This is a genomic window from Oceanobacter antarcticus, from assembly GCF_044962685.1.
Classification (GTDB): domain Bacteria; phylum Pseudomonadota; class Gammaproteobacteria; order Pseudomonadales; family Oceanobacteraceae; genus Oceanobacter; species Oceanobacter antarcticus.
In genome coordinates this window covers 1-57,671 of the sequence record NZ_JBBKTX010000015.1, presented here as the reverse complement: position 1 = coordinate 57,671, position 57,671 = coordinate 1, and the positions used below count along the sequence as shown (strand labels likewise).

The 57,671-nt window shown below is 52.7% G+C and carries 47 protein-coding genes and 8 tRNA genes; 34 read left to right on the top strand and 21 right to left on the bottom strand.

Annotated elements, in window-relative coordinates; all coding sequences use genetic code 11:
• Positions 1–75 precede the first annotated feature (75 nt).
• The 3 genes from WG929_RS12935 to WG929_RS12925 form a co-directional block, all read right to left on the bottom strand.
• Complete coding sequence (locus WG929_RS12935; RefSeq protein ID WP_416206358.1) at positions 76–1,353, bottom strand: dicarboxylate/amino acid:cation symporter; 1,278 nt, start codon at positions 1,351–1,353, stop codon at positions 76–78.
• A gap of 135 nt (positions 1,354–1,488) precedes the next feature.
• Positions 1,489–2,085: a lytic transglycosylase domain-containing protein gene (locus WG929_RS12930; protein WP_416206357.1), complete on the bottom strand. Its 597-nt coding sequence runs from the start codon at positions 2,083–2,085 to the stop codon at positions 1,489–1,491.
• Complete coding sequence (locus WG929_RS12925; protein ID WP_416206356.1) at positions 2,079–3,809, bottom strand: proline--tRNA ligase; 1,731 nt, start codon at positions 3,807–3,809, stop codon at positions 2,079–2,081. The genes WG929_RS12930 and WG929_RS12925 overlap by 7 nt, the downstream gene beginning before the upstream one ends.
• Positions 3,810–4,030: 221 nt before the next feature.
• Here WG929_RS12925 and WG929_RS12920 point away from each other — a divergent pair, with 221 nt between their 5' ends.
• Positions 4,031–4,675 carry a DUF938 domain-containing protein gene (locus tag WG929_RS12920; RefSeq protein WP_416206355.1) on the top strand — a complete coding sequence of 215 codons (645 nt, stop codon included), beginning with the start codon at positions 4,031–4,033 and terminating at the stop codon, positions 4,673–4,675.
• Positions 4,676–4,827: 152 nt separating this feature from the next.
• On the opposite strand, the gene WG929_RS12915 is transcribed toward WG929_RS12920, so the two are convergent.
• Positions 4,828–5,232, bottom strand: coding sequence for a hypothetical protein (locus tag WG929_RS12915; RefSeq protein ID WP_416206354.1), 405 nt, complete (start codon positions 5,230–5,232; stop codon positions 4,828–4,830).
• Positions 5,233–5,307: 75 nt separating this feature from the next.
• The gene (locus WG929_RS12910; RefSeq protein WP_416206353.1) at positions 5,308–7,974 is read right to left on the bottom strand and encodes a nitrate reductase; all 2,667 of its coding nucleotides are present in this window, start codon (positions 7,972–7,974) and stop codon (positions 5,308–5,310) included.
• A gap of 900 nt (positions 7,975–8,874) precedes the next feature.
• On the opposite strand from WG929_RS12910, the gene nirB reads away from it, so the two are divergent.
• The 3 genes from nirB to WG929_RS12895 all read left to right on the top strand — a co-directional run bounded on the left by nirB (position 8,875) and on the right by WG929_RS12895 (position 14,112).
• Entirely contained in the window at positions 8,875–11,436 is a 2,562-nt protein-coding gene (nirB, locus tag WG929_RS12905) for a nitrite reductase large subunit NirB (RefSeq protein WP_416206352.1), read from the top strand.
• Between the two features lie 11 nt (positions 11,437–11,447).
• Entirely contained in the window at positions 11,448–11,774 is a 327-nt protein-coding gene (gene nirD / locus WG929_RS12900) for a nitrite reductase small subunit NirD (protein ID WP_416206351.1), read from the top strand.
• Positions 11,775–12,384: 610 nt separating this feature from the next.
• On the top strand, positions 12,385–14,112 hold the full coding sequence (locus WG929_RS12895; RefSeq protein WP_416206350.1) for a bifunctional protein-serine/threonine kinase/phosphatase: 1,728 nt from the start codon (positions 12,385–12,387) through the stop codon (positions 14,110–14,112).
• Positions 14,113–14,227: 115 nt separating this feature from the next.
• Here the strand turns inward: WG929_RS12895 and WG929_RS12890 are convergent, their stop codons facing one another.
• Entirely contained in the window at positions 14,228–16,345 is a 2,118-nt protein-coding gene (locus tag WG929_RS12890) for a carboxy terminal-processing peptidase (RefSeq protein WP_416206349.1), read from the bottom strand.
• 309 nt (positions 16,346–16,654) lie between these two features.
• Here WG929_RS12890 and WG929_RS12885 point away from each other — a divergent pair, with 309 nt between their 5' ends.
• Positions 16,655–17,086 (top strand): acyl-CoA thioesterase, encoded by a 432-nt coding sequence (locus tag WG929_RS12885; RefSeq protein WP_416206348.1) that lies wholly within the window; start codon positions 16,655–16,657, stop codon positions 17,084–17,086.
• A gap of 23 nt (positions 17,087–17,109) precedes the next feature.
• Here WG929_RS12885 and WG929_RS12880 read toward each other — a convergent pair whose 3' ends face one another.
• Together WG929_RS12880 and WG929_RS12875 are read right to left on the bottom strand one after the other, a co-directional pair.
• A complete protein-coding gene (locus WG929_RS12880; RefSeq protein WP_416206347.1) occupies positions 17,110–18,027 on the bottom strand; it encodes a LysR family transcriptional regulator in 918 nt (305 codons plus the stop codon).
• A 187-nt stretch (positions 18,028–18,214) separates the two neighbouring features.
• On the bottom strand, positions 18,215–19,117 hold the full coding sequence (locus tag WG929_RS12875) for a DMT family transporter (RefSeq protein ID WP_369854818.1): 903 nt from the start codon (positions 19,115–19,117) through the stop codon (positions 18,215–18,217).
• A gap of 295 nt (positions 19,118–19,412) precedes the next feature.
• Here WG929_RS12875 and clpB point away from each other — a divergent pair, with 295 nt between their 5' ends.
• The 15 genes from clpB (at position 19,413) to nadA (ending at position 31,566) form a co-directional block, all read left to right on the top strand.
• Positions 19,413–22,016, top strand: a complete 2,604-nt coding sequence (clpB, locus tag WG929_RS12870; protein WP_416206346.1) for an ATP-dependent chaperone ClpB — start codon at positions 19,413–19,415, stop codon at positions 22,014–22,016.
• Positions 22,017–22,204: 188 nt separating this feature from the next.
• Positions 22,205–22,642, top strand: a complete 438-nt coding sequence (locus WG929_RS12865) for a protease complex subunit PrcB family protein (RefSeq protein WP_416206345.1) — start codon at positions 22,205–22,207, stop codon at positions 22,640–22,642.
• Between the two features lie 8 nt (positions 22,643–22,650).
• The gene (gene ruvC, locus WG929_RS12860; RefSeq protein WP_416206344.1) at positions 22,651–23,181 is read left to right on the top strand and encodes a crossover junction endodeoxyribonuclease RuvC; all 531 of its coding nucleotides are present in this window, start codon (positions 22,651–22,653) and stop codon (positions 23,179–23,181) included.
• A gap of 81 nt (positions 23,182–23,262) precedes the next feature.
• On the top strand, positions 23,263–23,874 hold the full coding sequence (gene ruvA, locus WG929_RS12855) for a Holliday junction branch migration protein RuvA (protein WP_416206343.1): 612 nt from the start codon (positions 23,263–23,265) through the stop codon (positions 23,872–23,874).
• Complete coding sequence (gene ruvB / locus WG929_RS12850) at positions 23,871–24,902, top strand: Holliday junction branch migration DNA helicase RuvB (protein ID WP_369854813.1); 1,032 nt, start codon at positions 23,871–23,873, stop codon at positions 24,900–24,902. Before ruvA ends, ruvB begins: the two co-directional genes overlap by 4 nt.
• Positions 24,889–25,314 (top strand): tol-pal system-associated acyl-CoA thioesterase, encoded by a 426-nt coding sequence (gene ybgC, locus WG929_RS12845; protein WP_416206342.1) that lies wholly within the window; start codon positions 24,889–24,891, stop codon positions 25,312–25,314. Before ruvB ends, ybgC begins: the two co-directional genes overlap by 14 nt.
• Before the next feature lie 24 nt (positions 25,315–25,338).
• Entirely contained in the window at positions 25,339–26,049 is a 711-nt protein-coding gene (gene tolQ / locus WG929_RS12840; protein ID WP_416206341.1) for a protein TolQ, read from the top strand.
• On the top strand, positions 26,049–26,498 hold the full coding sequence (tolR, locus tag WG929_RS12835) for a protein TolR (RefSeq protein WP_416206340.1): 450 nt from the start codon (positions 26,049–26,051) through the stop codon (positions 26,496–26,498). The genes tolQ and tolR overlap by 1 nt, the downstream gene beginning before the upstream one ends.
• Entirely contained in the window at positions 26,495–27,376 is an 882-nt protein-coding gene (gene tolA / locus WG929_RS12830) for a cell envelope integrity protein TolA (RefSeq protein WP_416206339.1), read from the top strand. Before tolR ends, tolA begins: the two co-directional genes overlap by 4 nt.
• On the top strand, positions 27,370–28,650 hold the full coding sequence (gene tolB / locus WG929_RS12825) for a Tol-Pal system beta propeller repeat protein TolB (protein WP_416206338.1): 1,281 nt from the start codon (positions 27,370–27,372) through the stop codon (positions 28,648–28,650). The genes tolA and tolB overlap by 7 nt, the downstream gene beginning before the upstream one ends.
• Positions 28,651–28,686: 36 nt before the next feature.
• Positions 28,687–29,262: a peptidoglycan-associated lipoprotein Pal gene (gene pal, locus WG929_RS12820; RefSeq protein ID WP_369854807.1), complete on the top strand. Its 576-nt coding sequence runs from the start codon at positions 28,687–28,689 to the stop codon at positions 29,260–29,262.
• A gap of 83 nt (positions 29,263–29,345) precedes the next feature.
• Positions 29,346–30,029 carry a tol-pal system protein YbgF gene (gene ybgF / locus WG929_RS12815; RefSeq protein WP_416206337.1) on the top strand — a complete coding sequence of 228 codons (684 nt, stop codon included), beginning with the start codon at positions 29,346–29,348 and terminating at the stop codon, positions 30,027–30,029.
• 58 nt (positions 30,030–30,087) lie between these two features.
• Positions 30,088–30,163: transfer RNA gene (locus tag WG929_RS12810), tRNA-Lys, on the top strand.
• A 157-nt stretch (positions 30,164–30,320) separates the two neighbouring features.
• Positions 30,321–30,396, top strand: a tRNA-Lys gene (locus WG929_RS12805).
• A gap of 135 nt (positions 30,397–30,531) precedes the next feature.
• Entirely contained in the window at positions 30,532–31,566 is a 1,035-nt protein-coding gene (nadA, locus tag WG929_RS12800) for a quinolinate synthase NadA (protein ID WP_369854805.1), read from the top strand.
• 88 nt (positions 31,567–31,654) lie between these two features.
• On the opposite strand, the gene WG929_RS12795 is transcribed toward nadA, so the two are convergent.
• On the bottom strand, positions 31,655–33,103 hold the full coding sequence (locus tag WG929_RS12795; protein ID WP_416206336.1) for a M48 family metalloprotease: 1,449 nt from the start codon (positions 33,101–33,103) through the stop codon (positions 31,655–31,657).
• A gap of 149 nt (positions 33,104–33,252) precedes the next feature.
• On the opposite strand from WG929_RS12795, the gene WG929_RS12790 reads away from it, so the two are divergent.
• The 7 genes from WG929_RS12790 (at position 33,253) to WG929_RS12760 (ending at position 38,851) form a co-directional block, all read left to right on the top strand.
• A complete protein-coding gene (locus WG929_RS12790) occupies positions 33,253–33,501 on the top strand; it encodes a sulfurtransferase TusA family protein (protein ID WP_416206335.1) in 249 nt (82 codons plus the stop codon).
• Positions 33,498–34,589, top strand: coding sequence for an AI-2E family transporter (locus tag WG929_RS12785; RefSeq protein WP_416206334.1), 1,092 nt, complete (start codon positions 33,498–33,500; stop codon positions 34,587–34,589). Before WG929_RS12790 ends, WG929_RS12785 begins: the two co-directional genes overlap by 4 nt.
• 145 nt (positions 34,590–34,734) lie before the next feature.
• Complete coding sequence (dapA, locus tag WG929_RS12780) at positions 34,735–35,610, top strand: 4-hydroxy-tetrahydrodipicolinate synthase (protein ID WP_369854801.1); 876 nt, start codon at positions 34,735–34,737, stop codon at positions 35,608–35,610.
• 4 nt (positions 35,611–35,614) lie between these two features.
• Positions 35,615–36,274 (top strand): NlpB/DapX family lipoprotein, encoded by a 660-nt coding sequence (gene bamC, locus WG929_RS12775; protein ID WP_416206333.1) that lies wholly within the window; start codon positions 35,615–35,617, stop codon positions 36,272–36,274.
• Complete coding sequence (locus WG929_RS12770; protein ID WP_416206332.1) at positions 36,271–37,029, top strand: MBL fold metallo-hydrolase; 759 nt, start codon at positions 36,271–36,273, stop codon at positions 37,027–37,029. Before bamC ends, WG929_RS12770 begins: the two co-directional genes overlap by 4 nt.
• A 110-nt stretch (positions 37,030–37,139) precedes the next feature.
• Complete coding sequence (gene purC, locus WG929_RS12765; RefSeq protein WP_416206331.1) at positions 37,140–37,850, top strand: phosphoribosylaminoimidazolesuccinocarboxamide synthase; 711 nt, start codon at positions 37,140–37,142, stop codon at positions 37,848–37,850.
• Positions 37,851–38,104: 254 nt separating this feature from the next.
• Positions 38,105–38,851: a TIGR04219 family outer membrane beta-barrel protein gene (locus tag WG929_RS12760; protein WP_416206330.1), complete on the top strand. Its 747-nt coding sequence runs from the start codon at positions 38,105–38,107 to the stop codon at positions 38,849–38,851.
• Between the two features lie 173 nt (positions 38,852–39,024).
• On the opposite strand, the gene cysN is transcribed toward WG929_RS12760, so the two are convergent.
• A complete protein-coding gene (gene cysN / locus WG929_RS12755; RefSeq protein WP_416206329.1) occupies positions 39,025–40,632 on the bottom strand; it encodes a sulfate adenylyltransferase subunit CysN in 1,608 nt (535 codons plus the stop codon).
• On the bottom strand, positions 40,633–41,571 hold the full coding sequence (gene cysD, locus WG929_RS12750; protein ID WP_416206411.1) for a sulfate adenylyltransferase subunit CysD: 939 nt from the start codon (positions 41,569–41,571) through the stop codon (positions 40,633–40,635).
• 385 nt (positions 41,572–41,956) lie between these two features.
• On the opposite strand from cysD, the gene WG929_RS12745 reads away from it, so the two are divergent.
• Positions 41,957–42,586, top strand: coding sequence for an alpha/beta hydrolase (locus tag WG929_RS12745; protein ID WP_416206328.1), 630 nt, complete (start codon positions 41,957–41,959; stop codon positions 42,584–42,586).
• Between the two features lie 128 nt (positions 42,587–42,714).
• The gene (gene zapE, locus WG929_RS12740; protein ID WP_416206327.1) at positions 42,715–43,830 is read left to right on the top strand and encodes a cell division protein ZapE; all 1,116 of its coding nucleotides are present in this window, start codon (positions 42,715–42,717) and stop codon (positions 43,828–43,830) included.
• 443 nt (positions 43,831–44,273) lie between these two features.
• Here zapE and WG929_RS12735 read toward each other — a convergent pair whose 3' ends face one another.
• Positions 44,274–44,783 carry a TlpA family protein disulfide reductase gene (locus WG929_RS12735; RefSeq protein ID WP_416206326.1) on the bottom strand — a complete coding sequence of 170 codons (510 nt, stop codon included), beginning with the start codon at positions 44,781–44,783 and terminating at the stop codon, positions 44,274–44,276.
• A gap of 76 nt (positions 44,784–44,859) precedes the next feature.
• Positions 44,860–46,500 carry a methyl-accepting chemotaxis protein gene (locus WG929_RS12730; RefSeq protein ID WP_416206325.1) on the bottom strand — a complete coding sequence of 547 codons (1,641 nt, stop codon included), beginning with the start codon at positions 46,498–46,500 and terminating at the stop codon, positions 44,860–44,862.
• Between the two features lie 429 nt (positions 46,501–46,929).
• Here WG929_RS12730 and WG929_RS12725 point away from each other — a divergent pair, with 429 nt between their 5' ends.
• Positions 46,930–47,691 carry a hypothetical protein gene (locus WG929_RS12725; RefSeq protein WP_416206324.1) on the top strand — a complete coding sequence of 254 codons (762 nt, stop codon included), beginning with the start codon at positions 46,930–46,932 and terminating at the stop codon, positions 47,689–47,691.
• A 3-nt stretch (positions 47,692–47,694) separates the two neighbouring features.
• The gene (locus WG929_RS12720) at positions 47,695–48,699 is read left to right on the top strand and encodes an AraC family transcriptional regulator (protein ID WP_416206323.1); all 1,005 of its coding nucleotides are present in this window, start codon (positions 47,695–47,697) and stop codon (positions 48,697–48,699) included.
• 891 nt (positions 48,700–49,590) lie between these two features.
• Here the strand turns inward: WG929_RS12720 and WG929_RS12715 are convergent.
• The 8 genes from WG929_RS12715 to WG929_RS12680 form a co-directional block, all read right to left on the bottom strand.
• A tRNA-Asp gene (locus WG929_RS12715) sits at positions 49,591–49,667 on the bottom strand.
• A gap of 33 nt (positions 49,668–49,700) precedes the next feature.
• Positions 49,701–49,776, bottom strand: a tRNA-Val gene (locus WG929_RS12710).
• Positions 49,777–49,860: 84 nt separating this feature from the next.
• Positions 49,861–49,937: transfer RNA gene (locus WG929_RS12705), tRNA-Asp, on the bottom strand.
• Positions 49,938–49,970: 33 nt separating this feature from the next.
• Positions 49,971–50,046 (bottom strand) — tRNA-Val (locus WG929_RS12700).
• 24 nt (positions 50,047–50,070) lie between these two features.
• A tRNA-Asp gene (locus tag WG929_RS12695) sits at positions 50,071–50,147 on the bottom strand.
• 21 nt (positions 50,148–50,168) lie between these two features.
• A tRNA-Val gene (locus WG929_RS12690) sits at positions 50,169–50,244 on the bottom strand.
• A gap of 97 nt (positions 50,245–50,341) precedes the next feature.
• On the bottom strand, positions 50,342–53,476 hold the full coding sequence (locus WG929_RS12685) for an efflux RND transporter permease subunit (RefSeq protein ID WP_416206322.1): 3,135 nt from the start codon (positions 53,474–53,476) through the stop codon (positions 50,342–50,344).
• A 2-nt stretch (positions 53,477–53,478) separates the two neighbouring features.
• The gene (locus tag WG929_RS12680; protein ID WP_416206321.1) at positions 53,479–54,567 is read right to left on the bottom strand and encodes an efflux RND transporter periplasmic adaptor subunit; all 1,089 of its coding nucleotides are present in this window, start codon (positions 54,565–54,567) and stop codon (positions 53,479–53,481) included.
• A 174-nt stretch (positions 54,568–54,741) separates the two neighbouring features.
• On the opposite strand from WG929_RS12680, the gene WG929_RS12675 reads away from it, so the two are divergent.
• The 3 genes from WG929_RS12675 (at position 54,742) to WG929_RS12665 (ending at position 57,503) form a co-directional block, all read left to right on the top strand.
• Positions 54,742–54,984 carry a hypothetical protein gene (locus WG929_RS12675; protein WP_416206320.1) on the top strand — a complete coding sequence of 81 codons (243 nt, stop codon included), beginning with the start codon at positions 54,742–54,744 and terminating at the stop codon, positions 54,982–54,984.
• 66 nt (positions 54,985–55,050) lie between these two features.
• Complete coding sequence (locus WG929_RS12670) at positions 55,051–56,973, top strand: ATP-binding cassette domain-containing protein (protein ID WP_369854786.1); 1,923 nt, start codon at positions 55,051–55,053, stop codon at positions 56,971–56,973.
• Positions 56,970–57,503, top strand: coding sequence for a hypothetical protein (locus WG929_RS12665; RefSeq protein ID WP_369854785.1), 534 nt, complete (start codon positions 56,970–56,972; stop codon positions 57,501–57,503). Before WG929_RS12670 ends, WG929_RS12665 begins: the two co-directional genes overlap by 4 nt.
• The last annotated feature ends 168 nt before the right edge of the window (positions 57,504–57,671 follow it).

Sequence of the window (57,671 nt, the reverse complement as noted above, 5' to 3'; positions counted from 1 at the left end):
AGCATCCAATCTGGGGGCGTTCAATCTTGAGATGTTCGATCGGGCGGGATTACCTGTGTGCCCGGTCATGGCAGGTTATTGTCTGTTGGTGTTGGTGTTGGTGTTGGTATTTCCCAATGCCTGGTCTACCACGATGCTGGCGACAATATCACCTTCGACATTGACGGCAGTACGGATGGTATCGAGTATGCGGTCGATGGGTAGCAAGATGGCGATGGCTTCGGCTGGCAGTCCAACCGACTGTAGCACCATGACCATGGTGACCATGCCAGCACTGGGGATTCCTGGTGCGCCCATGGAGGCAATCATGGCGGTGAGCATGACGATGATTTGCTGGCCAACAGTCAGGTCAATACCGGCGAGATAGGCGATAAACAGTGCCGCCGAGGCTTCGTAGAGGGCGGTGCCATCCATGTTCATGGTAGCACCAATGGGGAGTACAAAACCGGCGACGTCTTTGCTGACGCCCAGTTGTTCTTCACTGCAGCGCAGGCTGACGGGTAGGGTGGCGGCGCTGGAGCTGGTGGCAAAGGCAGTGATTAGTGCTGGTCTGGCCCCTCGCCACAACCACAGTGGTGACTTGCGGGTAAAGATCCATAGCAGGCCCGGTAAAATGACGGCACCGTGGATCAGGGTAATGGTGAACACCAGGGTTATAAATTCGCCCATGGTGGCGAGCAGACGTAAATCCTGGGTAGCCATCAGTTTGGTGAGCAGGGCAAATACCCCTAGTGGTGCGAGTAACATGATCCATTCGATCATGCGCATCAGCAGTGCCAGTAATTCTTGCAGTACGATCAACACCTTCATTTTCTGTTCACCGGATTTGACCAGCGCAATACCCAATAACACGGCGAACACCACAACGGGCAGAATTTTGCCGTCTGCCAGGGCAGCAATCGGGTTCATAAACAGACTGTGCAGGAACTGGGCAAGAAACTCGCTGGCGCTTAATCGTTGTGCTTCAACGTTCTGCATGCTGTCGGCGAACATGGTCAGCTGCATACCACTGCCGGGTTTTATCCAGTCGGTGACGACCAGGGCCAGCACCATGGCGAACACCATCGACAATACAAAAAAACCGAGGGTATAGCGCCAGACACGGCTTCCCTGTTGGTGTGACTGCAGATTGGCAATGCCGACGACGATGGAGGTAAAAATCAGCGGGATCAGGATCATTTTAAGCAGGTCGATAAACAACCCGCCGAGCAGGCTGACGACGTACAGTGTCCGGGTTTTAATCTCGGAATCTGCGTCCATGCCGTTGAGCCAGTAGCCCAGCAGCAATCCGGCGATGGCACCTATCAGTATTTGTATGTTCAGGCTCGGCCACAGGAATGGTTGTTTACTCATAGGTTATCCTCTTGTGCCGGTGGTTGTTTTCGGTAGCTGTATTCGGTGTTGTATCACGAGTCGTATCAAGGTTGGATCTTGTGACTGGATAGTGTCGCTGTGATGGGACTGGTTTTTGTGATTGATGGCCTATGTTCAGTAGTTCACAAACCAGTATTTCTCCCAGGCGGACATGACTTTTTCAGGATACACCGTCCTGCCGAGACTGCCGTTGTAACGGGCGAGGGCGCGGATCCAGTTGCCATTTTCCTTGTCGAGGTAATGACGCAGTATGGTGCAGCCATAACGCAGGTTGGTCGGCGTATGCATCAGGTTGTCAGCGCTGCGGCCGATCTCGTTTTTCCAGAACGGCATGATCTGCATATAGCCTCGGGCACCGACACGAGAAACGGCAAAACGGTCAAAGGCGCTTTCAACCTGGATCACGGCTAAGACCATTTCCGGTGAAATACCGGCGCGGCTGGCTTCGTGATGCACCAAACGCAGGAATTCCAGCCGCTCACGCTGGTTTTTCAGTTTGATCCATTTCATGCCGTCGAGTCGGGATTGCATATCCATCAGCCAGACTTCGGCATCAAAGCGGTCGGGGAAGGACTCTGCGGTGGAAACGGCACCAAGCAACGCGACCCGCAATTCCGGATCGTGATTGGGCATGGCTTCCGCCATACCGGGGGCACAATGGCCACCCAGTATGACGGTCAGCAGCAGGGCAGGTGCCTTGCTGTTTAGCATGACACCTTGTGTTGCAGGAAAGTCATCAGTTCATCCAGGGCGATGTCTTGTTTGTCGTCAGAGCTGCGCGCCTTGTATTCCACGGTTCCCGCTTCCAGACCTCGGTCTGACAGCACGATACGGTGTGGAAAGCCCATCAGCTCCATGTCGGCGAACTTTACTCCGGGGCTGGTTTTTTTGTCGCGATCATCAAGGTAGACGTCGTAGCCCGCTGCGGTCAGTTCGGCGTACAGTGTTTCAGTGGCTTGCTGTACGGCTTCTGAACGGTGGTAGTTCATCGGTACGATACCAATGTGGAAGGGTGCAATCGCATCGGGCCAGATGATGCCGTTTTCATCGTTGTTCTGTTCGATGGCAGCGGCGACCACTCGGCTGATACCAATGCCATAGCAACCCATGACCAGTGTGCTGTCTTTGCCGTTTTCATTCAGTACGGTGGCTTTCATGGCTTCGGAGTACTTGGTGCCGAGCTGGAATATATGGCCGACTTCTATGCCTCGTTTGATTTCCAGTGTGCCTGCGCCGCAAGGGCTTGGGTCGCCAGCAACCACGTTACGCAGATCGGCAAATTCCGGCAGCGGCAGGTCGCGCTCCCAGTTGATGCCGAAGTAGTGTTTGCCGTCTTCGTTGGCTCCGGCACCGAAGTCTGAGCTGATACGCAGGGCGTGGTCGGCAATGATTCGCAGTGTCAGGCCGACCGGGCCGATCGAGCCTGGGCCGGCACCAACGATCGGGCGTATTTCTGCTTCGCTGGCAAATTCGAATGGAGAGGCAATGCCATCGATTTTTGCAGCTTTTAGCTCGTTCAGTTCATGGTCGCCACGTACCATCAGGGCGACCAGTTCGTAGTTGCCTTTGTCGTCGGACTCGCCGTGAACGATCAGGGTTTTGATAGTTTTTTCGATGGCAATGCCATGTTGCTCAACCAGATCGGCAATGGTTTTGGCAGCCGGGGTGTCGACGATCTGCATGTCTGCCGTTGGGGCAGGGCGCTCGCCCGTAGGAGCCACAGCTTCTGCCAGTTCGACGTTGGCGGCGTAGTCGCTGTCGGTAGAGAAGGCGATATCGTCTTCGCCAGACTCGGCCAGCACGTGGAATTCGTGGGATTTGGCACCACCAATGGAGCCGGTATCGGCCCATACCGGACGGAAATCCAGGCCCAGACGCGTGAAGATGGCGGAGTAGGCGACGTGCATGTTCTGGTAGGTTTGTTCCAGGCTGGCTTCATTCAGGTGGAAGGAGTAGGCATCCTTCATGATAAATTCGCGCGCCCGCATAACGCCAAACCGTGGGCGGGTTTCGTCACGGAATTTGGTCTGAATCTGGTACAGGGTAACCGGTAGCTGTTTGTAGCTGCTCAGCTGGTTGCGAGCCAGGTCGGTAATGACTTCTTCGTGAGTCGGTCCAATGCAGAAATCGCGATTGTGGCGGTCTTTGACGCGCAGCAGTTCACCACCGTACTGAAACCAGCGGCCGGTTTCTTCCCACAGTTCGGCTGGCTGCACGGCGGGCATCAGCACTTCCTGGGCACCGGCTTTGTTCATTTCCTGGCGCACAATGGCTTCGACTTTGCGCAGGGTGCGTAACCCCAACGGCATCCAGGTGTATAAACCGGCGGCCAGTTTGCGAATCATGCCTGACCGCAGCATCAATTGATGGCTGACAACAACGGCATCGGCAGGGGTTTCTTTCTCTGTGGCGAGTAAAAATTCGGTTGCGCGCATGGGGCTAGTTCAAATCCGGTTTATTAATCGAAAAAATCGCCCCTGATTCTACTGGCTGGGCGGGCTGGCGGCAATTTGCCTGAGCCTGAGTTTGTGGAGAAAATGACGCGCAAGAAATATAGCGCTATTTCGAAGCGGCACTATTTCTGCTGACCTGTGGCTGTGACATACTCTGCCGCCAGCAAGACTGAGGATTGTCCCGTCGGACAACAGGAACCGCTATGAACCGGGTGAATATTCTGCCGGAATTTCAAATTGCACAGGATTCGGAGCTACCAGTTTCGGAGGCCTGCTTGCGCAATCAGCAACCTATCTGTGATGTCTTGACCCAGGAATTGCCGAAGCATTCTGTGGTACTCGAAATTGGTAGCGGCACCGGGCAGCACGCCGCCTTTATCAGTGAGCGTATGCCGGATATCACTTGGCAACCTTCAGAGATGGCTGCCCGTATTGCGTCAATTAATGCCTGGCGTCTGCGGGCCGGGCGGGATAATTTTCTGCCGCCATTGGTGTTGGATGTCTCGCAGGATTTGTGGCCGGTCAAACAGGTGGATGCGGTGTTTTCTGCCAATGTGGTTCATTACGTCGGCTGGCCAAAAGTCCGTTCGATGATGTCGGGTATTGGTCGGGTATTACGCATTGCCGGTCTGGTGTTTCTGTATGGGCCGTTCAATTATGGTGGCAAGTTTACCAGTGATGGTAACAAAGCGCTGGATGCCTGGCTCAAGGCTGATATTGACCCGGAAGCGGGTATCAAGGATTTTGAGCAAATCGTACTGGCGGCGCGCAAGGAAAAGCTGCGGTTGATCAAGGATATTGCGATGCCTGCCAATAATCGCTTGCTGGTGTTAAAAAAATACATGTAATGCGATCGGTTCTGGCTGGGATGTTCATGCTGGATTCACCGATCTCATCTATAACTCCCAACCTCACCGCTTTAGCTATCGCGCTTTTTATCTATCTCTGTCTCGCTTGCTTTTTATAGCACAGCGTTTTTTTATGACAGAATTGTCCTCCATCAGACCTTCGTTGTGGCAGATACGGCGCTGGTTGAAAACAGGCTTCTGCGGTTGCTACGCTGGAGATTTTGTTGTTGCGCTTGCTGTGCCTTTGCCCAGTGTCGCAGTGGACTGAAGTCTACGCTCAGGGTTTCGAAAAATATAATCTGTTTGTCGGTCAGCAGGCTAACCAGACGTATCAGGGCTTGATAAACCTGACTGGAACGGGATTCCAGTGCTTTTTCGATCAGCTCAATCAGTTCTTCTACCGTGCGATTGGCCCGTATTGAGTGGCCGTCTTGTAACTCGACCTGTAACTTCAGGATTTGAATCGCCGTCAGAACGGTGTCACTGAGCTTGAGTAGCTTGATATCCATCACGTCATCCTGATAGAGATGTTTGTCATAGTGTGAAGTAGATAACACTTTTATATTTCAAGTAATGGCGATTGTCCGAAAATAGGTCTTTCCAGACAATCTTTTGACACTTTTTTGGCTATTTTAAGCCAATTCTGTTTCTTGGCGGATAATGGTTTTTAACTCCGGTACGCAGCTACCACAGTTGGTGCCACACTTGAGTGTCTCACCCAGTGTGTCGACAGCGTCACAGCCATTACGAACGGCTGCGCGAATGGTGTTTTCGCCAATACCAAAACAAGAGCAGACCATGCGGCCGTGGTCGACAACGCCTTCCAGTGGTCGACCAGCCAGTAGGGCTTTACGTTCTGAGGTTGTCAGGCTGGTCTGGGCAAATTGTTCAATTAACCACTGACGAGTGCCTATGGCCTGGTCTTGATGAACAAACAGCACCAGCTCTAACTGCTGATCAACAATGGCCAGCAAGCGCATATGGTGTGTATCCGGGTCGAGCAGTGTCAGCCATTCGGCATCCGGCAGGATCTGTTGCGCCCATTGCTGCAGGCTGTCGAGCGGCTGATTGCCACTGATTTCGTAGCCGTGACAGCCATCATTCAGGCCATAAACCCAGTAGTCACAAGGAATCGCTCCTAGGTCGCTGCGGCTGAGTATCATGCCCTGCCAGGCTGTTGGGAAAGGTTCTGCTTCAACTCCGGTGTATTTCAGTTCCGGCTGGCCGGAAAAAGGATCACAACTCTTGTCGATCAAGGCACCCATGCGTGCTGCGCTGGCATAGCGGCTGGTCCAGTGCATGGGGACAAAAATTTCTCCCGGCCGCTGGTTGGTGGTGATCTGCGCACGCAGCAGGATTTCACCACGACCGTTACTCACGCGGGCAAGACTGCCATCGGCTAACAACAGGCGCCGGGCATCGTCTGGATGAATGTCGACGTATGGCTCACGAATGTGTTGTGCCAGTCGGGCCGATTTGGCCGTACGAGTCATGGTATGCCAGTGATCCCGCACCCGGCCGGTATTCATGATCAGGCTGCCATCCTGGCTGCGTGGAGCAGGTAGCTCCGGTTTTATAGCAATAAACTGGGCTTTTTGGCTCGGGGTGTAAAAACGGTGGTCATCAAAAAAGCGCTGGCGGCCCTGTGGGTACTGGCTGTTGACCGGCCACTGTACCGGTGCCATGGCATCGTATTGGTCGTGGTTGAGGCCGCTCAGGCCGGAGATATCCAGGTCGCGCTCGCCCTGGTTTTCAAATCCGGTCATGCGGCTGTATTCGTCAAAGATATCGGCCGGGTGCTGGTAGTCAAACGCTTCGCCAAAGCCCAGGCGCTGGGCGACCTGGGACAGTATCCACCAGTCCGGTTTGGCTTCTCCGGCGGGGCTTAAAAAACTGCGCTGGCGGGAGATGCAACGTTCTGAGTTGGTGACGGTGCCGTTTTTTTCTCCCCAGCTGGCCGCTGGCAATAACACATGGGCGGCTGCAGTGGTGTCGGTGTTGGCCATACAGTCGGATACTACCACCAGTTCACACTTCGCCAGTGCCACCTTGACATCGTCGGCGTCGGGCATGCTGACCAGCGGGTTGGTGGAGATGATCCAGAGGAATTTGATTTCACCACGTTTGATGGCATCAAACATGTCGATGGCTTTGAGGCCCGGACGAGTGACGACTCGGGGCGCATTCCAGAAACGACGAACCCGATCCACTTCACGGCCAGAAAAGTCCATATGAGCCGCCAGTTGATTGGCCAGGCCGCCGACTTCACGTCCACCCATCGCATTGGGTTGTCCGGTGACAGAGAACGGCGTTGCGCCGGGTTTGCCAATGCGTCCGGTAGCGAGGTGGGCATTGATAATGGCGTTGCCTTTGTCGACTCCGGTGCTGCTTTGGTTAATGCCTTGGGAAAAGACGCTGACGGTTTTATCTGTCGCAGTAAACCATTGAAAAAATGTCTGCAGGTCATCTTCGTCAACATCCAGTTGCTGGGCACACTCTTGCAGGGATTGAGGGGTGCTGGCGCGCGCTGCCTGCAGTGTTTGCTCAAATCCTTCCGAGTGGTTAGCGATAAAGTCGTGATCGAGGGCATTGCTGTGATCGAGCCAGCAGAGCAGGACATTAAACAAAAAAGCATCACTGCCAGGACGAATCGACAGCTGCAGATCGGCCAGGTCGGAGGTGGCGGTTCGGCGCGGGTCAATAACCACCACCTTCATGTCGGGCCGCGCCTGTTTTGCCGCCGCCATTCGTTGAAACAGGATCGGATGCGCCCACGCAGCATTACTGCCTATCAGAATTAACAGATCGGCTTCTTCAAGGTCTTCGTAGCAGCCGGGTACCGTGTCTGAACCAAAGGCCCGCTTGTGGGCGACAACGGCGGATGCCATACACAGGCGGGAATTGGTATCCAGGTTGCTGCTGCCGATAAAGCCCTTCATCAGTTTGTTGGCAACGTAATAATCTTCCGTCAGAATCTGTCCGGCAGCATAGATCGCGACGGCTTCCGGCCCATATTCCTGAATGACTTGCTGCATCTTGTCGGCCACCAGGTTGAGACTGCTCTCCCACGAACTGCGCTTGCCCAACACGGTTGGGTAGAGCAAGCGATCGACGTGATCGACGGTTTCGTGGAGAGAGGAACCCTTGACACAGAGACGGCCGAAGTTTGCAGGGTGCTGCTGGTCGCCAGACACCGGTGCTAACCCTTGGCTGTCCTGATTGACGGTCACGCCGCAACCAACACCACAATAGGGGCAAGTCGTTTGAGTGGTCCGGTTCTTTGTCTCTGTCTGGTTCATAAGGGGCTTTCCAAAACGCAAAAAAAAAGCGCCCACTGATATAAATCAGTGAGCGCCAATGCTCTGTTTTGCACAACACTAAAACAGCTGACGATACCCGCGTTGGTATCGGTAAAACACATTGCCGAGCCTGGACATCGACAAATTCTGATTAAAACCATACAAGAAAAGTGCCAAATAGCTGCACCGATAGGGATTTTGGGTTGTCTGGTTGTCTGGGTCGCCGCTGAACATCGCGCCCGGATGCAAGTAAGGGAAGACTTGCATGACCTTCCAGGTTGTTGATCGGTCGCTGCGAAGTTGCTGTGGTTAGTTCGCGTCTTGTAACGGAATCATCGGCAGCACCCTTGCCCTCAGGCATGCAGACCGGTGTGGTGCGGTTATATGTCTGGACATTGATCGCTGCGTCGGCAGCGATGTGCCGCAGGTACAACGATCCTGTGCGTGACTGCCATTGAGAAGCGCCAGTTTGGTTAATTATTCATCGAAGCCGGAGGGTGTCATTACTCACTTTTATTTTTATGCTCGATATTGGTGCCAATTGAATAGGTTTTGTTTTTTTGTGGTGCAATTATTCAGTATTTTAACTGGTGGTCGTTTTTTGGCCGCCACCATCCGTCGTTGGCGATAAATATTCAGTCATCCTTGATTGATTCCTGTATATGGGCTGAACCAGCACGGATGTGGCGGCATTGTATGACCTGGGGCTATCACCCGGTGAGGTGGCTTTACTCTGTATCTAGCGTGTTTTGATTCCACGTATTCGTTAATTATGCGAGTTGGCATTGTAATTGCTGTAAATACACCGATGCCTTCTCTTGCAATGGAGCAAGAGACGGGTCAGAGCAACGACGCACACAGGAGATAAACATCCGTATGACTAGATAGAGAGATTCCTTCATGAGCAAGAAACGCGTCGTCGTTGTTGGCAACGGCATGGTAGGCCACAATTTCATCAATACGCTGGCCACATCAGAACACTCCTCCGAATTTGATATTATTACCTTCTCAGAAGAACCTCGTCTGGCTTATGACCGGGTGCAGCTGAGCAAGTATTTCTCCGGCTCTACCGCTGAAGACCTTGCATTAACAACCGAATCTGAATACCAGTCTCAGGGTGTTATTTACACACTGAACGACAAAGTCGTAGATATTAATACCCACGAAAAAACCATTACCACTGCGAGTGGCCGCAAAGAAGGCTATGACAAGCTGGTATTGGCAACGGGTTCTTATCCTTTTGTCCCTCCCATTCCCGGTAAAGACCAGCAACACTGTCTGGTTTACCGCACCATTGAAGACCTTGAAGCGATTTCTACGGCTGCCAAAGTCAGTAAGACAGGCGTTGTTGTGGGCGGTGGTTTGCTGGGTCTGGAAGCCGCCAATGCCTTGAAGGCTGCTGGTCTGGAAACTCATGTGGTGGAATTTGCGCCACGGCTGATGGCGGTGCAGCTGGACGAAGGCGGCGGCAAGCTGCTGCGTCGCAAGATTGAAAACCTGGGTGTTCAGGTGCATACCGAAAAGAACACCAAAGAGATTGTCGCCGGTGAAGAATGCCGTTACCGCATGAACTTTGTCGACGGTTCCTTCCTGGAAACCGACATGATCCTGTTTTCTGCCGGTATTCGTCCACAAGACGAGCTGGCGCGCCAATTCAGTCTGGAAATTGGTGAGCGTGGCGGCATCGTGATCAATGATTACTGCCAGACTTCAAATGAAGATATTTATGCCATCGGTGAATGTGCCCTGTGGGATAATAAAATCTACGGTCTGGTAGCGCCTGGCTACAATATGGCCAAAGTAACTGTTGGCCATATTGTTAGCAGTCTGATTACCCACGAGCCCGCGAAAACGGCTTTTCAGGGTGCGGATATGAGCACCAAGTTGAAATTACTGGGTGTTGAAGTAGCCTCTATCGGTGATGCCCATGGTCGTACCGCCGGCTCCCACAGTTATATATTCAATGATGATGTTGCTGAAGTTTACAAGCGTCTGATTGTTTCTGCTGACGGCAAAAAACTGCTGGGTGCGGTGCTGGTAGGAGATTCTGAAGCCTACGGTACTTTGTTGCAGCTGATGCTCAACGATATGGATATTCCTGGCAACCCGGCGGCGCTGATCTTGCCGTCGATGGATGGTCAGGAGCCAGTTGGGCTGGGTGTGTCATCGTTGCCGGAAACCGCCCAAATTTGTTCCTGTTTTGATGTCACCAAGGGCGATATCAGTGCAGCGGTGCAGGGTGGTTGCTGCACCATGGGGGACATCAAGTCCACAACCCTGGCGTCAACCGGTTGCGGCGGTTGTGCTGCCCTGGTTAAACAGGTCATGGATGCGGAACTGGAAGCGTTGGGTGTTGAGGTTAATACCGATATTTGTGAGCACTTCGCTTATACCCGTGCCGAGCTGGCCGACATCGTCCGGGTACAGGAATACACCACGTTTAAACAGGTGATTGACGGTCACGGCAAGGGCCATGGTTGTGAAATCTGCAAACCTGCTCTGGCGTCGATTCTGGCGTCTTTCAATAACGAATATATTCTGAAAGATGAGCACATCGGTCTGCAGGATACCAACGATATATTCTTGGGTAACATGCAGAAAGACGGTACTTATTCCATTGTACCGCGTGTTGCTGGTGGTGAAATTACCCCTGAAAAACTGATTGTGCTGGGCGAGATCGGTCGCGACTACGACTTGTACACCAAGATTACTGGTGGTCAGCGGATCGATCTGTTTGGTGCGCAGTTGCATCAGTTGCCAGAAATCTGGAAAAAGCTGGTGGCTGCCGGTTTCGAAACCGGACACGCCTATGGCAAGTCGCTGCGTACCGTGAAGTCTTGTGTTGGCTCCACCTGGTGTCGTTACGGCGTGCTGGACTCGGTTTCCATGGCGATTGCTTTGGAGGATCGTTACAAGGGTTTGCGTTCACCACACAAGATCAAGTTCGGTGTGTCGGGTTGTACCCGTGAATGTGCAGAAGCCCAGTCCAAGGATATCGGTGTTATTGCCACAGAGAAGGGCTGGAATCTGTACGTTTGTGGTAACGGTGGTATGCGTCCTCGTCATGCGGATCTGTTTGCTACTGAGTTGGATGATGAAACCCTGATTCGTTATATCGACCGTGTGCTGATGTTTTATGTCCGTACCGCAGATCGTCTGCAGCGGACATCGGTATGGATGGAAAACCTTGACGGTGGTCTGGATTATTTGAAAGACGTTGTTATCAACGACAAGCTGTCCATTGGTGAAGAACTGGAAAACGGTATGACCAAGGTGGTGGGTACTTACCAGTGCGAGTGGAAGACGACGATCGAAAGCCCTGAGAAAATGAAGCGTTTCCAGCATTACATCAACGCGGATGCCGCAGACGATAACCTGCTCTATGTACGTGAGCGCGGTCAGCGTCGTCCGGCAACTGACGTTGAGCGTATTGAACTTGTTGATTTGAACTCTGGCAAATAAGGAAAAACATCATGACTCAGTGGACTCAAGTATGTGCGTTGACCGATATCGCTCCAGATACCGGTGTCTGTGCCTTGCATAATGGCGAACAGGTTGCCCTGTTTCGTCTGGGAGGTAGCGATCAGGTATTTGCTATCGGCAACTACGATCCAATCGGCAAGGCGAATGTTCTGTCGCGTGGTATTGTTGGCTCTATCGGTGATCGCTATGTAGTGGCTTCGCCGCTGTACAAACAGCACTTTGATCTGGCGACTGGCGAATGCCTGGAAGATACCGAAGCAGCGGTAAAAGCCTATCGTGCTCGCGTTGAAGCCGGGCTGGTTGAACTTGCCAGCTGATTTTTCAAGTATCGTTGTTTGATTTAAGGGAGCAAGGATGCTCCTGAACTGTTTTATCGCTTAAAGCCATTTTTTGAATTTCGCACTGAAATTTAAACGGCGGCTATGTTTTGGGCTACCCGGCTTCCCCCTCAGTTTTCCTTCATCGGTCTGTGGCCCGGGTGGTTCCTTTTTCTGCTTGTGCTGTATTCCTGTTGTTTTTGTAATCCAAACTGATAGTCTTGTCACCCTGAGTCAGGTAGCTCATTGGCCTTGTTTCTGAATGACTTTGCATCAGAACGGACAAGTTTCCATGCTCGGCGGCCGACTGTCTTTTGGCGTTGCAATCACTGCGAAAATAATCTGAAAATAGGTGTTTGTTAACCTGTTATTCCATTTTTCAGGCATGTCCATGTGTTCAACCCCGACTACGTTGTGTCAAAAACCATGAGTTTCCCTATCGGCATGGGCCCCTGCACCAGGCAGCCGCGCATTCTTTATTAACGCCTTATTTGTCGCCCGAATAGGCGAATCAGCCTTTTTTGCGGTAGCAAGGAGGATTATTGTCCATGTATGCTTTGCGTACACTCGGATGGTGTAACGATCAGCGATCAGACAAAGATACTTAATAATGACAATAGCTCTAGATATTCAGTTCGGAGGGTTTTCCGCTTCAGGTGGAAGAGACGATAATCAGGATGCGTTTGCGGTATTTCAGCCAGACCCAGGCGTAATTCGCTTCAAGGGTGTCGGTGCCTGTATTGCCGACGGTGCCAGCAGTACCGCAAATGCCCAACAGGCCAGCTCCACCAGTGTGACGCATTTTCTTCACGATTATTACAGTACCCCCGATAGCTGGGATGTGAAGCGCTCAGCCAGCAAGGTGTTAACCTCGCTTAACAGTTGGTTGTATCACCATGGCAAACAGGCTTCTTCCAAGAACAACGGGCTGGTGACGACTTTTAGTTGCGTCTTGGTTCACGGCAGTACGGCACATTTTTTTCACGTTGGCGATAGCCGGGTGTATCTTTGGAGTGGCAACAGCCTGGAGCAAATAACCCGTGATCATGTGCATGAAGGTGGTGGTAATACTTACCTTTCACGCTCACTGGGGATGGACAGCCATATTGAGGTCGACTATTTCCAGCGTGATGTTCATCAGGGGGATGTCTTTCTGCTGACGACGGATGGGGTTCATTCCTTTGTGTCACGCAAGGCGATGGTGGATGCCTTGAATGGAATACGGCCAGAGAGTAGCCAGGCTGATGTTGAAGCGGTGTGCTCGACGCTGGTCAGTCAGGCGATTGATGCGGGCAGTGACGGTAACGGAACCAGTGTGATCTTGCGAGTTCGTCAGTTGCCAGATGAAAGTTTGCAGGAGTCCGGCCCGCAGGTTTCTGAACGCCATATTCCGGCCGTATTGTCTGCTGGTGAGAGTATCGATCATTACCAGATCAATCACATTATAGAGTCCAGTGTTTCCAGTATTACTTACCAGGTTGTTAACAAGCGGAATGGTCGTCTCTATGTGCTGAAAGCCCCGGCGATGGGGATACAGGAAAATAGCGATTACCTGGAATGTTTTGCTCGCGAGCAATGGGTTGCTGAACGTATTAATCATCGTAATGTGATTCGTGCACTGCCTCAGGAAGAATCACGTTACAACTATCATATCTTTGAGTGGGTTGATGGTGTTTCCCTGCGTCAATGGATGTTCGATAACCCCGGTGCGGAAATAAACCAGGTACGCTTGATTGTTGAGCAAATTATCCATGGATTACGGGCCTTGCAGCGCACCGGTTTGATTTATCGTAACCTGACTCCAGACAATGTGCTGGTGGGGCAGGATGGCGGGGTCAAGTTGGTTGATTTGGGCGCTATTATCAGTCGTGAGCTCCCGGCGCTGAAAAATTGGCCGGTTTATGATTCGGTTATTTATCAGGCACCAGAGATTTTGCTGGAACAGGAATACAGTGCCCAGAGCGATCTGTTTGCACTGGGAGTCATTATTTATGAAATGCTGGCAGGGCAAACGCCTTTCCGGCTTGATCGAGTGAAGGAGCACGGTGCTCGTTCTTCGTCAGAGTGGCGTTATCAGAGTATCCGGGGTCATCGTCCTGATATTCCTCTGTGGTTGGATCTGGTGCTGCAGAAGGCCACATCCGCGCATACCAACGAGCGCTATCAGGCGTTTTCGGAGCTGCGTGAAGACCTGTATCGACCGAATGAGCAATTGGTCGGAATGCATTTGCGTCGCTCATTGCTGACCCGTGATCCGGTGTGTTTCTGGCGTTATGCCACCTTGATTTTTGCCGGGGTTGCGGTAGCAGAAGCGGTGGCACTGTTGGCTGCTCAGTAGCATCCAGACTGTTTGGCTCAGATGGCAAAGTAAAAAAAGCCCGATACCGTGAGGATATCGGGCTTTTTTGTGAAGTGCTCAACGAAGCACTCTTGGTCTGTTCGCCAGTAGCGAACTAACGTGCGGCCTGGCGCTGAAGATTGAGTTCCGTAAAGTCGAGCAGGATATGGCCTGATTCAGTGAGCAGGGCATCATCCTCTTCTTTTTTGATCCCTTCAGGGTCGTCAGTTTCCGGTTTTGCGGCCTGAGGGTTGCTTTCATCTTCCAGTTTGGTGAGCAGTACCATCCCTTTGGCCTTACGGCGTTTATTTTCCAGGTCGAGACGTTTCTGATCATTATCCTGGCGTTCAGACTCGCGAGTTTTTTCGTTCAGGGATATTTCGGTCTGTTTGCGCATCTCTTCGATCAGCGCCTTTTGCTCGCGCAGAAAAATAAAGTCAGGATCGGTCTGAACACGCTGTTGGTGTTTTTGCCGCAGTGCTACGACACTGGTGCGAATTTGTTCGTCAGCAGCGTATTTGGCAGGGCGGATTTCATCCCATGGTAGAGCTTCTTCCAGAGCACTTTCTCCAATCTTGTCGGTATCGAATAACGAGGGAAACAGTACGTCAGGAATAACCCCCTGATGTTGTGTGCTCTGGCCAGACACGCGATAGAATTTTGCCTGGGTGATTTTGAGCTGGCCGTGGCGCAGGGGACGTAGTGACTGGACGGTGCCTTTACCAAAGGTTTGGCCGCCGACCACAATGCCGCGGCCGTAATCCTGAATGGCACCGGCAAAAATTTCGGAGGCCGATGCGCTGAGGCGGTTGACCAGTACGACCAGCGCGCCATCATAAAGTACGGTTGGATCTTCATCCGGTAGCACTTCGACATTGCCACGGGTGCTGCGTACCTGAACGACCGGACCCTGAGGGATAAACAGGCCGGTCAGACTGATCGATTCTTCCAGTGAGCCACCGCCATTATTGCGCAAGTCGATAATCAAGCCTTCGATACCCTCCAGGCGCAACTCTTTGATCAGACGAGCGACATCGCGGGTTGTGCTCTTGTAGTCAGGGCGATTTTCCATACGACCCTGAAAATCGATGTAAAATGTAGGAATATCAATAACACCGATACGATGATCCTTGCCGTCGTCGCCCTTGATAATCAGCAGCTCTTTTTGTGCCGACTGCTCTTCCAGTTTGACTTCGTCACGGACAATGGCAATCACCTTGGTATCGTTGCCGACGCTGTCGGACGGGATGACTTCAAGGCGCACCGTGGTGCCCTTGGGCCCACGAATAAGATCAACCACCTCGTCCAGCCGCCAGCCAATGACGTCGGTGATGCTACCATCCCGGTTTTGGCCAACCCCGACAATTTTGTCAGCGGGGTGCAAGTTTTTGGCTTTGTCAGCGGGGCCAGCTGGCACCAGTCGCACAACCTTGGTGTATTCATCTTCGCCTTGTAATACCGCACCAATTCCCTGTAACGACAGGCTCATATTGATGTTGAAATTCTCGGTGTTACGGGGAGAAAAATACTGGGTATGGGGGTCAAACGCCCGTGTTACCGCATTCATCACTGCCTGGTAGGCATCTTCCGGTTTGTTTTGATGAATCCGGTTGAGCTGGTTTTGATAGCGTTTTTGTAACAGCTCGAGGGCTGCCTTGTGATCCTTGCCGCTCATGGTGAGATTCAGAATCGAATTTTTCAAGCGCTTGCGCCACAGGTCATCCAGCTCAATGGCTGATGTCGCCCAGGGGGCGTTTTCGCGATCAAGATTCAGTCGTTCATCGTTGTCAAAGTGGTATTCTGCTGCCCGTTCTGACAGTTCAGAGAGCATAAAAGTCAGGCGTTCATTGACCCGCTGTTGTAACCGGTTGTAGATAAAGAAAGGAACTGTCAGGTCTCCGCGCATCAGCACGTCGTCAAACTGTTTGCGATATTTTTCGAATGACTGCACATCGCCGGCGAGCAGATAGCTGCGCGTGCCGTCGAGATCTTCCAAATAGAGGTCAAATATCTTGCTCGACAAACGGTCGTCAAGCCGCTGAAGCTCATAATGACCGCGCAGCAAATTATTGAGTATTTGCTGGGTGGTAACGGCCTGTTCTCTGGTCGGTTCCAACGGCGTAAAGGGCGTTCCGGGACTGACGTCCTGAAGAGCGGCGATAGCAGCTGTTGAAGTAAAAATTACTGTCAATAACAGCAATGACGAAAGCGCTTTTGATAGTCTCAAATACATAGTTACAGCCAGACGTCTACTCGTTGTTTTCAAATTTGTACAACCACTGGGGTATGGGTATGCTTGATCGCCGCCATTTGGCCGCTACTGTAAGGCACCATAATGCAGGCCGATGCGGATGCCAAGCGGTCAATTACAGACGGTCTTGCTAACCGCTTGGTACATAACGGGAGCCTGAGAAAAGTTTTGATGCCAAGGAATAAAAATAATTCCTTGTCTGCGGCTATTGATACTGGAAAGCCGGGCATTTGAGCGATTTCGCTGCAGTCTGTAGCGGGACGTTTTCGAACACTACGAGCAGGAGTCAGTATGGCCAGAGTAACGCTTGAATTACCGCAGACGTTTGAGTTTTCGGTGGATCTCGATGTGCGGATATCGGAAATCAATTACGGTAATCACCTGGGCAATGACCGTATGGTGACGCTATTGCACGAGGCGCGTTTGCGTTATTTACGCCAGTTTGATTTTGCCGAACTCAATATTGAGGGCTTTGGTATTATGGTGACGGATCTGATAGTCAGTTTTCGGGCAGAATCCTTTGTTGGTGATGTACTGACGTTTGAAGTCGGGGTGACGGATTTCAACAAGTATGGCTGTGATTTTATCTATCGCGTCAGCAATCAGGCGCAAGGAAAATTAGTGGCTGAAGCAAAGACTGGCATCGTGTTTTTTGACTATGAGGAACGCAAGCTGGCTCGGGTACCGGCGGTCTTTATTGAGCGTTGTTCCGCCGCAGGATAGCGTCAGCAAGAAAAAACGAGTCCTCAGGACTCGTCACTGCTGATACCGAGGTCGTCAAAGTATTCGGTGATAAAATCGAGAAAGGCACGACTTTTGGTCGCCAGGTAGCGGTTTTGCGGAAAAACGACCTTGATCGTCCTGACCGGAATTTCGACGTCACTGAACAAGCGTACGAGTTCACCATTCTGCAAGTGATGGTCGGCAATATACGTGGGTATTGCGGTAATCCCCATACCCGCCAGGCAGGCTTCGTACACCATATCGATATCGTTGACCGACAGCTTGCGTTCGACGCTGGACAAGGTGAAGCCATGATCCTTTTCGAACTGGCGCAACCAGTTGATTCGAGCAAATTCGGCATTGGTGACCATCAGGATACGGTGACGGTTGAGATGTTCCAGCGAGGTGGGTGTGCCCCAGACCTTGAGGTACTTTGGGGAAGCACAAACCACGATGTTCTGGCGTGCAACTGGCTTGGCGATCAGGCGGGAATCTTCCAGTGTGCCGATACGCAAGGCAAAGTCGTAGCCTTCTTTAACGATATCCAGCGGTCGGTCGGAGATATGCAGATCGAAACTGATATCCGGGTATTTTTCTGAAAAATCATTAAACATCCGGGCAAGTTCGCGGCGGCCAAAATTGGACATTGCGGTGATTCGCAAACGTCCGCGTGGCGTCACATCAAAATCGGTGACCAGTTTTTCGGCTTCAGAGATGGACTCCAGAATGTTCTCACAATGCTGATAGAACATCTGTCCCGCTTCGGTTGGGCTAACGGAGCGGGTGGTGCGATTCAGTAGTCGCACCCCCAGTCGTTCTTCCAGGCCACTGATTTGCTTGCTGACGGCTGACGGTGTGACGCCAAGCGAGTCGGCGGCAGAGGTAAAATTGCGAGCGCGAACAACAGAAACAAATGTTTGCAGAGTGTCTATTCGGGACATGGATACGATTCTTGCCGAAAACCAGATTAGTGCCGCAGTATAGTTAATCCTGAGGAAATAATCAGCTTGCTTCCGGTGTCTTTTGTGTCGAATTGACACTCATTCGACACCTGCCAGGCAGTTTGTCAGCGAATCAGTGCATTCTGGCGGCCATTAACATCCTGTTGGCTGATTATCGCAGGGTCGTTTACAGGCCATTATCCTGCGGCGTTACGCCGTCGCTGGCATTGGGAGTGCTACGGCGACGGGGTTGCCAGAGATTGACCACCCCGGCGAGGATAATCAAGGTTGCGCCTGCTGCGGTTGTCCAGCCGGGAATTTCATCCCAGAACCACCAACCCATCAAGGCCCCATAAATAACGGCGCTGTAAACATAGACGCCGACCTTACCCGTCGGTGCTGTGCGGTAAGCCTTGGTCAATGCCAGCTGACCCGTCGTGGCGACGACGCCCATAGCTGCGAGCCATAACCAGGCATCGGTGGGAACCGGGTGCCAATTCAGCAGTGCGGCTGGCAGGGATACCAGACTGGCGATCAGGCCAAAATAGAAAACGATCCGTTGGCTGGATTCCGTCACCGACATTCGGCGGATGGTGACTTTGGCCAGCGCTGCCAGCGCGGCCCCCAACAGACCGATCAGTGCCGCAAAGGTAAAGGCACTGTCGGCACCCGGCCGCAAGATAACAGCAACGCCGGAAAATCCGATCAGCAGTGCCAGCCAGCTAAATTTGCCCGCAGGTTCTTTTAACCACCACCAGGCCAGTAACGGCATGAAAAAGGGGCTCGACAGTTTGACAAGAAAGGCTTCTGTCAGGGGCATATTGCCCAGTGCCCAGAAATAACAGTACATCGCAGCAACACCGACAAGGCCGCGCATCAGGTGCCAGTGCCAGACTTGAGTCTTCAGACTGCCAATGCCGGTATTGAGAATCAGTGGTGCCAGCACAATCAGCCCAAGCAGATTGCGGAAAAACACCACTTGCTCGGTGGAAAGGTCTTCTGACAGGTGTTTGATTAACGCGCCCATAATGGCCAGCAGGGCTTCTCCAACGAGCAAATACAGTGCTCCGATACGCAGTTCGCGACTCACGGTGGTGAAATTCCTTTAAATTACTTGAAATGACTCAATATTGGACGTGGAGTGCAGGAGTATCGTTTATTTGCACCGACCGCGATTGTTGCTATGTGGGCAGTATACGGTTCGGCGATGAATATTGCTCAGGATCAATAAAGTAACTATTAGATTTTCTTGGTTTTATCCTTTACTACTTGAAATTTATTCATTCAGTCGCCATTTAGGTGGTAGTGATTAATTAGTACAACAGTTGCGAGTGCCTGCCTGGTTGGGCTGGTGTTTGCCGGTATTTCCAGAGGAGAAACTCAGTATGCGTATGGATCGTTTAACTACCAGTTTGCAAAACGCATTGGCAGAAAGCCAAAGCCTGGCGCTGGGCCAGGATCACAATCAGATAGACACTGTCCATTTGTTACTGGCATTGCTACAGCAGGCCAATAGTTCAATCAAGGATGTCATTCGTCGTGTCGGCAGTAATGTGCCGCAGTTGGAGCAGGCTTTACAAAGGGTGTTGTTGGATCAGCCACGGGTAAGCAACCCTGACGGGCAAATCCAGATTTCACCGGAGCTGGGGCGGTTGTTGAACCTCACTGAAAAAGCCGCTCAGAAGCAGGGTGATCAATACGTCTCCAGCGAAATTTTCTTGCTGGTGGCGTTGGAAGACAAGGGTGCTGCTGGTAATGCGCTGAAGGCGGCGGGTCTCGATAAGGACAAGGTCAGCAAAGCGATTGAAGATATGCGAGGTGGTGAGTCCGTGCGTGACGCCAATGCCGAGGACAGCCGTCAAGGGCTGGAAAAATACTGTATCGACCTGACCGAACGGGCAGAAGCGGGCAAGCTGGATCCGGTGATTGGTCGTGATGACGAAATTCGCCGCACTATTCAGGTATTGCAGCGCCGAACCAAAAACAATCCGGTATTAATTGGTGCTCCTGGCGTCGGTAAAACCGCCGTGGTGGAAGGTCTGGCGCAGCGTATTGTGAATGGTGAAGTACCGGATACCCTCAAGAACAAGCGCATTTTGTCGTTGGATATGGGCGCGCTGGTGGCGGGTGCCAAGTATCGGGGTGAGTTTGAGGAACGGTTGAAAGGCGTATTGAAAGATGTCGCCAAGGAAGAAGGCCGCATCGTACTCTTTATCGATGAGTTACATACCATGGTGGGGGCTGGCAAGGGCGAAGGCTCAATGGATGCTGGCAATATGCTCAAGCCAGCGCTGGCTCGTGGTGAGCTGCATTGTGTGGGAGCGACCACGCTGGATGAATATCGGGAATTTATCGAAAAGGACGCTGCCCTGGAGCGCCGCTTCCAGAAGATTCTGGTGGATGAGCCTTCCGTTGAAGATACCATCGCGATTTTACGTGGTCTCAAAGAACGCTACGAGGTTCATCACGGCGTACAAATTACCGACAGTGCCATTATCGCTGCGGCAAAACTATCGACCCGTTACATTGCCGATCGGCAATTACCCGACAAGGCGATTGACCTGATTGATGAGGCCGCATCGGTGATTCGAATGGAAATCGATTCCAAGCCCCAGGAAATGGACAAACTGGAACGTCGCCTGATTCAGCTCAAGATTGAACGCGAGGCTCTGCGTAAAGAAAAGGACGAAGCGGCGAAAAAACGCTTGAGCGACCTGAATGAAGAAATCAATAAATCCGGTCGTGCCTATGTCGAGCTGGAAGATGTCTGGAAACAGGAAAAATCCTTGCTGGAAGGGGCATCAAAATCCAAGGAGTTACTGGAGCAGGCACGGATTGAGCTGGATGCTGCTCGTCGTAGCGGTGATTTACAACGTATGTCGGAGCTGCAATATGGCCGTATTCCAGAGTTGGAAAAACAGCTAGCCAGTGCCAACGAAGCCGAAGCTAATGGCTCACAAGAGTTTACCCTGCTGCGCAATAAAGTGACGGAAGACGAAATCGCCGAAGTGGTTTCGCGCTGGACTGGTGTTCCGGTGAACCGGATGCTGGAAGGGGAGCGGGAAAAACTGCTGCGTATGGAAGACGTCCTGCACGAATCGGTCGTCGGTCAGGATCAGGCTATCAAGGCGGTTGCCAATGCCGTACGTCGTTCCCGTGCCGGTCTGTCTGATCCGAATCGCCCCAATGGCTCTTTCCTGTTTCTTGGCCCTACCGGGGTGGGCAAGACCGAGTTGTGCAAGGCACTGGCAACCTTTCTGTTTGATAGCAAGGACGCCATGGTGCGCATCGATATGTCGGAATATATGGAGAAGCACTCCGTCTCCCGCCTGATCGGTGCACCTCCTGGCTATGTGGGTTATGAAGAAGGTGGTCATCTAACCGAAGCGGTGCGGCGCAAGCCCTACTCGGTAATCTTGCTCGACGAAGTCGAGAAGGCGCATCCGGATGTCTTTAATATCTTGTTGCAAGTACTGGATGATGGCCAGCTGACCGATGGTCATGGGCGCCGGGTTAATTTCAAGAATACTGTGTTGGTGATGACCTCGAACCTGGGATCTGATGTGATTCAGACCCTGTTCGCCGACCAACCTTATGAAGGCATGCGGGATGCGGTCATGGAAATCGTTGGTAACCACTTCCGGCCGGAATTTATCAACCGTATTGACGAGGCGGTGGTGTTCCATCCACTCATGAAAGATCAGATCCGTGGCATTGCCGATATTCAGCTGCAACTGTTGCGTGATCGCTTGAGCGAGCGTGATCTGGCGCTGGAGCTCAGTGATACCGCCATCACCAAGCTGGTGGATATTGGTTATGATCCAGTATTTGGTGCTCGTCCTCTAAAGCGTGCGATTCAGCGCTGGATTGAAAACCCGTTGGCGCAAGATATTCTCTCAGGCAAATTTATGCCCGGAGATACCATTGTGGCGGATGTGGTTTATCAGGATGATGGAGAGTCGACTCTCGGATTCAGTGCACGGCACTAACGGTATTAAATGGTAACAATGGCGTAAGCTATTTGAGCGTCAATCCGACTGGCGGCCTGAAGGGGCCGCTTTTTTTATGGGAGCTGGTTCCGCATGTTATCTTTTGTGTCTGTATGATAATCATCGGGATGTTGTCGTGACGTATTAATGTTGCGTTACCGGTCACAAGGGATCTGGAGGAAATTGTTATGAATCCAAGCACGGAAAATCAATGGCTGGCGAATTCGTGTCGGCTACTGGCTATCGTTGCCACGTTGTTATTGGGTGCCTGTGCATCAGTCGCCGGTTCAGTTGTTGATCTTGGCAGTAGTCGTGCCGAGCACAGTCTTCATTGCGGGATGCCGGCCGGAGTCACACTGAAGGATGATGGCAGTCAGGTAGTGATTGCTCTGGGTCAGCGCCCAACGCCAGGTTACCAGGTGATGCTTGATCAAAGTGAAATGATGGATGGTGTGGTTCTGATTCGCTTTCATGAACAACAACCACAGCAAGGCATGGCGGTGGCGCAGGTCATGACGTCTCCCTGTATGGTGTTGACGTTGCCGGAGGAGTGGCAATCGATGCGGGTCAGTAGCAGCGACTCTGGTGGTGTTTGGCAATTTTATAATCCGGCTAACCCCCGTTAGGAGCTGGTTTGGCAATTATATTGGGTATAGACCCCGGTTCCCGTGTGACCGGTTTTGGTGTGATTAACGCGATTGGCCAGCGGGTGGAGTACATCACCAGTGGCTGTATTCGGTGTGATGACGGCGAGATGCCGCAGCGGCTGCAGACCATTTTTACTTCCGTTAACGAATTGATTGAAACCTGGTCGCCACAGCAGTTTGCAATCGAGCAGGTATTTATGGGTAAAAATGCGGCTTCGGCACTGAAACTCGGTCAGGCTCGTGGTGTGGCCATGGTGGCGGCGGCGCTGCAGCAATTACCGGTGGCTGAATACGCACCACGAGCCATCAAAATGGCGGTGACTGGTACGGGGGGGGCCGAGAAAGAACAAGTCCAGCACATGGTTCAGACATTATTAAAACTTCCTGGGCGTCCTCAGGCCGATGCCGCCGATGCGTTGGCCATCGCACTTTGCCATGCGTTTACCGCCGCCAGTCTGGTCGCCCAGGCCGGTGCGCGCGGCAGCCGCAGAGGGCGTCCTCTCAACTTTCCGGGTTGACCCCGCCGGGGCTTTGGCAGGACTGTTGAGCAGTGCTTGGCTTTGCTGGTAGTCTAGGCCGTTTTCCGCGCAGGTACCGCTATGATTGGTCGTTTACAGGGCATTGTGCTCGAAAAATCCGCCCCGGATTTGCTGATTGATGTCAATGGCGTTGGTTATGAGGTTCAGGCGCCACTGACAACTTTTGCGGTGCTTGGCCGTATTGGTGAATCCGCCGTTTTATATACCCATTTGGCGATCCGGGAAGATGCCCATCAGCTGTATGGCTTTAGTGATAAAAGCCAGCGTTCGCTGTTCCGTACCCTGATCAAGGTCAGCGGCGTTGGCCCCAAGCTGGCACTGGCCATCTTGTCTGGCATGGATGTGAACGCGTTCGCAATGTGTGTTCATAATGAAGATATTACTGCCCTGACTCGACTGCCTGGCGTTGGTAAAAAAACGGCGGAACGCCTGGTTGTGGAAATGCGCGATCGGCTGAAAGAATGGCAGACACCAGCGCCTCTGTGGCAAGCCGCCGATCATGCTGAGCAGGCTTCCGCAGATCAAGTACTGCTGGAGGCTGAGTCGGCGCTGGTATCTCTGGGATACAAGCCAACAGAGGCGGCCCGGATGTTAAATAAAATCGCTGATCAGGCCTCGACCTCTGAAGAGCTGATTCGTCTGGCGCTTAAAAACAGTCTGGGTAACACATGATAGAAACGGATCGTTTTATCAGCCCCGTCTCTGCTCCGGGGGAAGAACATCAGGATCGGGCCATCCGTCCCAAAACACTCGAAGACTATATTGGTCAGCCGGTTGTACGGGAGCAGATGGAAATATTTATTGGCGCTGCCCGTGCCCGTAATGAAGCACTTGATCATACTCTGGTGTTTGGTCCGCCAGGGTTGGGAAAAACCACCCTGGCCAATATTATCGCGGTTGAAATGGGGGCTGCGATCAAGTCAACCTCCGGGCCAGTATTGGAAAAAGCCGGTGATCTGGCAGCAATGTTAACCAATCTCGAAGCCGGAGATGTACTGTTTATTGATGAGATTCATCGCTTGAATCCGGCGGTAGAAGAAGTGCTTTATCCGGCGATGGAAGACTATCAGCTCGATATTATGGTAGGGGAGGGGCCGGCTGCCCGTTCCATCAAGATTGAATTGCCTCCTTTTACGCTGGTGGGCGCGACGACTCGGGCAGGTTTGTTGACCTCGCCACTGCGGGATCGGTTTGGAATCGTCCAGCGGCTGGAATTTTATAATGAGGACGACCTCAGCTATATCGTCAGTCGCTCCGGGTTGTTATTGGGGTTAGAGGTTGACAGTGCGGGTGCGCGTGAGATTGCCCGTCGTGCCAGAGGCACTCCACGGATTGCCAATCGGTTATTACGCCGGGTACGGGATTACGCCCAGGTGAAGGGTGACGGTACGGTGGATCTGGCGTGTGCGGATGCCGCATTGAATATGTTGAATGTTGATGCCCAAGGGTTCGACCACATGGATCGCCGCCTGTTACTGACCCTGATGGAAAAGTACGACGGCGGCCCGGCCGGTGTCGACAGCCTCGCGGCATCGATAGGCGAGGAGCGGGATACCATTGAAGATGTGTTGGAACCCTATCTGATGCAGCAAGGCTATATTACCCGCACGCCACGCGGTCGCATGGCGACTCGGCTGGCATATCTGCATTTTGGTTTGCAACTGCCGACACGATTTGGACAACAAGATGACCCGGTTTGATTGGCCTGTGCGTATTTACATTGAAGACACGGATGCTGGCGGCATTGTCTACTACGCCAATTATCTGCGTTATATGGAGCGTGCCCGTACCGAATGGCTGCGGGCAATGGCTATTGGTCAGGAAGTATTACGACAGCAGGGCATCCTGTTTGTGGTTACCGCCGTTGAGGTCAAATACCGCAAGCCTGCCAGGCTGGACGATGAACTGAATGTCTCGGTTCAGGTCGATAACGTTGGCAAGGCCCGTTTACATATGTCGCATCAGGTCAGTCGTATCAACCAGTCTGGTGACCATGAGCTGTTGGTTGAGGCAGGGGTCGTTGTGGCCGCCATGAATATCGAAGGCAGGCCAGTGGCCTTACCACCAATCATTACAACCAGACTGCAGGATCATCAATCCAGCAGTCGCTAAACTAACGGATGTCAGGGAGTAGCAGTGAACGAATCCATGTCCATTTTCAGCCTGGTTGCCAGTGCCAGTATCGTTGTGCAATTGGTAATGCTGCTGCTGTTAGCCGCATCGGTCGGCAGTTGGGTAGTGATTTTTCAGCGCAGCCGATTGTTATCGTCCAGTCGCGCCCAGTTGCTGGATTTTGAGGATCGTTTCTGGTCTGGTGTTGACCTCAACGATCTGTATCGGGAATGTCAGGCGCAAGAGACCACCAGCATGATCGAAAACGTATTTATGGCTGGTCTGAAGGAATTTGGCAAAATGCGTCAGCAGAATACCCACGACCCGGATGCTATGATCCAAGGCTGTCAGCGTGCCATGCGGATTGCCATTACCCGTGAATCGGAAGCATTGGATGCGCATCTGCCGATGCTGGCCACCGTCGGCTCCACCAGTCCGTATATCGGCCTGTTTGGTACGGTGTGGGGTATTATGAGTGCGTTCCACGGCCTGGCATCGGTCAAGCAGGCGACAATTGCTACGGTTGCACCGGGTATTTCCGAAGCGTTGGTCGCCACGGCGATGGGGTTGTTAGCGGCGATTCCGGCGGTTATTTTCTACAATCGTTTTGCCTCGCGGGTCGATCATCTGACCACTGGTATGCACACCTTTGCCGATGAATTTTCCTCGTTGCTGTATCGTCAGGCATTACGCTTGAAACAAGGGGCCAAGCCTGCGGCAAGCGGAGAAAAATAATGGAGCCAATGCAGCCCCCTGCCGCGAAACGACGTCCTATCGCAGAAATCAATGTCGTGCCTTACATCGATGTGATGCTGGTGCTGTTGGTCATTTTTATGGTGACGGCCCCCATGCTGGTGCAAAGTGTCCAGGTTAATTTGCCTCGGGTTGATTCAGCCCCTGTCGAAATTGAACCCGACGACAACACCATCATTGTCTCGGTTAACCAGCAAGGCGTGTATTTTATCGAGCGTGATGATGATCAGCCCGCTGCCATGACGCTGATTCAGGTGCAGGATTACATTACCAAGGTAAAAGCCGAGGTACCCACTACCCGTGTGATGATCCGGGGCGATGAACGGGTTGCTTATGGCAAGGTTGTTCGGCTAATGGGTGGTTTGCAAGTGGCAGGTATCGCCGATGTGGGTTTGATTACGGAATCTCCTGATCCGGAAGTGACCGAGTGAAGCAGTGGTTCAAACCTTCATCTTACCCCTTGCCTGTCGTGTTGGCTGTTGTGTTGCACGGGGTCGTGGCCGGTTTGTTCCTGCTGGAATTGCCAGACGATACTCGTCATATTCGTCCACCCGTACCCAAACATATTATTGCCAATGTCGTCGAGACAGAAAACCGTGCGGTGCAGCAACGCCAGCAGCAACAGGATAAAAAACAGCAGCAGGCGTTGCAGGACGCCCAGCGCCGCAAGCAGCAGGCAGAAGCTGAGCTAAAGAAAAAACAAGCGGCAGACAAAGCAAAAAAACAGCGTGAAGCAGACGCGCTGGCATTAAAACAACAGCAGCAAGCTGACAAGATCAGGCAGGAAAAAGCACAGCAACTACAAGAGCAGCAAGCAGAGGCCGCCGCCAGGGCAAAAATAGATGCTGAAGCAAAAGCAGCAAAGGCTGCGAAAGAAAAAGCCGCTGCTGATGCTCTCCGTGAGCAGCAGTCACGTGCGGATGAGCAGCAATTGATGGAGCAGCTGGCAACCGAACAGGCTGCTCAGGAAATGCAGCAACGGCAAGAAAATGAGCGCCGTGCCAAAGTCGAAGCAGAGCTGGAAGCCGATTTTGTTACCCAACTCAGAGAGAAAGTAGAACGCAGCTGGCTTTATCCGCCAGCGGTCAAACCGGAGCAGCAAGTGACGGTGCGTATTAATCTGGTGCCGACCGGAGAAGTGATCAGCGTTGTCGTTATCAAGGGCAGCGGCAATACGGCGCTGGATCGTTCGGTTGAGCAAGCAGTACTAAAGGCATCACCGCTGCCGGTTCCCAAAGACGTTCATGTATTTGAACGCAGTTTCCGAACACTCACCATGGTTTTCAGACCGGAGAATGCAACGTGGTAAAACAATGGATCAGCGCACTGGTGCTGTTTATGCTCGCAGGGTTGGCACAGGCCGAGTTAGTTATCGAGGTTACCCAGGGGAAACAATCGGCTATTCCTGTGGCAGTGGTGCCTTTTGAGTGGAGTGGTGCGGGGGCGTTGCCGGAAGACATCAGCGGTATCGTCGCCAATGATCTGGGCAGCAGCGGCTATTTCAAGGTATTGCCTGTTGCCAATATGATCAGTCAGCCAACCACTCTTGAGGCGGTCGCTTATAGTGACTGGCGCAATTTGCGCCAGGATTTTGTCGTAATTGGCCGTATTTCAATGGATGAAAGCGGATATACAATGGAATTCCATGTTCTGGATGTCCACCAGAAAGTAGAGTTATTGCGCCACCGAGTTAAAGGTAAGGCAAACCAGTTACGGGATATCGCTCATTATATCAGCGATTATGTGTTTGAAAAATTGACGGGTATTCCGGGCGTGTTTTCCACCCGGCTTATCTATGTGACGACCAATCGCGAGCGCAGTCGTTTTAATCTGAATTATGCCGACGCTGACGGTGCCAGAGAGCAGCTTATTTTTACTTCCAAGGATCCGATTATCTCTCCTGCTTGGGCGCCGGATGGTAAGACGGTTGCTTACGTATCGTTCGAAAGTGGTCGCAGTGCCATTTATTTCCAGGAGCTGGCAACCGGTAAGCGAGAACTGGTGCTCAAGATGGAGGGCTCAACCAGTGCGCCGGCGTTTTCACCGGATGGTACCCGACTGGCATTTGTTCGATCGAGCCTTGGCAATCCTGATATTTATGTGATGGACCTGGGCAGCCGCAAGATTGAACGATTGACCACTCATTATGCGATTGACACCGAACCCCAGTGGATGGCGGATAATCGCCACCTGGTATTTACATCCAATCGCGCCGGCGGGCCGCAGATATATCAACTGGACGCCAGTAACAAAGCCGTCAAGCGACTGACATATGAAGGGAATTATAATGCCCGAGCCAGAGTCACGGATGACGGCAGAAAACTGATTTACGTACATCGTGAGGGCGAGAACTTCCATATTGCTTCCCAGGATCTGGATTCGGGACAAGTTCATATTCTGACAACAGAGACCGACCTTGATGAGTCGCCCAGTGTTGCACCTAATGGAAGTATGGTAATTTATGCAGCCAGTGAAGCAGATCGCAGCATATTGGCCGCAGTGTCTGTGGATGGTGAAGTTAAATTTCGATTACCGTCGAAATATGGCGACGTCAGAGAACCTGCGTGGTCACCGATTTTTTAAAAAACTAAAATCATCAAGTGGAGTGGGAAGACAGTTATGCAAATAAATGCATTGTACAAGGCTTTGGGTTTGACTCTGGGCGCACTGCTGGTCGCTGCATGTTCAAGCACTGGTGAAATCAATGAAGGCGAGTCCAGCGAGACTGTAACCAAGGCCGAAGAAGTTACCACTGAAGTAACAGAGGCGGTTGAGGAAACCAGCACTACTGCGGTTGATACTTCTGCCGTCAGTGGTGAGTCTCTGGAATCCCGGATGACGGAAGCCGAAGCAGCACTGCTTGAGCAGACTGTGTTCTACTTTGATTTCGATCAGAGCACGATCAAGAGTGATAGCAAGGCTGCCTTGAAAGTTCACGCTGCCTACCTGGCTGCCAACAGCTCTGCCCGTGTTGTTCTGGAAGGTCATGCTGACGAACGCGGTACCGTAGAGTACAACCTGGCCCTGGGTGAGCGTCGTGCTATGGCTGTGCGTCGTTTCCTGTTGGCAAATGGTGCCAGTGCCAGCCAGCTGGAAGTCGTCAGCTTTGGCGAAGAACGCCCGGTTGTTATGGGTCACAGCGAATCCAGCTGGGCCAAGAACCGTCGTGTTGAAGTGAAATACCAGAGCCGTTAATGAAATCACTGTACTTCCTTTGTGCTCTGACACTGGGTGTTAGCGTACAAGCGGAGGAGTGGGTTTCAGTAGGAGCTGCCCCTGTGGCAGCTCCTGCGGCATCAACTGCTTCCGTTTCCCAGCCTGCATATCCCCCCTCTTCCCTGAATGACTCTCCTACGGATACTTCTCCGGAACTGGTCAACGAGTTGTTGATGCAGGTTGAACAAATGCAGCAGGAAATCGCTGAACTGCGTGGGCAAATTGAACAGCAGGGTAATGAATTACGCCAGCTGAAGCGGGATGGAGATAATCGTTATCTGGATTTGGATCGGCGAATCGTTTATTTGACGACAGAGGTTGATAAAAAACCGGTATCGCTCTCTGAAACGCCACGGGCGTCTGCTCAGGACGCTTATAACCAGGCAATGACTCTGGTGCGAGACAAGCAGTTCGAACAGGCTAATCAGGTGTTCGGCAATTTTGTCAAACAGTATCCTGAGGATGCTCTGGTGGCGAATGCCTGGTACTGGAATGGCGAGGTGTATCTGGTGCGGGGAGAATACCCGTCGGCACTGGAAAGTTTTCGTACAGTGATCGATCATTTTCCTGATCACGGCAAAGCAGCCGATGCGACTTACAAGTATGCGGTAACCTTGCACAAGTCGGGGGATGTCGAAGCGGCCCGGCATTGGCTGGAGACGATCAGGGAGCGTTATGCAACCTCTTCTCCCGGAACGGTACGTCAGGCCGAGGCATATTTGAAAAAAATGGCGTCGACAAAGTAAATATTCATCAAAAAGACTTGTCACGTCGATAAATATAAGTATTATATGCGCCTCCTTCGGGTCGTTAGCTCAGCTGGTAGAGCAGTTGGCTTTTAACCAATTGGTCGCTGGTTCGAATCCAGCACGACCCACCACTTAAAATTCGGCGTCAGCTTGTAGTTGCCCCAGGCAATAATGAACTGAGAATGAATGAAGCCTGTGCCAGAGTTTCTTCAATCGTTAAATTTAAAGTGGGGTAACTTACTGAAAAGGTTGACAATTTATACCTGATCAGTACAATGCGAAGGTATCGGGTCGTTAGCTCAGCTGGTAGAGCAGTTGGCTTTTAACCAATTGGTCGCTGGTTCGAATCCAGCACGACCCACCAATTCCTGAAAAGGGAGAAAGCTTTGCTTTCTCCCTTTTTTATTGGCGATTTACTCAAACGCAGTGGCCCATTGCCTGCATTTCTGCTGTGTTACACTTGGCCCTGTTTGTACTCCGACTGGTATCCGAGAATCCTATGTCCCAGGCAGCTGAACAAGAACAACGACATATTGTCCAGGATTTCTGGGCAGCTCCCGAAGCGCCGCTTGATGCTGATCAGATCGCTCATTACAGAGAGCAAATCCGTTTGCTACTGAAGCGTGAAGACGCTGTTCTTGTTGCCCATTATTATACCGATCCAACAATCCAGGCTTTGGCGGAAGAAACCGGAGGTTGCGTTTCTGACTCCCTTGAAATGGCTCGTTTTGGTGCTAATCATCCGGCCAGTACGTTGGTTGTTGCTGGGGTACGTTTCATGGGGGAGACTGCCAAGGTACTCAGCCCTGAAAAACGGGTGTTGATGCCGACCTTGGAAGCTACTTGTTCATTGGATCTCGGCTGCCCTGTGGATGAATTTACCGCTTTTTGTGACCAACACCCGGATCGTACGGTTGTGGTGTATGCCAATACGTCAGCGGCAGTAAAGGCCCGTGCCGATTGGGTTGTGACCTCCAGTATTGCTCTGGATGTTGTTAGTTATTTACACGGCAAGGGTGAAAAGCTGATCTGGGCACCTGATCGTCATCTCGGGGATTATGTGCGCCGACAAACCGGTGCGGATATGATTCTCTGGGACAGCGAGTGTATTGTTCACGATGAATTCAAGGCTAAAGGGTTGCAGGACTTGCGGCTGGTTTATCCGGATGCTGCGATCTTGGTACACCCGGAATCCCCCCATTCTGTGATTGAGTTGGCCGATGCCGTGGGTTCTACCAGTCAATTGATCAAGGCGGCGGTGGAGTTGCCTAATCCGGTGCTGATTGTTGCGACTGATAAGGCTATTTTCTACAAGATGCAGCAGGCCGTGCCTGACAAATTATTGGTTGAGGCGCCGACTTCGGGTAACGGCGCAACTTGTCGCAGCTGTGCTCACTGCCCCTGGATGGCGATGAATGGCCTGCGTAATATTGCCAGTGTCTTGGATGATGGCAGTCAGGAAATTTTTGTGGCTGAGCCACTTCGGGTCGGGGCGATTCGCAGCTTGCAGCGCATGCTGGACTTTAAGGCCTAACAGGTTGCTGGCATTGAGCTGGTTACCTACTGGGCACCTCTATAAATGACAGCGATCAAAAATCGCTCGCGACATTTTTAGAGGCACTCTACTCCAGTTGTTTGCGGCTGGCAGCCATTTGTTTTAGTCGTTCTTTCAGCGCCTCCTGGCGTTGAAAATCTTTCTGTTTGGCGGCGGCGGCGATGGCTAAATCCATTTGTCGGCTGGCTTTGGCAGACTCCCCGCTAAAAAACAGATATTCAGCATTGGCTCGGTAGGCGAGCACGCTATTGTTGGCTTTGGCGGCCAGTTGACTCAACTGGAACCAGAGTCCGGGTGTTGTTGGTCGCTGTTCGGTCAAGGGGCGCAAACTATTGACGGCCTCTTCGGGACGGCCAAGATCCGCCAGCACGTTGGCTCGGGTACTGATCAGCAAATAACTGCCGGGATGATAGGTCAACGCCATGGTGAGCATTTCCAGCGCCTGCTCGGCCTGATGTGTTGCCGTCAGGATTTTAGCCAGCAGTGCCAGAGATGCCGGTGACTGCTGGTAGCTTTCGCCCAGTTGCTTCAGTTGCTGGAGGGCTGTTTTGGTATCTTGTTGTTGCAAGGCCTGTTCGGCCAGAGTGTAGTGAGCGGCGTTGCGGGTCAGTGCTGAATTATCGGTTGCTTCGGCTTCGCGTATAAAAGTGTCGGTTATCGTTGCTTCGGTGAGTTGATAACGAATACGGGCGCGATTTTTAAGTATGGCGAAGTCAAAGCTCAGATGCCGAGGCTGCGAAGTGTAGCCTTCTGCACGGGCGGCGGCGTCAGATACCCGGCTGAGTGTCAGTGGGTGGGTGAGCAAGAATTCGGGCGGCTTGTCGCCAATGCGGCTGGCTGCCATCATCTGGTTAAACATGGATGGCATGGCTTGCGGGTCGAAGCCGGACTCGGCCAGAGTGTTGATGCCGATGCGGTCGGCTTCTCGCTCCCAGTCTCGGCTATAGGCCAGTTGTGACTGAATGGATGCCGCCTGACCTGCCATCAGGCCGGCAAATCCGGCATCAGCATTATTGGTCGCAATCAGGAGAATAGAGGCCAATAGAGTGGCAATGGCGATGGGTTGCTGTTGTTCCGCACGCTCTATTTGACGCGCGAAGTGACGCTGGCTCAGGTGAGCCAGTTCGTGGGCAAGTACCGCTGCTATTTCATCTTCGTCACGGGTGTAGAGCAAAAGCCCCATGTTGATGCCAATGACGCCACCAGGTACGGCGAACGCGTTAAGTTCTTTTTTGTCTATGACAACAAAATCGAAATCCTGCTGTGGCGCGCCGCTGTGAGGAATCATCCGAAAGACCAGGCTTTCGATAAACTCGATCATCAGGGGATCATCTATGGTACGGGCGTGGGCGCGTAACTGACGTAACCAGGTTCTGCCCAGTTCGTGTTCCTCTTGCAGGGAAACAATCGATGAGGCCGCGTCACCCAGTGACGGCAGCTCATTACTGGCGGCATAAGTGCTGGTGCTGAAACAAAACAGCAGGGTACTGGCGAGCAGGGTTTTACGGGATTTCAAACGGAGTGTCCTGAGTCCTGGCATCAATGGAAAGTCCATGGGCATGTTCTTCCGGCTTTTGGCGTGCAGTCGGACGATTGCTTATTGGCCCATGTGTCTGAGATCATCCAGATCCCTTTTGGTTCGCAGTGTGGCAAATGGCGGAATGTGTGTCTAACCCGAATGATTATAATCAATTGCTTGATGCTACGGCATTAAGTTGTCCCTTGCCGTTGCTTAAAACCAAGCTGGCACTAAAAACTCTGGCGGCTGGAGAAGTCTTGATGGTGCGCGCCTGTGATGCGGGTTCGTGGCGGGATATTCCGCGCTATATCGAATTGTCTGAACATCGGCTCTTGTCAACAGCCCGCAACGGGGATGAATATCACTACTGGATTATCAAGGGAGTTAAAGGATGATCAATGTCTTCCGGCGCTGGATTGATCGCTATCTGTCCAATGAAGAGGCGTTGCTGTTGCTGGTGTTGATCGGCGTCTTTTTGCTGGTTATTGGTTTTATGGGCAATGTGCTGGCGCCTTTTTTAACCGCAGTGGTGGTGGCTTACTTGCTGCAGGGAAGTATGCAGTTTCTCAAGCGCCGCGGGGTAGGCCATCTTACCGCTACGGTGGTTGTGTTTATTATGTTTGTCGGGGTCATGCTGACCTTGTTGTTGTTTATCCTGCCTGCTTCTTGGGCGCAGTTGTCGCAGTTTTTTTATGAGCTGCCGCGTATGGCCAGTAAGGGACAAGCGTTGCTGATGTTGCTGCCGGAACAGTATCCCGACCTGATTACCACTGCTCAGGTGCAGGACTGGGTACAACAGGCACGAGAAGAGCTGGCTTCGATAGGGCAGTGGGCGCTGAGTTTTTCGATTTCCGGTATCACTCTTGTCATGGCGATGTTGATCTACTGTGTGCTGGTGCCGATCCTGGTATTTTTCCTGTTAAAGGATGCGGATGCTATTTTATCCTGGTGTCTGGGTTTTTTACCTCGGCAGCGCTCATTACTCAACGAAGTCTGGGTTGAGATGGATTTGCAGATTGCCAATTACATTCGTGGCAAGGCGGTTGAAATTGTAATTGTTGGCGGGGCGACTTATGTCGCGTTTTTGTTGTTAGGACTGAATTACGCGGCTTTGCTGGCCATCGGTGTCGGGCTGTCGGTGCTGGTACCCTACATCGGCGCTGCGGTGATTACGGTTCCCATTGCTCTGGTGGCCTATATGCAGTGGGGTTGGAGTAACGACTTTTTTTATCTGATGGCGGTCTACGGCATTATTCAGGCACTGGATGGCAACGTACTGGTACCGCTGTTGTTTTCCGAAGTGGTCAACCTTCACCCGGTTGCGATTATTGTGGCGGTATTGGTGTTTGGTGGTCTATGGGGTTTTTGGGGGGTATTTTTTGCGATTCCCCTGGCAACTTTGCTCAAGGCGGTGATCCAGTCATGGCCTGGACATACAGGAGTAGCACCAGAGGCTGGCGAGGAGAATAACGCCAGTGGATGATCGCTGGCCCTTGCTAATCGTCCGCAAGCGGCTTGACTCTCTTGTCTCTCTAACGCCGCACCAGTAGTATTGCGCTCTTGTTTTTTTTGGTCCCTGCGTTTCTTCATAAACAGCAGGGAAAGTTTGTTTTGTGGAGTACACATTCATGATCACCGGCAGTATTGTGGCACTGGTTACGCCAATGCATTCAGACGGCTCTCTCGATTGGGAAGCTCTTGATGGCCTGGTGGAATTCCACATTAAGCAGGGCACCGATGCCATTCTCCCTGTTGGCACGACAGGGGAGTCAGCAACGCTGAATACCAGTGAGCACTGTGCGGTGATTGATCGGGTTGTGAAGCTGGTTAACGGCCGTCGCCCGGTGATTGCCGGTACTGGTGCCAACAGTACGACCGAAGCGATTGAGCTGACGCAGGAAGCCAAAAACCTCGGTGCGGATGCCTGTCTGCTGGTTACCCCTTATTACAACAAGCCGCCTCAGCGTGGCTTGATCAAACATTACGAGGCCATTGCCGCAGCGGTTGATATTCCGCAGTGGCTGTATAACGTCCCTGGCCGTACTGGCTGTGACATGCTGCCTGAAACGGTGGCGGCGTTGGCGGATGTTGAGCAGATTGTTGCCATTAAAGAAGCAACCGGTGATATCGACCGGGCGCGCAAGATTATTGAGCTGGTGGGGGATCGCATGGCGGTCTATTCCGGTGATGACCCGACGGCTCATGAACTGATTCTGGCCGGTGGTAAAGGCAATATTTCAGTGACTGCCAACGTTGCTCCCAAATTGATGCATGAGTTATGTATGCTGGCGCTGGATGGCAAGGCCGAGGAAGCACGTGCCTTGCAAAGCAGCCTGATGTCGCTGCATGGTGCCATGTTCTGTGAAGCCAACCCTGTTCCGGTGAAGTGGGCTCTGACTCGTATGGGGCGAATGGAATCGGGCATTCGTTTGCCGCTGGTTGAAATGGATCGCCGTTATGCACCCAAGGTTGAGCTAGCACTGACCGCACTGGGGTTAATTTGATCTCATGAAGTATTTGCTGGTAATGCTTGTCGTCGCCGTCAGCGGCTGTAGTACGATATTTGGCGATCGTTTTCGCGATCGGGCAGATGACTATCTGACCGGGAAACCGGGCGAGGAAGCCACGACACTGGATGGCCAGCCATTGGCGAGCCGGGATGCCTTGCCCATTCCTGAGTTGGACGTGATTCCTGCAGCACCGGGTAATTTTGAATTGCCAGTGCCGCAGGCACTGGTGATCAGTGACAATGATGATCCTGCCGAGCACACGGCATCGTTAAACGAATACCGTTCGCTTGATCTCAATCCCCGTATTGAAAAAGACGGTTCCGGCAGCCAGATTCTGCGGCTGGATGGTAACTTTGCTTATGCCTGGGCGGCGGTGACAGAAGCGATTACCGCCTCGGATCTGAAGATGACCGATCTCAATCGCAGCGTTGGAACATTTTATCTGGAAATCAGTCGTCGACAGCTGGATTCTGAACGCAGTTGGTGGGCGCGATTGTGGGATTCTGAACCGGAAGTGATCGCCAGCAATTATTTGCTGAAGATGAATCGCGCTCGTAATGGCGTTTATCTGTCCTTGCTGGAAGATATCGACAAGCTGGCAGCAGATGACTATGCCTTGCCCGTGCTGAATACGATCAAACAACAGCTGGAGCGGTGAGATACGTATCCCTGGGCAGTGGCAGCAAGGGGAATGCAACACTGCTGGAGCACCAGGGCAGAAGCCTGTTGATCGACTGTGGCTTTAGCCGTAAAACGCTACTGCAGCGTCTTGAATTGGCCAGAGCCGATGCCGGACAGCTGGAAGCGGTACTGGTTACTCACGAGCATGGCGATCATGCCAAAGGTGCGCTGGCCTTGTGTGAAGCACTGGATATTCCCCTGTATTGCTCTCAGGGAACAGCGATAAAGATGGATTGGACGGAGCATGCTCGCTGGCGTTCACTGACGGGTGGAGACCTTACGCGTGTTGCCGGCATGTCGGTTGCTGCCGTTACTGTGCCTCATGATGCACGGGAACCATTACAGTTTGTGGTGGAAGCAGCGGGCCTGCGGGTAGGAGTGCTGTCTGATCTTGGTAGCCTGACGCCTCATGTTATTGCTGCTTATCAGGGTTGTCATGGCTTGCAGTTGGAAGCGAATCATGACCCTGAAATGTTACGCAAGGGACCGTATCCTCCTGGCTTGCAAGCTCGCGTTGCCGGGCCTTATGGGCATCTGAGTAATGCTCAATGTGCGGAGTTGATACGGCGTATAGACTGGCCTGGTGTGCAATACCTCACGGCAGGCCATATTAGTGAAAAAAACAATCACCCTGATCTGGTTGGGCAAGCATTAGCACTGGCATTTGGTTCGACGTCTAGGCCGGTGCATTTGTTAGCGCAGGATCAGGTTGCTGACTGGTGTGAATTCTAGCGTCTGCCGGTTCCGCTGGTGCGGCTCAACGCGTTTCGTTTGCTGGGTTACGGTGTTATCCCTCAAAGAGACGATGCTTAATTATTTATTGTTTAATGGCGGAGATTCCCATGGAAAAACGCGAACTGCTTTACTCGGGTAAAGCCAAATCGGTGTACAGCACAGATGATCAGGATCGGATGGTGCTGGAATTCCGCAACGACACGTCCGCTTTTGATGGCAAAAAGGTCGAGCAGCTGGATCGCAAAGGTATGGTGAACAACAAGTTTAATGCGTTCATTATGACCAAGCTGGAAGACGCCGGTATTCCTACGCACTTTGAGTCGCTGTTGTCGGATACCGAGTCGTTGGTGAAGCGCCTGGATATGATTCCGCTGGAATGCGTCGTGCGTAACGTCTCATCTGGCAGTTTGTGCCGTCGGCTGGGCGTTGATGAAGGTATTGAGCTGGATCCGGTCACGTTTGAACTGTTTCTCAAAAACGATGCGCTGGGCGACCCGATGGTGAACGAATACCATGTTCGCTCCTTTGGCTGGGCTGAAGAAGCTCACCTGGATCGTATGAAAGAACTGACCTTTGCCGTGAACAAGGTGCTCAAGGCCATGTTTGATGAGGGTGGGCTGATTCTGGTCGACTACAAGCTGGAATTTGGCTTGTACAAGGGGGAAGTGCTGCTTGGGGATGAGTTTTCTCCAGATGGTTGCCGTTTGTGGGACAAGGAAACCCGTGAAAAGCTCGACAAGGATCGCTTCCGTCAGGGTCTGGGTAATGTCGTTGAAGGATATGAAGAAGTGGGTCGTCGTATTGGTATTACTTTTTGATACGTGGTGATACTCAGGTTTGACAAAAACAGGCCGCAAGGCCTGTTTTTGTATCTGGCCGTTGGCCTTTGTGAGTGAACATGACGACAGTGCGGTGAGATGGCACTCACTGTGACCCGTGAGTGTTATGTATTTCTGGCCTTGTCAGACGGCCGACACATAACATTGGCATTCTGATGTTTTGCGGGCAAACTAACGTCCACAGGTTTGTTTACACGATGTTCTCTAATCAGAATTGGAACGGGAAGATACCAATGAAAAAGACCGTAATTGCAGTTGCACTGGTGGCACTGGCTCCCTTGTCAGCACAAGCTGATCTTTTGTTTACTGTTGGTGCCAAGGGCAGTATCTGGAATGCTGAACCCACTGGTCAGATTGATACCGATGTATCGGTCGAAGAGGATGGGTTGAATCTGGATAAGGAAAACGGTCAGCAAATCACCGTTTTTTTTGAACATCCAGTACCCTTTATTCCCAATGTTAAAATCAAGCAGACCAATCTGGAAGTCAGTGGTAGTGGCAGTGTTGCCGTTAACTTTAATGATCAGACATTTACCGGTGCTACAGACAGTACCGTTGACTTGAGCCATACCGACCTGACCCTGTACTGGGGCTTGCCATTACCTATTCCGTTTGTTGATATCAATTTCGGTTTGAGCGGTCGTCAGTTTGATGGCTATGCCGAAGTAAAGAGCAGTACCCAGACCGAACAGGTTGATCTGGATTTTGTCTTGCCGATGGTTTACGGCGAGCTGAAAATCGATACGCCTTTTGGTGTTTATGCCAGTGCGGATATTAACTACGTGGGTTATGGCGACAATAAACTATCGGATGTCAGCTATGGCCTGGGATATACCTTGCCTATTCCGGTGGTTGATCTTGGTCTGGAAGCGGGTTATCGCCAAATGACGCTGAAAACGGATCCGGACGATACTGATATTGAAACCGACCTGGATATCTCCGGTGTGTATTACGGTGCGTCACTGTCGGTAGGCTTCTAACTGTCGGTAGGCTTCTGGCAACAAAGCCACCAACACTATAAAAAATATTATCAAAAAAGCGGCTTGTGATAGCCGCTTTTTTTGTGCTCTGCAACAATCAATAATGTACCAAGACCAAGGTACCGAGGGCCGTTGCAGAGCCGGTTATGACTGCCCGCAAGGGCATGACATCCTCAGATGATGCCTTGCTCTTGCAGTTCCGCGATCAGGGTGTCGATGCTGTGTCCATCAGCGGCAATGCTGATATCGGCACCGTCAGCACCACCGGCAACCAGCGCTACCAGACCAGCGTCTTTCAGAACTTGGGCGGTCTTGGCAGCGCCGATGGCGGCAAGGCGACCCATTTCAAACAGACGGCGATCAAGGCCACATACCAGCGCTTCGGCATTCACCGCATTGATGGCGACGACTGCAGGCTTCTGGTTAAAACGACGGGCTTTTTCGTCGGCGCTGACTGCTTCCAGGCTGCCTGAGCCGATGGCTTCACCAACAATCATACCAGCACCGATGGTGACGTTGGTCAGGCGGTCAATCACGATAAAGCAGCCGGTGCCGTGTACCTTGGCATAGGCATCGAATGGCACGGCCTTATCGAGGCTGACTTCAACCAATGCGATTTCGTTGAGTTTGACCTCGTCCGCTTCGTGCTGCTCCATGGTGTTGACGTCGACCAGATGGTGAACCTTGCTGATGGTGCCAGCACTGGCACCGGTGGCAAATTTCAGGTCGTACGGACGGCCTGGAATCATCGACTTCTCGGTCATCCAGACGATATCGGCATTAAAGCGATTGCCGACGATGGGCTGGTCGTCGATTTTGACGATCACATCACCACGGCTGATGTCGATTTCGTCTTCCAGCGTCAGCGTGATGGACTGGCCAACAAAGGCTTTGTCCTGGTCGCCATCCCAAGTGACGATGCGGTCGACCTTGCTGGTTTTCTGGGAGGGCAGTGCCATGATGGTATCGCCAGGCTTGACCACGCCCGCAGAGATGGTGCCGCAAAAGCCACGGAAGTCGAGGTTCGGACGGTTAACGTACTGTACTGGCAAACGGAAGTTGTCGAGGTTCTTGTCGGCGGCAATCTCAACGGTTTCCAGAATCTCCATCAGCGTCTGGCCGTCGTACCAGGGCGAGCGGCTGGAGCGATCAACCACGTTGTCACCATCCAGTGCAGAAATAGGCACGCAGTGGATGTCGCCGATATTCAGGTTTGTTGCGAAGCTCAGATAGTCATTGCGAATCTGTTCAAAACGCGCCTGATCGAAGTCCATCAGATCCATCTTGTTGATAGCAACCACTACGTGCTTGATGCCCAGCAACGAGGCAATAAAACTGTGACGTTTGGTCTGGGTCTGAACACCGTAACGGGCATCAATCAGAATGATAGCCAGGTCACAGGTCGAAGCTCCCGTGGCCATATTGCGGGTGTATTGTTCGTGCCCCGGGGTGTCCGCAATAATAAACTTGCGCTTGGCGGTACTGAAGTAGCGGTAGGCGACGTCGATGGTAATACCCTGTTCGCGCTCTGCGGCCAGGCCATCAACCAGTAACGCCAGATCCGGGCGGCCACCCGTGGTTCCCACCTTGGCGCTGTCTTTGGTGACTGACGCCAGCTGGTCTTCATAGATCATTTTGGAATCGTACAGCAAGCGGCCAATCAGGGTGGATTTGCCGTCATCGACGTTACCGCAGGTCAGGAAACGCATCATTTCCTTGTTTTCGTGCTGCTCCAGGTATTCCAGAATGTCGGAAGCAATCAGATCGGACTGGTGAGACATTTAGAAATACCCCTCTTGTTTTTTCTTTTCCATCGAACCGGATGAATCGTGGTCGATGGCACGGCCCTGACGTTCGGATGTGGTGGTCAGCAGCATTTCCTGAATAATTTCTGGCAGGGTGGTGGCTTCGGATTCCACCGCGCCGGTCAGCGGGTAACAACCCAGGGTCCGGAAACGCACGGATTTCAGTTCTGGTACTTCACCTTCTTTTAACGGCATTCGTTCGTCATCGACCATGATCAGCATGCCGTCGCGTTCAACCACCGGGCGCTTGTCGGAAAAGTACAGAGGAACGAGGTCGATCTTTTCGAGATAGATATATTGCCAGATGTCCAGCTCAGTCCAGTTGGAGAGCGGGAACACACGGATGCTTTCACCCTTGTTGACCTTGCCGTTGTAGATGTTCCACAGCTCCGGGCGCTGGTTTTTCGGATCCCAGCGATGCTTGCTGTCGCGGAAGGAATAGACCCGTTCCTTGGCGCGGGATTTTTCTTCGTCGCGACGGGCACCACCAAAGGCAGCATCAAAGCCGTACTTATCCAGTGCCTGCTTCAGACCTGCCGTTTTCATCACATCGGTGTGCTTGGATGAACCGTGGGTGAAGGGGCCAATCCCCTGATCAACACCGTCCTGATTGATATGAACAATCATATCCATACCGACGTCCTTGGCGACCTTGTCCCGGAACTCGATCATTTCACGAAATTTCCAGGTGGTATCCACGTGTAACAGCGGGAAAGGAGGTTTACCTGGATAAAAGGCCTTGCGTGCCAGATGCAACATGACAGACGAGTCTTTGCCGATGGAATACATCATTACCGGGTTGTCAAATTCTGCGGCAACCTCACGGATGATATGGATGCTCTCCGCCTCCAGTTGCTTCAGGTGAGTGAGATGGTAGTCACTGATCATGGGACATTGATTCTCGGAAGTTGGGATGCTGATTCAGAGGTACGGCGTTCGCAGGTGATTGGGCTTGCCATTACTCTGAGTGTTACGATTTGCCCGGACTATACCAAGGCTCGGGGCATATAAGAAGGTAGTATTAAGATCGTTTGGTTCTAATAATATGGCCTTGCTTAGGCGACTAAATGCCGCTTCGGGCTATGCTATCCTCGCAGGTGCAGCCAAAAGTGACAATGCTCGAAAAAGCGGTGTCAACAAGCAGCCAAAAATGTTCATTGATCACGCATAAGCGTTGCTTTTTAGTGGATCTTTTTATCGCTTGATACCTTTTGGACGCACTTTTTTATATGTCTTTACTCGCGTATTTTGCCTTCCCGCCTGGGGCGGGGTGGCACTGACAAAACGATCAGGAGAGCGCATGGCGCAAGAGCAAGAGATCCGTATCGCTGGACCCGCCGGTGTACTGGACGGACGTATGATAGATCAGGGCAAGACGGGGATGCTGATGTGTCACCCGCATCCGTTGTTTGATGGCACGATGGACAACAAGGTGGTTACCACGACGTTGAGAACGGCGATGGGGCTAGGGTTGTCGACCTTGCGATTTAACTTTCGTGGGGTTGGTCGCAGTGACGGTGAACACGATCATGGCCGTGGCGAACAGCAAGATGTACTGGCGGCGCTGGATTACGCCAAACATACACTGGGATGGGAAACTATTCTGCTGGGAGGCTTTTCCTTTGGTGCCGGTATGGCTTGCCTGGCGTCCGCAGTGCATCCAGATGAGATTGCCGCTTTGTATCTGATGGCCCCGGCCGTCCATCATTTTGATGCGCCCAATACGCTGCCGCACGAATTTGAAACCTTTATTTATATGGGGGATGCCGATGAAGTGGTGCCCTTTGATGAAGTGGAGCACTGGGTCAATCTGGTCGTACCAGCCCCGCATTGGCAGGTATTTGCCGACGGTGGGCATTTTTTTCATGGTCAGCTCGGTACACTGAAAAAGTCCTTGCTGCGTGATATGTCGGCCTTTAAGTGCGGCTGATGCGGTGAAGTGGAAGATTTTCTGTCAAACATTCCCTTCTTACCCCGTTTACAGTCGTTGGTCGGTTTGATGTTTTCGGCACGGTCGGATACATTTCGCCCCCCCGATTCCTACGATGGAGTACGCCCGTGTCGACCCCTTGGCAGCTTTATCAAGCTGATCTCCAGCGAGATGATTTTTCATACGATGCCGCCCAGGAAATGGCGGTCAAACATTTACAGCGCCTGTTTGATGATTTGGTTGCTGCCGAAACGCGACGTGCCAATAAAGGCCTGGTCGGTAAGCTGGGCAGTAAATTCAGCCGCAAGAAGCCGGAACCGGAACAGGGTTTGTACTTTTGGGGAGGTGTGGGTCGGGGTAAAACCTATCTCGTTGATACCTTCTACGAAGCCTTGCCATTTGACCGCAAGATGCGCACCCACTTTCATCGGTTTATGCAGCGCGTACATCGCGACCTGACCGAGCTGGCGGGCACCAAAAACCCGTTAACCATTGTGGCCGACCGCATTGCGGATGAGGCGGTTGTTATTTGTTTTGACGAGTTTTTTGTGTCCGATATTGGTGATGCCATGATATTGGGCAGCTTGATGCAAGAGCTGTTTGATCGTGGTGTCACGCTGGTCTCTACTTCCAATATTGTGCCGGATGGTTTGTACAAGGACGGCTTGCAGCGTGACCGATTTATACCGGCGATCAAGCTGCTGAACAAGTACACTGAAGTCGTTAACGTGGACAGTGGGGTGGACTATCGCTTGCGTACGCTGGAACAAGCGGAGCTGTATCACTACCCTCTGGATGACAGTGCCGAGGCCAGTCTCAAAAAGAGTTTTGAGGGATTGGCACCCGATATGCGCAACGTTGAACTGAACGTCGGCGTTGAGGTATTAGGGCGAAATATCCCGGCCAAGGCCGTCTGCGACGATGTTGCCTGGTTCGAGTTTGAAGCGTTGTGCGATGGGCCACGGTCACAAAACGACTACATTGAACTGGGCAAGCTGTTTCACGCTTTGCTGATCTCCAATGTCCCGGTGATGAGTGTCAAAAATGATGACCTGGCGCGTCGTTTTATTAATTTGATTGATGAATTCTACGATCGCGGCGTGAAAGTCATTATGTCCGCCGACGCTGCCATTTCGGATATTTATCTTGGTGGCAAGCTGGAATTCGAATTTCAGCGTACCACCTCCCGTATGCTGGAAATGCAATCGCACGACTATCTGTCAAGGGAATGCAAGGCGGACTGATCAGCAAGCAGGACGATAACGATAGTGGAGCAAAAGTACGGACAAACAAGCGCGGGCATCGAGCCGCGCTTTTTTTGTTCAGATGCCCAGGCACTAGGGGGCGTTCTCAATTAGTTAACGCGTCCTGTTATGGAGCAAAAATCCATCAGGCAAGGCGTTGAACGCAGAGAATGGTGGGCCCTTTTCAAGTTCAACAACACCGCATGATGGATGTTTAACCATAACCCTTCGGGCTGAGGCCAGTTGACTCCAGAACGGTGTTATTCGTCGCTTATTGAGCACGCCCTGTTTATTAAACACAGGAGGCACTCCTCATGCCTTGTTCTGAAGCCAACGGGCTCTCAGCAGGTCCGATTGACCAGCCCCTGACGCCATCAAAGGTGTTCGTCAGGAACGGCTGACAGGAGTGGGTGAGGTCGTTTGAATGGGTTGTCAGGTGTTCTTTATTGGCTCTCTTTGAGCAGTTCGGTAATCCGGGGACGGATGGTTTCCATATCATTGACAGTAAAGCCTTGATGAACCCAGCGCACGATTCCCTGTTGGTCGATCAGGAAGGAGGTTGGCATGCCACTGACACCAAAATTGTCGTAGCTGCTGCCTGATGCATCGGAAAGGTTGGGGAACTGAATGCCCAGCTCGCGGAGAAAGCGGCGTCCGAGTTCGGGGTCGTCATCCAGATTGATCCCGAGCACAACAAAGGGCTGATCCACCAGTTGCTGATGTAATTGATCCAGCAGCGGCAATGACTTGCGACAGGGGCCACACCAGGATGCCCAAAAATCCAGATAAACCACGTTGCCACGAAAATCACTCAGCCGCTGTTGCTTGCTGCTCTGGGTCAGTGACGGCAGAGTAAAGTTGAAGCCCGGCTCACCCGGTTTTAACGCACTGGCGGATAGTGACCAGCAAAGGGTCAGCAAGCTGGAAAAACATAAAAAGATACGACGCGTCATAAAAGCCCGGTTTGGTCTGGTGGCAAACTGCTACGATACAGGGTTGCCCGCGTTTTGATAACGGGGGATTGCCTGCCTATTGACTGCGGTAGCCGGTACGGAAGCCGCCCCAGTGCCTTCCTTTCACGGTAATTGGTACCGACAAGTCGTGCATGACTTCTCCGGTGTCGCGTTTATAGGTTTGCAGCAGGAAAGATTGCTGGTTTTGTCCACAGCGTAAACCGGTGCGGTCGTTGAATATGCGCTTGGTTCGATTTTGAGTCAGATCCCGAGCCGGATCCCCGGTTAACGGTTGACTGAAGCGCCTGTTATGCGTCGGGAAGTAGCCATTGCAATCAACGGCTCCGGCGTAGGTGATTTCCTGGTGGCGATCGAGAATGGGTTCCTGGATCGACGGCAGTTGATCATCGGTAAACTGGTCGTAGCGGGTGGTAAATTTTTTGGGACTGGTATCGGCAATTGGTTGGTAATTGGTGTCAAAAACGTCATCGACAGACAGTTTCCCGGAATCAATGGCCTGCTCGAACAGTGTCGCGATTGCACGGGCCGCTGCAACGGCTTCCTGTTTGGCGATGTCGTGCATATACCCCAGCTCGCTGTCTCCAAAGGCCTCGTAGATCTTTTCAGCGGTCTCCGATAACGACAGGGAGCGATTCGAAATCGAAACAATTTCACTTTCTGTCTGTTCAAAACGTTGGCTGGTCTCTCCGACGATGGCAGATATCTGTTGAATATTGGCGCTGTTGTTCTGAACATTTTCGGCAATGGTGTTGACACTGTGCTGGATCGATTCCGAGCGGGCATACATCTCATTCAGGTGACCGCTGATGGTCTGGGTCATTTTCACCCCCTGGTCGATGACTACGGTCAATTTCTTGCTGTTGGTGACGGCGTCCTTGATGGCACTGTTAATCTGATTGACGGTTTCGCCAATCTGTTCCGTGGCACTGGAGGTCTTGGCTGCCAGTGCGCGCACTTCGTCAGCAACGACGGCAAATCCACGACCTTGTTCTCCGGCACGCGCAGCCTCAATGGCAGCATTCAGGGCCAGCAGGTTAGTCTGTTCAGCAATATCACTAATGACGTGGGTAACGGCCTTGATTTGCTCTGATTTGGATTCAAGCTGGGCAATAAGCTCGGCATTGGCATTAACGCGTTCCCGTGTGCCTTCCATTTGCGGAATGGTTTCATCAACTGCTTGTTTACCCGACAGGTTCAGTTCCTTGGCGATATCCGATGCCCTGGCGGCTTCTTTGGTCTGCACCACCATGGCAGATATGGTCTCGGATATTTGCCGGGCTGACTCAACAATACGCAATGTGTCTTTTACTTCGTCGTGAATTTTGTCTCTCATCTGGTCGGATGCGTACGACATTTCGGCGGCAGCAATGGCGATCTGACCGCCATGTGATGACAGCTGCTGCTTCATCTCGCGAATCTTGCCAAGATGTTGGGCGACCATCTGTAATACCGGATCCTCGATAGTCTGAGGGACTGCGCCGGTTGCTAGCTGTTCGATCGTATGCAGTAATTTTTTCTGCAAACGTTGCTGTTGGTTGTGCATGACGGACACTGCGACGACCGATGACAGCAAGACAGAGATCGATATTTGAGTAACGATCGACAGATCACTGGACGCCAATATCATGCTGGCAATGCTACCTGCGATCATTGCCGCAGCCAGGGAAGTCAAGGTGTTGATGGTGGGGTGTGACATAGCAGCCTCCTGAGCACTCTTAATCAGCTTAGTCAATGTCGGTCGCTATGAGGGTTAAATTGGCAAGAAAATGCCAAAATGTAATGGCCAACAAAACCAACTCCTTCCTTGCGCTCATTTTCCAAATTTATCCGGGGGGATTTTTCTCTGATGAATACTGTGGATCCAGCCCTGATATACCCAGAACACCATGACTGCCTGTTTCATCGGCTTTCTTCTGGTCGATGGGAGGCCGGTAACAACCTTGGACCATTCTGGTTGTTCTGAGTCGCCCGCCACTGCCCATCAGTCTGTACTTGGTGTTCGATCTGCACTGGCAACGGTTCGATTTCACGCCAGCGCTGATGAGTCGTCGGCCGGGTTTGGTTATACTAGCCAGCTTGCGCCGTGTGTTGTGGTGTTTATTGCAATTATGATCAGGAGAACGGGATGAAGAGCCCACTGGGTCTCGATGCGGACTTGCCGGTGCTGGATATCGTGCAGGAATCACTAGGGTTATTGTGGGTCAAGCGGGGTATTGTGCTCGCCCGTTTTTTGCCGGTGATGCTGTTACTGGCGGCACTTGATTGGGCCAGTACCACGCTGGTGCCTGAATCGCATCTTTTTGGTCAGTTGGGTTTTGCTCTGGCATCCATGCTGTTTGGGGTTGTTTTTGCGACGGCTTGTCATCGTATGACTTTGATGCCCGAGAAAAACCTGGTTCAGCCGGGTGTCTGGCGTCGTGAGGAGTGGCGTTATCTGCTGCGGCTGTTGTTGATGGGGCTGGCGCTTTCTGCTGTTGTTACGCCGATTCTGCTGTTGTTTGCGCTGTTACAAATTCAGCAAATGATGGTGCTTGGTGGTGCTGTGGCGATTATGGCTGGCTTATACGTCAGCGCTCGTCTTGCAGTCACTTTGCCTGAAATAGCCGTCGGACAATCAACCAGCTTTAAACGTGCCTGGAACCTGAGCAAGGGTAATGGCTCGCGGCTGGTGCTGGTGGTGTGGATTACACCACTGTTGATCAGTGCGCCATTTTTGTTGTTGTTTTTGCTGGATAACACCGTGCTGAATTATCTGGCCGCCTTCGGTACTTACGTCACCAGCCTGGTCTCGCTGGTGATGCTGTCTTTGTCCTATCGTTTTCTGACGTCCTTTGAGTCTGTTGCCGAGCAGACGGATGTTCCGCCATCGAATGGATTTGATGCCTGAATCATGAAGCTCGGGGATCTGTCGGTTGCTTACGTCGAACTGCTGGCCCGTGCCGCACGGGCTGAAGGTTTTGACCCGGTGTCTGTGCTGGAAGCCTATCAGTTACCGGCGTCCCGGCTGGCATTGCCCGGTAATCGCGTCAGTATCCCGCGCTTTATGCGCACCGGACAGGCGCTGATTGAAGCCTCGGCAGCCCCTTGGTTAGGGCTTCGTATGGGGGCGCTGACGGGGCCTGCGAATCTGGGTCTGGCGGGATGGATCGCCCACAGTGCGGCGACGCTCAGAGATGCCTGTGAGGCGCTGGTGCGTTATGAGTTGTTGTTCAGTTTTAATGCGCGTGGCCGTTCGGCTTTGATTGTTGAACAGGGCCGGGGGCAGTTGCAGTTTTACTCTATCAGTCCCTATAACGAATTTAATCGTTTTGTGGTGGATTCGGTGCTGGTTGGCTGGATGAATGTGCTGAATCAGGCATGTGGTGAGCAGGTCGTTGCGTCGGTATGCGTTGAGTTTGAGGCGCCGGATTACGCGGAGGCTTATACCCGGTTTATTCCATGTCCGGTGCAGTTTGGCGCGGGTTGTAATGCGCTGGTGCTCCGTGATGGCACACTTGAACGTTCGTTGAGCCATCCTTGTGCATCTCAGTTTCGGTATTTGTGTGATCTCGCTGATGCGGAATTGGCGCAAGTTCGTAATGGCTTGTCGATGGCAGAGCAGGTTGCTCGGGCTATTTCGCCGCTCTTGAAAGGTAAAACACCGGAGCTGGCTGAAGTGGCTGCGCAGATGGGCAAGCCGGGATGGACTATCAAGCGTTTGTTGGCAGCAGAAAACACCAGCTTTCAGACGGTATTGAATGATGCCCGAAGGGAACTGGCGACGTGTTATTTGCGGGAAACCGTACTAACGATGGGGGAAATTGCTTATTTGACAGGGTTTGGTTCAGCAACTGCCTTCCAGCGGGCCTTCAAGCGTTGGACGCATGAAACACCACGCCAGTATCGGCAGTTGTAGCTGAGATTTACATCTCTACGGCGTCATCGACGTCGTCATCGTACTCGTCGTAGCTGGTATCTAGCAGCTCTTCTGTGTAATCCGACATATCTTTCTCCTTTTCCTTTGATCAGCCTGTTTTGGCTGACTCGAACAATGCTTCTGCAATCAGAAGCGACTTATTGTTGTTTGTGGTACCAGTAACCAAGCAGCAGATGTGCCAAAATCCTTTCGCCATTGCATGCCTGTTGTTTGAGATGCGTTAAAACCGTGAAAGTTCAATGTCGCATCCTGTTCAAGCAGGGCTGAAGTTAGCCTTTATCTGTGACAAGTGCATGAATTGCTTCACAGAAAAATGGACTCACCGGTCTGATGTCATGAAAGACCACAATCGTTTGAATGCCCGTGTTCTTGGCCTGTAATAACCAATACCAACCCTGTCGTGGGCGCGGGTATTCCGTTGTGAAGACGGTTTAATCCGGTTTGAGAATACCCAGAGTGCCAGTGGTTGGCAGCAGAGGTATTACCTGGCGGTGATAGAAGAGTGCTGGTTTATCCGGGTATTTGAGTCATAGCGGGCTAAAACAATCGCTGTCAGACAAAAATACATGATGGTAACCACTGTCGCGGCGTTACTGCTAGCAGTAACCAACGCCAAACAGACTATATCAGTGACCAAAAACGAGGCTTAGGCAATGCAGGCGGTAGCGATGATCGGCAATATTGGCCGGCGCTGTGTTGCCTGAGAAATCATTCTGTCTTTTGAGGGAAGCAACGGTAAACCGTTTCAGAGAAATCAGACTGCGGGATGAATCGTTATTCGTAGGCAAGATAGTGAGGCTGGCGAACCAGAGAGACTCTACTGATCGTATTGACGACCGTCTTTCTACATTCCTTTTACATCGGAAAAGATGGCGGACTGGACGGGACTCGAACCCGCGACCCCCGGCGTGACAGGCCGGTATTCTAACCAACTGAACTACCAGTCCACTGCTTTGATGTTCAAACCACATCAAAAGGTTTGGTGGGTGATGACGGGATCGAACCGCCGACCCTCTGCTTGTAAGGCAGATGCTCTCCCAGCTGAGCTAATCACCCATTGTCTGGGTTTTATCTTTTGCTGCAGTACGCTTTGTACAGCAATCAAAATCTAAACTCTATCTACACCGCTGATGGTGTAGATGGCGGACTGGACGGGACTCGAACCCGCGACCCCCGGCGTGACAGGCCGGTATTCTAACCAACTGAACTACCAGTCCACTGCTTTGATGTTCAAACCACATCAAAAGGTTTGGTGGGTGATGACGGGATCGAACCGCCGACCCTCTGCTTGTAAGGCAGATGCTCTCCCAGCTGAGCTAATCACCCTGATATCACGCTACTGACAAGAATTGGCGGACTGGACGGGACTCGAACCCGCGACCCCCGGCGTGACAGGCCGGTATTCTAACCAACTGAACTACCAGTCCAATTCTTTCAGATTTCACTTTTGGTGGGTGATGACGGGATCGAACCGCCGACCCTCTGCTTGTAAGGCAGATGCTCTCCCAGCTGAGCTAATCACCCTTGGTCTCAAAAGCGAGTGGGCATTCTACTCGTGACGCTCTCTTTGTCAAACACAAATCTTTGTTTTTTTAAATTTATTCAGTAACTTGCGTAAAATTCAGCCAGTTTTTACCGATTCCTGTGGTGGCTTTACCGGGTTGGCCCGGCGGTCAACCAGAATCAGCAGGCACGGGGTCAGAATCAGGGTCAATACGGTGGCAAAGGTAAGCCCTCCGGCAATAGCGGTCGATAGTTGGGTCCACCATTGTGACGAGGGGGCACCGACGCTGGTGTGTTGGTGAATCAGATCGATATTCCATTGCATGACCATGGGTATCAGCCCAAGGACGGTGGTGACGGCGGTCAGCAAGACCGGGCGCAGACGCTGGGCTCCGGTGCGCAAGGCAGCGTCGACGGCTTCCAGACCTTCGGCGCGGAGGCGGTTGTAGGTATCGATCAGAACGATATTGTTATTGACGACGATACCTGCCAGGGCGATAACGCCGACACCGCTCATCACAATTCCGAACGCTTCTCCCCGAATCAATAAGCCCATCAGCACGCCGACAATCGACAGGATAATGGCGCTCATAATCAAGGTGGCTTGGTAAAAACTGTTGAACTGGGTCACCAGGATGGTGGCCATCATAAATATGGCGATGGAGAAGGCGGTTGCCAGGAAGCTGCCGGTTTCTGCCATTTGTTCAAAATCCCCCCGGAACCTGGGTTCAACCCCGGCACTGCGCCAGTCGAGATCTTTCATCTGTTCGCTGAGCTGTTGGATCTTGGCGTTGACGTTGACACCGTCGTGCACGTTAGCCGTCAGGCGGTAGCGGCGTTTGCCGTCGATACGCACCAGATCACCGGAGCGCGGCGCGGCGGTCTGGGTCAGAAACTGTGAGACGGGTACCAGGCCATAAGCGGTTGAAACGTTAAAGCCATCCAGGTCGTCGAGGGTTCGACGGGCTTCCGGGTAGCGCAAGACAATATCCACTTCGTCATCGGTGAAATCGGGTTGAAAGGAGCCGACTTTCTGGCCGCCGGTCAGCATCCGGATCATGCCACCGGTGGCCGAAATACTGGCACCATAGCGGCTGGCCTGCTCGCGGTTGACGGTGAGCTGCCATTCAATGCCCTCAAGCGGGCGGTCGTCGCGGATATCCTTGAGTTCAGGATCCTGTTCAAAGAGGGTTCGAAGCTGTTCCAGCAAGGGAATAATGGCCTCGCCAGTATTGGCCGTCAGTTGCAGCTGGATATCCGCTCCACCAGGTGGGCCACCCTGCTTTTTCTGGGTTTCGACAATAATGCCCGGTATCGAAGCGCTGCGTGCTTCAATCTCTGCCAGTACCGTATTGGCGGGACGGCGTTGTTCCCAGTCTGCCAGCCCGATCTGAATACGTCCGACCAGATCCGGTGCCGAGTCGTTCGGGGCTTTGGCGAACGTCGTGGTGTAGATGGATTCGACGTCGGTGATCGCAAAAATTTGCTGTTCTACCTGCAACACCAGTGCTTCGCGCTCCTGAATGGACAGGTTGCCTCGGGCGCGGATATCCACCAGGCCGATATCGGAATCAACATCCGGAAAAAACTCCACCCCGTGACCATGTTTGCCGTAAAAGACAAATGATACGACCAACGTCAGCAGGCACAGCAACAGCACCATCAGAGGACGATTTAATGCCGCTCGAAGTACCCGGACATAGCCTCCGGTGAAACCGCCGATATGGCCGAAGTCGCCGCGTTCGGCGGCTTTCAGTCTGGCGATGGTGCTATCTTCATAACCGCCACTACGGCTGATAATCGAGCCCAGGGTTGGCACCACAATCAGTGCCATAATCAGCGATGCGGTCAGGGTATAAAGCAGCGTTAGTGGCAGATATTTCATAAAGTCGCCGGTGGTGCCAGGCCAGAATAACAGGGGCAGAAAGACCGCCAGAGTGGTGGCTGTTGAGGCGGTGATGGGCCAGGCCATACGCTTGGCGGCATCGGCATAAGCCTGTTTGGGTGTGGCGCCATCGGCCAGTCGCCGGTCGGCGTACTCGGTCACGACAATGGCACCATCAACCAGCATGCCGACCGAGAGTATCAGCGCAAACAGCACCACCATGTTCATGGTATTGCCAGTGAGGCTGAGCCAGATAAGTCCCATCAGAAATGCACCGGGTATGGCCAGCCCTACCAGTATCGAGTTGCGAATGCCAAGGCTGCCCAACACCAGAATAATCACCATCAGAGTGGCGACCAGCACGTTGTTGAACAGGTCGTTGAGCATGCTTTTGATTTCGCTGGATTCATCCTGAATGATGCTGGCGTCAATACCCGCTGGCCAATACGGCTTCACGCTATTGATGACATCGCGCACCTGGCTGATGGTATCAATGATGTTGGAGCCAATACGTTTTTTGATTTCCAGTGTCACAGCGGGCCGGCCATTGATGCGGGCGCTGCTGTCGCGATCCTTGTAGGCCAAACGGCCAACGGCGATGTCCCGGAACAGCACCACCTGGTCACCACTGACCTTGACTGGCATGTCGAGAATATCGCTGATGTTTTCGACCAGTCCCGGAATCTTGATACTGAAGCGGCCAGCCTCGTTTTGCAGGTCTTCGCTGGCAACCAGCGAGCTGTTGTTGGCAACCAGGCTGGACAGTTCCGCCATCGACAACTGGTAGTTATCCATGCGCACCGGATCGACCACAATTTCAGCAATTTCTTCCCGCTTGCCTTTAATCGCGGCTTCCAGCACGCCTGGCAGTGCTTCGAGGCGATCCTGCAGATCGTTGGCAACGGCGTAGAGTTCGGTTTCACTGACGTCACCCGAGAGGGTAACAACAGCCACCGGAAACAGCGCCACGTTGATTTCCAGAACTCTGGGTTCATGGCTGTCTTCCGGCAGGTCACTGCGGGCATCATCCACTTTCTGGCGCACATCGAGCAGTGCCTGGTCGATATCAACGTCGGTGTAGAATTCCAGCACGATTGACAGGTGCCCGGTGGTGGCGGTCGAGACCATCTCTTTCAAGCCGTCGAGTCCTCGTAATTCACGTTCGAGCGGCTTGTAGAGCAGGGTGTCGGCATCCTCCGGGGAAATACCATCATGCGCTACTGACACATAAACAAACGGTACGGTGACGTCGGGTGAGCTTTCTTTGGGAATGGAGACCAGCACCGACAGGCCAACCAGCATGACCAGCACAAACAGCATCATCACTGTACGGGCACGGCTGAGCGCTGCATCGATCAGGGCGTACATGATTATTCTCCCGCTGACTGGCTGGTTGTCACCCGGATGACCGCTTCAACCTGCTGTCCGGGCTGAACAAAACCGGCGCCCTGGGTAATCAGGCGGATGGATTCGGGGCCGTAGACCCAAACACCATTCTGATCAGCACCTTCCAAATCGACACTGACAAACTCAACCCGGTTATCTTGATTGACGACCTTGAGGCCCATCTTGCCAGCGGCATCCAGTACCAGTAAGGCGGGCGAAATATGATAAGCCTGACGCTCCCCCAATGGCACGATCAGCTGGGCGCTCTGCCCGGCCGGGATCGGCTGGTGTTTCGGATTGGCCAGTTCCAGCTCAACCGTAAAGGTTCGGGTTGCTGTATTGGCGAGGGACGAAACAAAGCGGATTGTGCCGCTAACCACCTGCCCGGATAACAACCTTGCCTGACCGGGCATACCGGGGCTGAGCAGGCTGACGTCATTTTCCGCGACCTGGGCTGTCACCAGATACGGAGCAAAATCAACCAACTCCAGCAGTGGATCACCGTCCTTGACGAAGGCACCCAGCTCTACCATCCGGTTATTGATGACGCCATCAAACGGCGCATGAACGGCTGCCGCATCAACTTGTAGTTGCGCCGCAGTCAACTCGGCTTGTGCATTTGCCAACGCCGTGTCGGCCTGGGCCAACAGAGATTCGTTGGCCAGCCCCTGTTTTTTTAGCTGAGTCACGCTGTGTTGTTCCAATTGACGCTGACGCAAATTGGCCTGGGCCTGTTGCACTCGGGCAGGCCAATCGCGTCGGTCAAGCTCGAGCAGCAGCTGGCCACGCCTGACTATCTGGCCTTTGTGAGCATGAATAGCGTCAACCCTGGCTCTCAATTCGGACTTGATGGTTACGGTACGATTCGCCGCCAGCTTGCCTGATAACTTGATCGAACGGACATGCTGAACCGGGATCAGGTCTTCGACCTGTACCCTGGCAAGCCGTGATGTTTCCTGCGGTATGGCGGTATCTGCTGCTGGTTCGGCATCCGATCCCAGCAACATCCATACGGCGGTTGCAATGATAACGGCGGCAGCGGCAAGGTAGCCACGGTTAAGCGTAATCGACATGGTATTCCGTCCTTTCCATACAAATCCTGATGCCAGTCCGGCCTGCAGATGGCGATGTTACAGTGTGCCGTGAAGGATAATTCACTTTGGCCTGGATGTTTACAAATAGGGGACATCTATTTAATCCTGCACGGCTCTGCGCGAGTGTTGCCGTTGTGCAGGGCGAGGCGGCGAATGCAGCGAAAGGACGCGTCCTTTTCACATTCGTCAACACCGCACTGGACGGCGGCAACCCGCGCCCTGCGGGGGCTGCCGGATGATCTCGACGCTGTGTCGCCGACGTTTGACGTGCTGCAAGTCGGCTTCGTGATTCGAAAGCATCTGGTAGCCCAGAGTGAGCACCGGATTAAATCGATGTCCCCAATACTTTGCAATCTGATGGCGGTTTGCCTGTTAAGGTGGCGGCAGCACCAGTAAACTGCGCGCTTGGCCCGGTATATTGCGTATTCGGGATGCGATTCTGTCGGTTTGCAGGCGGTTTGTATGGTGTTGGTGAGTTTAAAACAGGCCGAGTTGGCCTTTGGTGATCATGTACTGCTCGATAAGGTGGATCTGGATATCCACTCCGGCGAGCGGGTCTGTATCGTTGGCCGTAATGGCGAGGGCAAGTCAACCTTGCTGAAAGTCCTGACCGGTGAAGTGACAACAGACGATGGGGTTATTCAGCGTCTCGACATGTTGAGTATGGCAACGCTGCAGCAGGCGCTGCCAGAAAAAGTGGATATTCCGGTTTACGATGTGGTTGCCCAGGGGTTGGGGCAGGTGGGTGAAGACATTGCCCGCTATCATGAAGAAACTCACAAGGGAGAGCACGCAGATCTCAACCTGATGGAAAAACTGCAAACCCGCATCGAAGCCAATGACGGCTGGAGTTGGCAGCAAAAGGTCGAGGCGATTATTCAGCGCCTGGATTTACCCGCTGAACGCAGTTTTGCCGAGCTGAGCGGTGGCTGGCAACGTCGGGTTATGTTGGCCAGAGCTCTGGTGGTTGAGCCGGATCTGCTGATTCTGGACGAACCAACCAACCACATGGATATCGCCACGATCAAGTGGCTCGAAGAGCAACTCAAGCAATTCAGTGGCACGCTGGTGTTTATCAGCCACGACCGGGCCTTTGTGCAAAGCCTGGCGACCCGCATTGTTGAGCTCGACCGTGGCCATGTCTACATTTGGCAAGGTGACTATCTCAGCTTTATTGAATATCGGGAAAAACGTCTCGAAGACGAGGCGACCCAGAATGCGCTGTTCGACAAGCGTCTGGCGGAGGAAGAAAAATGGATTCGCCAAGGGATCAAGGCGCGCCGCACCAGGAATGAAGGCCGAGTTGAACGGCTGAAAGAAATGCGTAACGAACGTGGTGCTCGCCGTGAGCGTCAAGGTACCGCCAATATCAATATGACCAGTACCGATTCGTCCGGGAAAATTGTCTTTGAAGCGACGGACATCAGCTATGCCTGGGGTGACCAGCCCCAAGTGGCCCATTTTTCTACCATTATTCAGCGTGGTGATCGCATCGGGCTGGTTGGCCCCAACGGTGCAGGTAAAAGTACCCTGTTAAAGCTGCTGCTGGGACAGCTGCAACCCCAGTCCGGTGAACTCAGGGTTGGCACCAAACTGGAAGTGGCCTACTTCGATCAGTCCCGGCATATGCTGGATGGCAACAAATCGATCGCCGATAACGTCGCTGATGGCAAGGATCATGTCGAAGTGAACGGCCAGAGCCGCCATGTGATTGGTTACCTGGGGGATTTCCTGTTTCCCCCGGAACGTGCCCGCACACCGGTTCGGGCCTTGTCGGGTGGTGAACGTAACCGGGTCTTGCTGGCCAAGCTGTTCCTGAAGCCATGCAATCTGCTGGTGATGGATGAGCCGACCAACGACCTGGATGTAGAAACCCTGGAACTGTTGGAAGAACGGCTGATGGAATATCAGGGCACCCTGTTACTGGTCAGTCACGACCGGGCTTTCCTCGATAACGTGGTTACCCAGTTGCTGGTGTTTGAAGGTGATGGCCATATTGACGAACAGACCGGTGGGTACTCCGACTGGGAAGCCCGCCATCTGGCCAAACAGGCCGCCACCAAGGCAAGCCAAAAAGCCGGTAAACAGCAAAAACAATCACAAAAGTCGACACCAAAGGCGGCAGCAGTGGCGCCTGCGCCAGCTAAACCACCGGCAGCCAAAAAACTCTCCTACAAACTGCAGCGCGAACTGGATCAGCTACCGGAGCAGATTGCTGCTGCCGAAGCTCGGCGAGATGCACTGGCGGCGACGACTCATGCTGCGGATTTTTATGCTGGCGATGCCGACTCTGTGCAGGCTGTGCTGGCGGAGCTGGCAGCCGCTGAAACAGCAATCGAGCAACTGGAAGAGCGTTGGCTGGAACTTGAGGAAATGGCATCGTGAGCTGGCTTATCCCGCTTGCGGTGGTGCTGGTGGTGTTCGGGTCTGTCTACTGGATGAAACCCAGCCCGCGAGATTCCCGCCTGGCGGCGTTGCGGCTTGATGCCATCAAGGCAGGGCTGCAGGTTCGTCATCATACGTTTCAGGCAGACGCCGCCAAAACCGGGGTGCGGGAAAATATTACCGGTACTTGTTACACGCTGGTGTTCCGGCAGCCAGCGCATGACGAGGGCAAGCCCCGTCAGCAGCTGTTGTTTCGTATCGTCGGCCAACCGGCGTGGGAAACTGCCGGATTGCCGCAAGGACTGTCGTGGCATGATTTACCGGGTGACCCGGCGCAGGGTCAAGAGCAGCGGTTGGCGTTGGCCGAGTCGCTTGGGGCTGGCATTCGAGCAGCGCTGACGGGTCTGAATGATGACGTCCTGTTACTGGAACTGTATGAAAACCGGGTCAGTCTGATTCCGGCAGAGCGAAAAGCCGCCAGTGCCGAAGGATATCTACAGGTGTTGACCGCACTGGCTGTTTTGGCCTGATGAGCGACCAATAAATGCTGGCCATAAAAAAGTAGCCTGATGAGGGCTAATGCTGTTCACTTAAGCGGAGCAGCATTACAGTCAACCGGATAGCGGGTTTTGCTCATCTTCACCGTTCGGGGACTTCCTGGCCTCGAACGGCGTTCCAAAAACAGTCCACCAATCCCC

What these genes read in the sequence shown, in the direction of transcription:
- bamC (WP_416206333.1), top strand. Translation starts at nt 35,615, where the DNA reads ATGAAGTATTTGCTGGTAATGCTTGTCGTCGCCGTCAGCGGCTGTAGT.
- WG929_RS12785 (WP_416206334.1), top strand. Translation starts at nt 33,498, where the DNA reads ATGATCAATGTCTTCCGGCGCTGGATTGATCGCTATCTGTCCAATGAA.
- WG929_RS12760 (WP_416206330.1), top strand. Translation starts at nt 38,105, where the DNA reads ATGAAAAAGACCGTAATTGCAGTTGCACTGGTGGCACTGGCTCCCTTG.
- WG929_RS12685 (WP_416206322.1), bottom strand. Translation starts at nt 53,476, where the DNA reads ATGTACGCCCTGATCGATGCAGCGCTCAGCCGTGCCCGTACAGTGATG.
- WG929_RS12745 (WP_416206328.1), top strand. Translation starts at nt 41,957, where the DNA reads ATGGCGCAAGAGCAAGAGATCCGTATCGCTGGACCCGCCGGTGTACTG.
- purC (WP_416206331.1), top strand. Translation starts at nt 37,140, where the DNA reads ATGGAAAAACGCGAACTGCTTTACTCGGGTAAAGCCAAATCGGTGTAC.
- cysN (WP_416206329.1), bottom strand. Translation starts at nt 40,632, where the DNA reads ATGTCTCACCAGTCCGATCTGATTGCTTCCGACATTCTGGAATACCTG.
- WG929_RS12865 (WP_416206345.1), top strand. Translation starts at nt 22,205, where the DNA reads ATGAATCCAAGCACGGAAAATCAATGGCTGGCGAATTCGTGTCGGCTA.
- WG929_RS12935 (WP_416206358.1), bottom strand. Translation starts at nt 1,353, where the DNA reads ATGAGTAAACAACCATTCCTGTGGCCGAGCCTGAACATACAAATACTG.
- nadA (WP_369854805.1), top strand. Translation starts at nt 30,532, where the DNA reads ATGTCCCAGGCAGCTGAACAAGAACAACGACATATTGTCCAGGATTTC.
- WG929_RS12920 (WP_416206355.1), top strand. Translation starts at nt 4,031, where the DNA reads ATGAACCGGGTGAATATTCTGCCGGAATTTCAAATTGCACAGGATTCG.
- WG929_RS12670 (WP_369854786.1), top strand. Translation starts at nt 55,051, where the DNA reads ATGGTGTTGGTGAGTTTAAAACAGGCCGAGTTGGCCTTTGGTGATCAT.
- WG929_RS12730 (WP_416206325.1), bottom strand. Translation starts at nt 46,500, where the DNA reads ATGTCACACCCCACCATCAACACCTTGACTTCCCTGGCTGCGGCAATG.
- WG929_RS12720 (WP_416206323.1), top strand. Translation starts at nt 47,695, where the DNA reads ATGAAGCTCGGGGATCTGTCGGTTGCTTACGTCGAACTGCTGGCCCGT.
- WG929_RS12735 (WP_416206326.1), bottom strand. Translation starts at nt 44,783, where the DNA reads ATGACGCGTCGTATCTTTTTATGTTTTTCCAGCTTGCTGACCCTTTGC.
- WG929_RS12925 (WP_416206356.1), bottom strand. Translation starts at nt 3,809, where the DNA reads ATGCGCGCAACCGAATTTTTACTCGCCACAGAGAAAGAAACCCCTGCC.
- ruvA (WP_416206343.1), top strand. Translation starts at nt 23,263, where the DNA reads ATGATTGGTCGTTTACAGGGCATTGTGCTCGAAAAATCCGCCCCGGAT.
- WG929_RS12725 (WP_416206324.1), top strand. Translation starts at nt 46,930, where the DNA reads ATGAAGAGCCCACTGGGTCTCGATGCGGACTTGCCGGTGCTGGATATC.
- ybgC (WP_416206342.1), top strand. Translation starts at nt 24,889, where the DNA reads ATGACCCGGTTTGATTGGCCTGTGCGTATTTACATTGAAGACACGGAT.
- tolR (WP_416206340.1), top strand. Translation starts at nt 26,049, where the DNA reads ATGGAGCCAATGCAGCCCCCTGCCGCGAAACGACGTCCTATCGCAGAA.
- WG929_RS12680 (WP_416206321.1), bottom strand. Translation starts at nt 54,567, where the DNA reads ATGTCGATTACGCTTAACCGTGGCTACCTTGCCGCTGCCGCCGTTATC.
- ruvB (WP_369854813.1), top strand. Translation starts at nt 23,871, where the DNA reads ATGATAGAAACGGATCGTTTTATCAGCCCCGTCTCTGCTCCGGGGGAA.
- pal (WP_369854807.1), top strand. Translation starts at nt 28,687, where the DNA reads ATGCAAATAAATGCATTGTACAAGGCTTTGGGTTTGACTCTGGGCGCA.
- clpB (WP_416206346.1), top strand. Translation starts at nt 19,413, where the DNA reads ATGCGTATGGATCGTTTAACTACCAGTTTGCAAAACGCATTGGCAGAA.
- WG929_RS12880 (WP_416206347.1), bottom strand. Translation starts at nt 18,027, where the DNA reads ATGTCCCGAATAGACACTCTGCAAACATTTGTTTCTGTTGTTCGCGCT.
- nirD (WP_416206351.1), top strand. Translation starts at nt 11,448, where the DNA reads ATGACTCAGTGGACTCAAGTATGTGCGTTGACCGATATCGCTCCAGAT.
- dapA (WP_369854801.1), top strand. Translation starts at nt 34,735, where the DNA reads ATGATCACCGGCAGTATTGTGGCACTGGTTACGCCAATGCATTCAGAC.
- WG929_RS12895 (WP_416206350.1), top strand. Translation starts at nt 12,385, where the DNA reads ATGACAATAGCTCTAGATATTCAGTTCGGAGGGTTTTCCGCTTCAGGT.
- WG929_RS12930 (WP_416206357.1), bottom strand. Translation starts at nt 2,085, where the DNA reads ATGCTAAACAGCAAGGCACCTGCCCTGCTGCTGACCGTCATACTGGGT.
- nirB (WP_416206352.1), top strand. Translation starts at nt 8,875, where the DNA reads ATGAGCAAGAAACGCGTCGTCGTTGTTGGCAACGGCATGGTAGGCCAC.
- WG929_RS12910 (WP_416206353.1), bottom strand. Translation starts at nt 7,974, where the DNA reads ATGAACCAGACAGAGACAAAGAACCGGACCACTCAAACGACTTGCCCC.
- WG929_RS12890 (WP_416206349.1), bottom strand. Translation starts at nt 16,345, where the DNA reads ATGTATTTGAGACTATCAAAAGCGCTTTCGTCATTGCTGTTATTGACA.
- WG929_RS12885 (WP_416206348.1), top strand. Translation starts at nt 16,655, where the DNA reads ATGGCCAGAGTAACGCTTGAATTACCGCAGACGTTTGAGTTTTCGGTG.
- WG929_RS12675 (WP_416206320.1), top strand. Translation starts at nt 54,742, where the DNA reads ATGCAGCGAAAGGACGCGTCCTTTTCACATTCGTCAACACCGCACTGG.